Annotated in this window: 56 protein-coding genes (1 of these 56 running past the window's edge); 34 read left to right on the top strand and 22 right to left on the bottom strand. The window is 63.5% G+C overall.

Going from position 1 to position 54311, the window contains the following annotated elements:
• Positions 1–189, top strand: the final stretch of a protein-coding gene (locus BG60_RS25950; RefSeq protein WP_008352632.1) for a winged helix DNA-binding protein. The gene continues 324 nt to the left of window position 1, outside the view; the window shows 189 of its 513 coding nt (coding positions 325–513); its start codon lies off the left edge, out of view; the stop codon is at positions 187–189.
• Here the strand turns inward: BG60_RS25950 and BG60_RS25945 are convergent.
• Positions 186–815 carry a 5-formyltetrahydrofolate cyclo-ligase gene (locus BG60_RS25945; RefSeq protein ID WP_008352633.1) on the bottom strand — a complete coding sequence of 210 codons (630 nt, stop codon included), beginning with the start codon at positions 813–815 and terminating at the stop codon, positions 186–188. The genes BG60_RS25950 and BG60_RS25945 overlap by 4 nt on opposite strands.
• A gap of 19 nt (positions 816–834) precedes the next feature.
• On the opposite strand from BG60_RS25945, the gene BG60_RS25940 reads away from it, so the two are divergent.
• The 4 genes from BG60_RS25940 (at position 835) to BG60_RS25925 (ending at position 5769) form a co-directional block, all read left to right on the top strand.
• Positions 835–2802 (top strand): lytic transglycosylase domain-containing protein, encoded by a 1968-nt coding sequence (locus BG60_RS25940; RefSeq protein WP_034473255.1) that lies wholly within the window; start codon positions 835–837, stop codon positions 2800–2802.
• A gap of 121 nt (positions 2803–2923) precedes the next feature.
• Positions 2924–3880, top strand: coding sequence for a complex I NDUFA9 subunit family protein (locus tag BG60_RS25935; RefSeq protein WP_008352635.1), 957 nt, complete (start codon positions 2924–2926; stop codon positions 3878–3880).
• An 18-nt stretch (positions 3881–3898) separates the two neighbouring features.
• Entirely contained in the window at positions 3899–4537 is a 639-nt protein-coding gene (locus tag BG60_RS25930; protein ID WP_034473254.1) for a glutathione S-transferase family protein, read from the top strand.
• Positions 4534–5769, top strand: coding sequence for a multifunctional CCA addition/repair protein (locus BG60_RS25925; protein WP_034473252.1), 1236 nt, complete (start codon positions 4534–4536; stop codon positions 5767–5769). Before BG60_RS25930 ends, BG60_RS25925 begins: the two co-directional genes overlap by 4 nt.
• Before the next feature lie 734 nt (positions 5770–6503).
• On the opposite strand, the gene BG60_RS25920 is transcribed toward BG60_RS25925, so the two are convergent.
• Positions 6504–6698: a DUF2905 domain-containing protein gene (locus BG60_RS25920; protein ID WP_008352638.1), complete on the bottom strand. Its 195-nt coding sequence runs from the start codon at positions 6696–6698 to the stop codon at positions 6504–6506.
• A 10-nt stretch (positions 6699–6708) separates the two neighbouring features.
• Positions 6709–7914 (bottom strand): class I SAM-dependent methyltransferase, encoded by a 1206-nt coding sequence (locus tag BG60_RS25915; protein ID WP_034473251.1) that lies wholly within the window; start codon positions 7912–7914, stop codon positions 6709–6711.
• Positions 7915–7927: 13 nt separating this feature from the next.
• On the opposite strand from BG60_RS25915, the gene BG60_RS25910 reads away from it, so the two are divergent.
• The 5 genes from BG60_RS25910 (at position 7928) to glmS (ending at position 13525) form a co-directional block, all read left to right on the top strand.
• On the top strand, positions 7928–8770 hold the full coding sequence (locus tag BG60_RS25910) for an SDR family oxidoreductase (RefSeq protein WP_008352640.1): 843 nt from the start codon (positions 7928–7930) through the stop codon (positions 8768–8770).
• A 27-nt stretch (positions 8771–8797) separates the two neighbouring features.
• Complete coding sequence (locus BG60_RS25905; protein ID WP_008352641.1) at positions 8798–9199, top strand: dihydroneopterin aldolase; 402 nt, start codon at positions 8798–8800, stop codon at positions 9197–9199.
• A complete protein-coding gene (ttcA, locus tag BG60_RS25900) occupies positions 9196–10167 on the top strand; it encodes a tRNA 2-thiocytidine(32) synthetase TtcA (protein WP_008352644.1) in 972 nt (323 codons plus the stop codon). The genes BG60_RS25905 and ttcA overlap by 4 nt, the downstream gene beginning before the upstream one ends.
• Before the next feature lie 96 nt (positions 10168–10263).
• Entirely contained in the window at positions 10264–11625 is a 1362-nt protein-coding gene (gene glmU / locus BG60_RS25895) for a bifunctional UDP-N-acetylglucosamine diphosphorylase/glucosamine-1-phosphate N-acetyltransferase GlmU (protein ID WP_008352645.1), read from the top strand.
• 82 nt (positions 11626–11707) lie between these two features.
• Positions 11708–13525 (top strand): glutamine--fructose-6-phosphate transaminase (isomerizing), encoded by a 1818-nt coding sequence (gene glmS / locus BG60_RS25890; RefSeq protein WP_034473249.1) that lies wholly within the window; start codon positions 11708–11710, stop codon positions 13523–13525.
• A 62-nt stretch (positions 13526–13587) separates the two neighbouring features.
• Here glmS and chrA read toward each other — a convergent pair whose 3' ends face one another.
• The gene (gene chrA / locus BG60_RS25885) at positions 13588–14793 is read right to left on the bottom strand and encodes a chromate efflux transporter (RefSeq protein ID WP_008352649.1); all 1206 of its coding nucleotides are present in this window, start codon (positions 14791–14793) and stop codon (positions 13588–13590) included.
• A 280-nt stretch (positions 14794–15073) separates the two neighbouring features.
• On the bottom strand, positions 15074–15775 hold the full coding sequence (locus BG60_RS25880; RefSeq protein WP_008352651.1) for a FadR/GntR family transcriptional regulator: 702 nt from the start codon (positions 15773–15775) through the stop codon (positions 15074–15076).
• 381 nt (positions 15776–16156) lie between these two features.
• Here BG60_RS25880 and garL point away from each other — a divergent pair, with 381 nt between their 5' ends.
• The 4 genes from garL (at position 16157) to gudD (ending at position 20854) form a co-directional block, all read left to right on the top strand.
• Entirely contained in the window at positions 16157–16942 is a 786-nt protein-coding gene (gene garL, locus BG60_RS25875) for a 2-dehydro-3-deoxyglucarate aldolase (protein ID WP_008352653.1), read from the top strand.
• Positions 16876–17886, top strand: a complete 1011-nt coding sequence (locus tag BG60_RS25870; RefSeq protein ID WP_268811673.1) for a 2-hydroxy-3-oxopropionate reductase — start codon at positions 16876–16878, stop codon at positions 17884–17886. The genes garL and BG60_RS25870 overlap by 67 nt, the downstream gene beginning before the upstream one ends.
• A 266-nt stretch (positions 17887–18152) precedes the next feature.
• On the top strand, positions 18153–19487 hold the full coding sequence (locus BG60_RS25865; RefSeq protein ID WP_008352655.1) for an MFS transporter: 1335 nt from the start codon (positions 18153–18155) through the stop codon (positions 19485–19487).
• 35 nt (positions 19488–19522) lie between these two features.
• Positions 19523–20854: a glucarate dehydratase gene (gudD, locus tag BG60_RS25860; protein WP_008352656.1), complete on the top strand. Its 1332-nt coding sequence runs from the start codon at positions 19523–19525 to the stop codon at positions 20852–20854.
• Positions 20855–20861: 7 nt separating this feature from the next.
• Here the strand turns inward: gudD and BG60_RS25855 are convergent, their stop codons facing one another.
• Positions 20862–21677 (bottom strand): DUF72 domain-containing protein, encoded by an 816-nt coding sequence (locus BG60_RS25855; protein ID WP_034473248.1) that lies wholly within the window; start codon positions 21675–21677, stop codon positions 20862–20864.
• 202 nt (positions 21678–21879) lie between these two features.
• A complete protein-coding gene (locus BG60_RS25850; protein ID WP_144403794.1) occupies positions 21880–22182 on the bottom strand; it encodes a hypothetical protein in 303 nt (100 codons plus the stop codon).
• A gap of 408 nt (positions 22183–22590) precedes the next feature.
• On the opposite strand from BG60_RS25850, the gene arsC reads away from it, so the two are divergent.
• The 3 genes from arsC (at position 22591) to BG60_RS25835 (ending at position 24849) form a co-directional block, all read left to right on the top strand.
• Positions 22591–23013 (top strand): arsenate reductase (glutaredoxin), encoded by a 423-nt coding sequence (arsC, locus tag BG60_RS25845; protein ID WP_008352660.1) that lies wholly within the window; start codon positions 22591–22593, stop codon positions 23011–23013.
• Between the two features lie 125 nt (positions 23014–23138).
• Positions 23139–23429 carry a hypothetical protein gene (locus BG60_RS25840; RefSeq protein ID WP_008352663.1) on the top strand — a complete coding sequence of 97 codons (291 nt, stop codon included), beginning with the start codon at positions 23139–23141 and terminating at the stop codon, positions 23427–23429.
• Positions 23430–23676: 247 nt separating this feature from the next.
• Positions 23677–24849 carry a GGDEF domain-containing protein gene (locus tag BG60_RS25835; RefSeq protein WP_034473247.1) on the top strand — a complete coding sequence of 391 codons (1173 nt, stop codon included), beginning with the start codon at positions 23677–23679 and terminating at the stop codon, positions 24847–24849.
• On the opposite strand, the gene BG60_RS25830 is transcribed toward BG60_RS25835, so the two are convergent.
• A complete protein-coding gene (locus tag BG60_RS25830; RefSeq protein WP_051996639.1) occupies positions 24846–25340 on the bottom strand; it encodes an MgtC/SapB family protein in 495 nt (164 codons plus the stop codon). The two genes, BG60_RS25835 and BG60_RS25830, sit on opposite strands and share 4 nt — an antisense overlap.
• Before the next feature lie 129 nt (positions 25341–25469).
• On the opposite strand from BG60_RS25830, the gene BG60_RS25825 reads away from it, so the two are divergent.
• Entirely contained in the window at positions 25470–25859 is a 390-nt protein-coding gene (locus tag BG60_RS25825) for a RidA family protein (RefSeq protein WP_008352667.1), read from the top strand.
• Between the two features lie 6 nt (positions 25860–25865).
• Here BG60_RS25825 and BG60_RS25820 read toward each other — a convergent pair whose 3' ends face one another.
• Entirely contained in the window at positions 25866–26462 is a 597-nt protein-coding gene (locus BG60_RS25820; RefSeq protein WP_008352670.1) for an alpha-ketoglutarate-dependent dioxygenase AlkB family protein, read from the bottom strand.
• A gap of 189 nt (positions 26463–26651) precedes the next feature.
• Between BG60_RS25820 and BG60_RS25815 the strand changes: the two genes are divergently transcribed.
• Positions 26652–27047 (top strand): response regulator, encoded by a 396-nt coding sequence (locus BG60_RS25815; protein WP_008352671.1) that lies wholly within the window; start codon positions 26652–26654, stop codon positions 27045–27047.
• A 6-nt stretch (positions 27048–27053) separates the two neighbouring features.
• Here the strand turns inward: BG60_RS25815 and BG60_RS25810 are convergent, their stop codons facing one another.
• On the bottom strand, positions 27054–27860 hold the full coding sequence (locus BG60_RS25810; protein ID WP_008352672.1) for an endonuclease/exonuclease/phosphatase family protein: 807 nt from the start codon (positions 27858–27860) through the stop codon (positions 27054–27056).
• Between the two features lie 50 nt (positions 27861–27910).
• The gene (locus BG60_RS25805; protein ID WP_008352673.1) at positions 27911–28432 is read right to left on the bottom strand and encodes a hypothetical protein; all 522 of its coding nucleotides are present in this window, start codon (positions 28430–28432) and stop codon (positions 27911–27913) included.
• A 328-nt stretch (positions 28433–28760) separates the two neighbouring features.
• Between BG60_RS25805 and BG60_RS25800 the strand changes: the two genes are divergently transcribed.
• The 6 genes from BG60_RS25800 (at position 28761) to BG60_RS37155 (ending at position 33606) form a co-directional block, all read left to right on the top strand.
• Complete coding sequence (locus BG60_RS25800; RefSeq protein WP_008352674.1) at positions 28761–29738, top strand: AAA family ATPase; 978 nt, start codon at positions 28761–28763, stop codon at positions 29736–29738.
• Positions 29739–29923: 185 nt separating this feature from the next.
• Positions 29924–31024 carry an NAD(P)/FAD-dependent oxidoreductase gene (locus BG60_RS25795; protein ID WP_008352675.1) on the top strand — a complete coding sequence of 367 codons (1101 nt, stop codon included), beginning with the start codon at positions 29924–29926 and terminating at the stop codon, positions 31022–31024.
• Between the two features lie 132 nt (positions 31025–31156).
• Positions 31157–31474 (top strand): high-potential iron-sulfur protein, encoded by a 318-nt coding sequence (locus BG60_RS25790; protein WP_008352676.1) that lies wholly within the window; start codon positions 31157–31159, stop codon positions 31472–31474.
• Positions 31475–31644: 170 nt separating this feature from the next.
• Positions 31645–32934, top strand: a complete 1290-nt coding sequence (locus BG60_RS25785) for an MFS transporter (protein WP_034473246.1) — start codon at positions 31645–31647, stop codon at positions 32932–32934.
• 124 nt (positions 32935–33058) lie between these two features.
• A complete protein-coding gene (locus BG60_RS25780; protein WP_034473245.1) occupies positions 33059–33439 on the top strand; it encodes a hypothetical protein in 381 nt (126 codons plus the stop codon).
• A 23-nt stretch (positions 33440–33462) separates the two neighbouring features.
• A complete protein-coding gene (locus BG60_RS37155; RefSeq protein ID WP_200889185.1) occupies positions 33463–33606 on the top strand; it encodes a type II toxin-antitoxin system YoeB family toxin in 144 nt (47 codons plus the stop codon).
• A 48-nt stretch (positions 33607–33654) separates the two neighbouring features.
• Here BG60_RS37155 and BG60_RS25775 read toward each other — a convergent pair whose 3' ends face one another.
• Positions 33655–33963: a hypothetical protein gene (locus BG60_RS25775; protein ID WP_008352684.1), complete on the bottom strand. Its 309-nt coding sequence runs from the start codon at positions 33961–33963 to the stop codon at positions 33655–33657.
• Between the two features lie 9 nt (positions 33964–33972).
• Positions 33973–34728 (bottom strand): Mut7-C RNAse domain-containing protein, encoded by a 756-nt coding sequence (locus tag BG60_RS25770; protein ID WP_033536938.1) that lies wholly within the window; start codon positions 34726–34728, stop codon positions 33973–33975.
• Between BG60_RS25770 and BG60_RS25765 the strand changes: the two genes are divergently transcribed.
• From BG60_RS25765 to BG60_RS25750, 4 genes are all read left to right on the top strand, one after another.
• Entirely contained in the window at positions 34727–35722 is a 996-nt protein-coding gene (locus tag BG60_RS25765; protein WP_268811672.1) for an NAD(P)-dependent oxidoreductase, read from the top strand. The two genes, BG60_RS25770 and BG60_RS25765, sit on opposite strands and share 2 nt — an antisense overlap.
• Before the next feature lie 67 nt (positions 35723–35789).
• Complete coding sequence (locus tag BG60_RS25760; RefSeq protein ID WP_008352688.1) at positions 35790–36419, top strand: LysE family translocator; 630 nt, start codon at positions 35790–35792, stop codon at positions 36417–36419.
• 153 nt (positions 36420–36572) lie between these two features.
• Positions 36573–37013, top strand: coding sequence for a hypothetical protein (locus tag BG60_RS25755; RefSeq protein WP_034473244.1), 441 nt, complete (start codon positions 36573–36575; stop codon positions 37011–37013).
• 7 nt (positions 37014–37020) lie between these two features.
• Entirely contained in the window at positions 37021–37386 is a 366-nt protein-coding gene (locus tag BG60_RS25750) for a response regulator (RefSeq protein ID WP_034473243.1), read from the top strand.
• Between the two features lie 235 nt (positions 37387–37621).
• On the opposite strand, the gene argC is transcribed toward BG60_RS25750, so the two are convergent.
• From argC to BG60_RS25735, 3 genes are all read right to left on the bottom strand, one after another.
• The gene (gene argC, locus BG60_RS25745) at positions 37622–38575 is read right to left on the bottom strand and encodes an N-acetyl-gamma-glutamyl-phosphate reductase (RefSeq protein WP_008352692.1); all 954 of its coding nucleotides are present in this window, start codon (positions 38573–38575) and stop codon (positions 37622–37624) included.
• A gap of 46 nt (positions 38576–38621) precedes the next feature.
• A complete protein-coding gene (locus BG60_RS25740; RefSeq protein ID WP_008352694.1) occupies positions 38622–39236 on the bottom strand; it encodes a flavodoxin family protein in 615 nt (204 codons plus the stop codon).
• Between the two features lie 126 nt (positions 39237–39362).
• Positions 39363–39953, bottom strand: coding sequence for a YbhB/YbcL family Raf kinase inhibitor-like protein (locus tag BG60_RS25735; protein ID WP_034473241.1), 591 nt, complete (start codon positions 39951–39953; stop codon positions 39363–39365).
• A gap of 292 nt (positions 39954–40245) precedes the next feature.
• Here BG60_RS25735 and BG60_RS25730 point away from each other — a divergent pair, with 292 nt between their 5' ends.
• Positions 40246–40959, top strand: a complete 714-nt coding sequence (locus tag BG60_RS25730; RefSeq protein ID WP_008352699.1) for a response regulator — start codon at positions 40246–40248, stop codon at positions 40957–40959.
• An 82-nt stretch (positions 40960–41041) separates the two neighbouring features.
• On the opposite strand, the gene BG60_RS25725 is transcribed toward BG60_RS25730, so the two are convergent.
• The gene (locus BG60_RS25725) at positions 41042–41728 is read right to left on the bottom strand and encodes an orotate phosphoribosyltransferase (protein ID WP_008352701.1); all 687 of its coding nucleotides are present in this window, start codon (positions 41726–41728) and stop codon (positions 41042–41044) included.
• Positions 41729–42023: 295 nt separating this feature from the next.
• Here BG60_RS25725 and BG60_RS25720 point away from each other — a divergent pair, with 295 nt between their 5' ends.
• Positions 42024–43265 carry an MFS transporter gene (locus BG60_RS25720; protein ID WP_033536942.1) on the top strand — a complete coding sequence of 414 codons (1242 nt, stop codon included), beginning with the start codon at positions 42024–42026 and terminating at the stop codon, positions 43263–43265.
• A 251-nt stretch (positions 43266–43516) separates the two neighbouring features.
• Positions 43517–45790, top strand: a complete 2274-nt coding sequence (locus BG60_RS25715; protein ID WP_034473239.1) for an NADP-dependent malic enzyme — start codon at positions 43517–43519, stop codon at positions 45788–45790.
• A gap of 71 nt (positions 45791–45861) precedes the next feature.
• Here BG60_RS25715 and BG60_RS25710 read toward each other — a convergent pair whose 3' ends face one another.
• Positions 45862–49437, bottom strand: a complete 3576-nt coding sequence (locus tag BG60_RS25710; RefSeq protein WP_034473237.1) for an indolepyruvate ferredoxin oxidoreductase family protein — start codon at positions 49435–49437, stop codon at positions 45862–45864.
• A 345-nt stretch (positions 49438–49782) separates the two neighbouring features.
• Here BG60_RS25710 and BG60_RS25705 point away from each other — a divergent pair, with 345 nt between their 5' ends.
• On the top strand, positions 49783–49992 hold the full coding sequence (locus tag BG60_RS25705) for a hypothetical protein (protein ID WP_008352707.1): 210 nt from the start codon (positions 49783–49785) through the stop codon (positions 49990–49992).
• A 94-nt stretch (positions 49993–50086) separates the two neighbouring features.
• On the opposite strand, the gene hppD is transcribed toward BG60_RS25705, so the two are convergent.
• Positions 50087–51190, bottom strand: a complete 1104-nt coding sequence (hppD, locus tag BG60_RS25700) for a 4-hydroxyphenylpyruvate dioxygenase (RefSeq protein ID WP_008352709.1) — start codon at positions 51188–51190, stop codon at positions 50087–50089.
• 145 nt (positions 51191–51335) lie between these two features.
• Between hppD and BG60_RS25695 the strand changes: the two genes are divergently transcribed.
• On the top strand, positions 51336–51839 hold the full coding sequence (locus tag BG60_RS25695; protein WP_008352710.1) for an Lrp/AsnC family transcriptional regulator: 504 nt from the start codon (positions 51336–51338) through the stop codon (positions 51837–51839).
• Positions 51840–51914: 75 nt separating this feature from the next.
• Here BG60_RS25695 and BG60_RS25690 read toward each other — a convergent pair whose 3' ends face one another.
• The 3 genes from BG60_RS25690 to BG60_RS25680 all read right to left on the bottom strand — a co-directional run bounded on the left by BG60_RS25690 (position 51915) and on the right by BG60_RS25680 (position 54239).
• Positions 51915–52511 carry a GNAT family N-acetyltransferase gene (locus BG60_RS25690; RefSeq protein WP_235366314.1) on the bottom strand — a complete coding sequence of 199 codons (597 nt, stop codon included), beginning with the start codon at positions 52509–52511 and terminating at the stop codon, positions 51915–51917.
• A 288-nt stretch (positions 52512–52799) separates the two neighbouring features.
• Positions 52800–53405 (bottom strand): TetR/AcrR family transcriptional regulator, encoded by a 606-nt coding sequence (locus BG60_RS25685; protein ID WP_008352714.1) that lies wholly within the window; start codon positions 53403–53405, stop codon positions 52800–52802.
• A gap of 33 nt (positions 53406–53438) precedes the next feature.
• Complete coding sequence (locus tag BG60_RS25680; protein WP_034473234.1) at positions 53439–54239, bottom strand: DUF1835 domain-containing protein; 801 nt, start codon at positions 54237–54239, stop codon at positions 53439–53441.
• Positions 54240–54311 lie beyond the last annotated feature (72 nt).

Raw genomic sequence — 54311 nt, 5'->3', positions numbered from 1 at the left:
GTGTTCTTTTCCGCGACGCCGGCGGGCCGCGAGCTGTGCGGCAAGTATCGCGAAGTGCGCGAAGCCTGCCTGATCGAGACGCTGCGCGAAAGCGGCCTCACCAACGAGCAGATCGGCGAGGCCGCGCAACTGATGCGCAACGCCTCCGGCCTTTACGATACGGCCGCGCGCGCGGCGGCCTCGCTCTAATAGACAGCGGATTCGGTGACGATCGCGTCGAGCGGCATGTCGTGCGTCTCGCGCGGCAAGGTCGCGCACAGACCCGATTCGTACGCGACGCCGATCGTCACCGGCCGCGCGCCGTTCGGCCACGCGGCGAGCGTGCGGTCGTAATAGCCGCCGCCGTAGCCCAGCCGATACCGGTCCGCATCGAAACCGACGCACGGAATCAGCAGCAGTTCGGGCACCACGGCTTTCTCTTCAGCGGGCACCGGAATACGGTAGCGGCCTTCTTTCATCGGCGAGTCGGCGCGCCAGGCGTGGAAGACCATCGGCGCGTGCGGTTTCACGACGACCGGCAGCGCGGCGCTGCGCGTGGCGTCGGCGGCGAGCCAGCGCGTGAGCGCGTCGCGCGCGTCGAATTCGCCCGCGACCGGCCAGTAAAACCCGACGCAGCGCGCTTCGTGCCGCGCGAGCACTTCCTGAAGACGGATCGCGAGCGCCTCGTTTCGTGCGTCCTGGCCGGCTTGCTCCTGTTGCGCCTCGCGCTTCGCGAGAAGGGTCGCGCGCAAGGCGCTTTTCGGCTCACGCTTGGGTTCGTCGCAAACGTTGCGTGCTATGCTTTCCTCCGATCTCAGGACCCGGTTCAAGACCATTCGCGCTCCAGAAATAAAGATGTCAAAACGCCTCAACCGAGTATATCTCGCGGTCGGCGCAGCCCTTGCCGCCGCGACGCTCGTCGCCTGCGGCACGGCCTCCGCCGTCCGTCCCGATGCAGATTTCTCCCCCACGTCCGACGACGGCGTCTTCCTGCAGCTGCGCGATGCCGCGCGCGCGAACGATGCGGGCAAGGCCGCGATGCTCGCCGCCCAGATTCCGAATTACCCGGCGCCGAGCTACATCGAATACTTCACGATCAAGCCGCAGCTTTTCGATTCGCAGGGCCACGCGCGCCTCGACGCGCCCGACGCGCCGGTGCTCTCGTTCCTGCAGCGCTACGACGGCCAGGCGATTGCGGACCGCCTGCGCAACGACTATCTCGTCGTGCTCGGCGGCCGTCACGACTGGAAGAACTTCGAGCAGCAGTATTCCCGTTTCGTTCTCAACGACGACACGCAGGTCAAGTGCTATGCGCTCGAAGCGCGTTTGTCGCGCGGCGAGAACGTCGCGGATGCGGCGCGCGCGCTGCTCGTCGAGCCGAAATGGTATGGCGACGGTTGCGTCGATCTGATCGGCGCGCTCGCGGCGTCCGGCCAGTTCACGAGCGACGATGTCTGGCAGCAGATCCGCCTTGCCTACGAGCAGAACTACACGTCGACGGGTTCGAATATCGTCGACGCGCTCGGCCAGGAAAAGCCGAAGGATTCGCTCTTCGACGACGCCGTCAACAAGCCGCCGCTCTATCTCGCGCGCGGCGTGATGCCCAACACGCCGGCGCATCAGCTGACGCTGCTCGCGGTCACGCGCCTCGCCCGCAACGATCCGGCGATGGCCGCCGCCACGTTCAGTTCCGTCGCGCCGAGTCTCACGCCCGCGGAGCGCGCGACCGGCTGGGGCACGATCGGCTATCAGGCGGCGATCAAGCGCATGCCGTCGGCGGCCGACTGGTATCGGCTGTCGGCGAACGCGCAATTGTCCAACCCGGCGTACGAATGGCGCACGCGCAGCGCGCTCCTCATCGGCGACTGGAACATGGTGCGTTGGTCCATCGAACAGATGCCGCCCACACTGCGCGCCCAGCCGTCGTGGGTCTACTGGCATGCGCGCGCCGTGAAGCAGGCCGGCGATACGGCCACGGCGAATCAGGAATTCCAGAGCATCGCCGATCAATACAACTTCTACGGCCAGCTCGCGCTCGAAGAGCTCGGTCAGAAGATCACGGTGCCGCCGCGCACCACGGTGTCCGACGCCGAGATCGAGCAGATGCAATCGGTGCCGGGCTTCGCGCTGTCGCAGCGTTTCTACGCGCTGAACATGCGGCTCGAAGGCAACCGCGAATGGAACTGGCCGCTGCGCACGATGACGGATCGTCAACTGCTCGCCGCCGCGCAGTATGCGAAGCGCATCGAGATGTTCGACCGCACGGTCAACACCGCCGACAAGACGAAAGCCGAGCACGATTTCACGCTGCGCTATCTGTCGCCGTTCCGCGATATCGTCGAGCGCGACGCGAAGGACACCAATCTCGACATCGAATGGGCGTACGGGCTGATCCGTCAGGAATCGCGTTTCATCATCAATGCGCGGTCGGAAGTCGGCGCGGGCGGCCTGATGCAACTGATGCCGGGCACGGCGCAACTCGTCGCGAAGAAGATCGGTCTTGGCACGGTGTCGCGCGCGCAGATGAACGACATCAACACCAATATCCTGCTCGGCACGAATTACCTGTCGATGATCTACAATCAATTCGATAACTCGCCCGTGCTCGCGACCGCTGGCTACAACGCGGGGCCGGGCCGGCCGAAGCAGTGGCGTCAGGACTTGCGCGCACCCGTCGAGGGCGCGGTTTTTGCTGAAACGATCCCTTTCACCGAGACTCGCGATTACGTGAAGAACGTGCTGTCGAACACCGTCTATTACGCGGCGCTGTTCGAAGGCCGTCCGCAGTCGTTGAAGGCGCGTCTGGGCTACATCGCACCCTGACCGTCTGAAACGAAGCTTCACGCCCGCGCGTCGAACGACAGGACGCGCGGGCGTTTTCATTTCTGCGCCGGCGTTCTGAACTGAAGCCGCATTCGTCAGGCCGCGACCCAAGAGGCGAACTATGCGACACCAACATATAGCGTTGATCGGCGGTTCGGGATTCATCGGCAGCCATCTCGTCAATGCGCTCGTCGATCTCGGCAAGAACGTGCGCGTCGCGACGCGACGGCGCTCGAACGCCGCGCATCTCACGCTGTTGCCCGTCGACGTCATCGAGACCGATGTGCACGATCCCGTGCAACTCGCCGCGTTCATCGATCAGAGCGATGCCGTGATCAATCTCGTCGGCATTCTTCAGGGACGGCGCGACGATCCGTACGGGCCGGAGTTCGCGAAAGCGCATGTCGAACTGCCGCGGAAGATCGCCGCCGCGTGCGAGGCGAAGGGCGTGCGGCGTCTGTTGCATATGAGCGCGATCGGCGCCGATCCGGCGGGCCCGAGCATGTATCTGCGTTCGAAGGGCGACGGCGAAAAGATCGTCCGAGAATCCGGACTCGACTGGACGGTCTTTCGCAGTTCCGTCGTGTTCGGTCCGGAGGACAATCTGCTGAATCAGTTTGCGTTTCTGGAACGCATGTTCCCGGTGATTCCGCTCGCTTGTGCCGATGCGCAGTTTCAGCCGGTCTTCGTCGGCGACGTGGCGAAGGCGATGGTCAACGTGCTCGATCTCGACGCCGCCAATGGCCATGTCTACGAGCTCGCCGGGCCGAGCGTCTACACGCTCGCGGAACTGGTGCGTTTCGCGGGCGCGACCATCGGCAAGCATTCGCGCATCATCAAGCTGCCGGAGAGCCTCGGCCGCCTGCAGGCGATGACGATGGAAATGGCGCCCGGCCAGCCCGTCATCTCGCGCGACAATCTCGATTCGATGAAGACGCCGAGCATCGCGAGCGGGCCGCTTGCGCCGGAACTGGGCATCGACGAGCCGGCGAGCATCGAGACCATCGCGCCGCTGTATCTGAGCGGCAACTCGCCGCGCTCGCGCTTCAACGGATATCGCGCAACCGCGCATCGTTAATCTTCTTTTTGTGATCGCATGAAACTCGTTATCGGTGACAAGTTCAATTCTTCCTGGTCGATGCGCCCGTGGGTGCTGCTCAAACATTTCGGCATCCCGTTCGAAGAGACGCTGATCCGCCTCGGCCAGCCCGACACGAAAGCGAAGATTCTCGAAGTGTCGCCGTCCGGCAAGGTGCCGTGCCTCATCACCGATGCGGGCGATTCCGTGTGGGAGTCGCTCGCGATCGTCGAAACGATCGCCGAGGCGCATCCCGAACACGCGATGTGGCCACGCGATGCGGCTCTCCGCGCGCGCGCCCGCAGCATCAGCGCGGAAATGCACGCGGGTTTCGCGGACTTGCGCGAGAACATGCCGATGGAAATCACGACGCGCGCGCCGGGCGCGGGCGCGACGCCGGGCGCGGGCGCGACGCCGGGCGCGCTCGCGAACATCGCGCGCATCGAGGCGATCTGGGCGGAGTGCCTGGCGAAATCGGGCGGGCCGTTTTTGTTCGGCGAGTTCGGTATCGCGGACGCGATGTTCGCCCCGGTCGTCATGCGCTTCAACACCTACGCGCCTGAACTGAGCGCGACGTCGCTCGATTATGCGAAGCGCGTGACGGCGCTGCCCGCGGTCGCGGCGTGGATCGACGGCGCGCGCGAGGAAGCGCGATGAACATCTACGCAGTCGGCGGCGCGATCCGCGACGAATTGCTCGGCGTGCCGGTGGTGGATCGCGATTACGTCGTCGTCGGCGCGACGCCGGAGCAGATGGTGGCGCAGGGTTATCGGCCGGTCGGCAAGGACTTTCCGGTGTTTTTGCATCCGCAGACGCACGAGGAATACGCGCTCGCGCGCACGGAGCGCAAGACGGCGGCGGGTTATCACGGCTTCCAGTTCTACTATTCGCCGGATGTGACGCTCGAGGAAGATCTCGCGCGCCGCGATCTCACGATCAACGCGATGGCGCGCGAAGTCACGCCGGCGGGCGAGCTGACCGGTCCGGTGATCGATCCGTTCGACGGGCAGAGCGATCTGAAGAACAAGTTGTTCAGGCATGTCGGCGTTGCGTTCATCGAGGATCCGGTGCGTATTCTGCGACTCGCGCGTTTTGCGGCGCGTTTCGCGGATTTCGATGTCGCGCCCGAAACCGCCGAGCTGATGAAGCGGATGGTCGCGGCGGGCGAAGTCGATGCGCTCGTCGCCGAGCGTGTGTGGCAGGAAGTGTCGCGCGGGCTGATGGAAAAGAAGCCGTCGCGCATGTTCGACGTGCTGCGCGGATGCGGCGCGCTCGCGCGGATTCTGCCGGAGGTGGATGCGTTGTGGGGCGTGCCGCAGCGCGCGGACTATCACCCGGAAGTGGATACCGGCGTGCACGTGATGATGGTGCTCGACTACGCGGCGTCGCAGGGATTCGCGTTGCCGGTGCGCTTCGCGGCGCTGACGCACGATCTTGGCAAGGCGACGACGCCGGAGCATGTTTTGCCGCGGCATATCGGCCATGAGGGACGCAGCGTCGACCTCTTGCGGCCTTTGTGCGAGCGCTTGCGCGTGCCGAACGAATGCCGCGATCTGGCGATGCTCGTCGCGCGTGAGCACGGGAATATTCATCGCGTGATGGAGATGGGCGCGGCGGCGCTCGTCAGGCTGTTCGAGCGATCGGATGCGATACGCAAGCCTGCGCGGTTTGCTGAAGCGCTACAGGCTTGTGTCGCGGATGCGCGTGGGCGGCTTGGGTTGGAGCAGCAGGCTTATCCGCAGGCTGAGCGTTTGCGGGAGGCGTTGGTTGCGGCTCGTGCGGTCGATGCCGGGGCCGTTGCGCAGGCGTTTGCTTCTAATCCTTCCAAGATCAAGGATGCCGTGCATGATGCGCGGGTCGCGGCGGTGAAAGGCGCTCTGGGGGTTTGACGGCTTCTTGTTTTGCTTTGTTTTGCTTTGTCCTGCGGTTCGTTTGTTTTTTGTTTTCGCCGGATCCCGTGTTCGTGTCGGTCGATTAGCGTTGCCCCTGTGCGGGGCGGCACCTACTTTCTTTGCTGCTGCAAAGAAAGTAGGCAAAGAAAGCAGCTTTTCAGGCCCGCGGTCACACGCAATTTGGGTAGTTCTCTCGTCCTCGATGGCACTCGCCTAAAGAGTGCCCTCATCACAATAACCGGGCTTGGATCGCGCACGGTCCGCCGCCCGAAACCGTTGAGAACGCCGGTTCAGCACGAAAGAGCTTCGGCACAGCGCTACGCGCTGCCGCCGGGTTTGCAAAGGAAGCCATCGGTTTGCGCGCGCAGTGCGATAAAGATGTTAGTAGCGAAGCACGCGCGGACCCGATTGACCGGTCGGCCGCGAAGCGGGCTGGAGCTATTTGGTGCTGAACCGGTTTGTTGTGTGGTGCGATGTGGCAGACCGTGCGCGAGCCAAGCCCAATTGGGCCTATGAGGGCACTCTTTAGGCGGCCCACGAAGGACGAGAGGACTACCCAAATTGCGTGTGACCGCGGGCGTATCAGGAGCTGCTTTCTTTGCTTACTTTCTTTGCAGCAGCAAAGAAAGTGAGTGCCGCCCCGCACAGGGGCAATGCTAATAGACCGACACGAATACGGGATCCGGCGAAAACGAAAGCAAAAGCAAAAGCAAAGCCAGGACCCAAAACCCTCAAAGCGCCCGCGCAATCAACGACAACAAAACCGACAACAGCAGCGTCGACATAAAGGGAAACGAATATTCCCGCCCAAATATCCGCAGCGTGAAATCTCCGGGAAGCCTCCCGATGCCGATCTTCTTGAGCCACGGCAGCGACCCCGAAAGAATCGCGAGCGCGATAAACGTAGTGAGCAGCCAGCGGATCATGATCGCTTACTCATAGCGTATGAGACCGATCGCCGGCCGAAAACGCATCCAGCATTCCGGGAATGCCGCGCGAAAACGCGATCACCTTGAACAACTCGCCCATTTCCGCCTCCGAAAGCAGCTTCTGCACGGCATTCGCAGCAGGCAAAAAGCGCTTCACATCAGCGGGATCGAGATCGCTGAGCACATCGGTGATGCCGGCATTCATCAGAAACCGCGCCTGCGACGTAAATCCGAGCAAATCCGCACCCGCTTCGACGCCTGCTTCCGCGATGCCCGTAAACTCGACATGCGCCGTGATGTCCTGCAATCCCGGATACAGAAACGGATCCGAATGCGCGCGATGCCGGTAGTGACACATCAGCGTGCCCGCCGCGCGCTGCGCGTGATAGAACTCGCGTCGCGGAAAACCATAGTCGATGAAAAATGCCGCACCGCGCACAAGCATCGTGCAGACGGTCTTCGTGAACGCGAGCGCGGCCTCGTGCGTCTCCGTCACATATTCGGCAAAAGGCTCGTCGTTGGCTTCATCGATGGCGGCATCGATCAGTTCGACCTGCGCGTCCGGCGCGATCGGCCGGTCATCGAAGGCAAAGCGGTCGTTCAGCGCCACGACGCCACGCTCGTGCCACGCGCCGAGCTTGCGCACGACCAGACGCACAGGCATCGCGTCGAGCACTTCGTTGCCGATCACGACGCCCTCGAACGCATCGGGCAGCGCGTCGAGCCATTTCACCTTCGCGGCGAGCGCCGGCGCGTCCTTCTCGATGGTCTCGCGCTGACGTTCGCGCAACTCGCCCGAAAGATCGACGATCGTGTAGCTGTCGAAGGCGACATCGAGTTCGGCGAGCGCGTTCACCAAGCCCGCCGCGAGCCTGCCGGTGCCCGCGCCGAATTCCATCAACTGCTTCGTGTCGCTTTGTTGCAACGCCTGCGCGACAGGCCGCGCGAGCGTCGTCGCGAAAAGCGGGGACAGTTCCGGCGCGGTGACGAAATCGCTGCCGTCTTCCGCGCGGCGGCCGAATTTCATTGCTCCGCCGCCGTAATAGCCGAGGCCGGGCGCGTACAGCGCGAGGTCCATATAGCGGTCGAACGGCAACCAGCCGCCCGCCGCGGCAATGCGCCTGCGGATCAGGTCGGTGAGCGCTTCGGACTGCGCGAGCGCGTCGGCGCCCGGAGCAGGTAAACTATCGGATTGTCTGGCATTCGGATTCATCCCAGTATTGTAAATGAGCGCTTCCACGCCGTTTTCTTCCGTCAACACGTCGTCATCCGGTTCCGTTTCGCGTGCGCGCGCCGTGCTCGTGACCGGCGCGGCGAAACGCATCGGGCGCGGCGTCGCGCTCGAATTCGCGCGGCAAGGCTGGGATGTGGTCGTGCATTACGGCCACTCGGCGCATGAAGCGCGCGAAACCGTCGCGGATATCGAGTCGCTCGGGCGCCGCGCGGTTGCACTGAAAGCGGATCTCGCCGTCGAGGCCGAGGTAGAACGGCTCGTGCCGGCGTGCGCCGAAGCGTTCGGCGGTCTGAACTGCGTGGTGAACTGCGCGTCGCGTTTCGACGAAGATACGGCCATCGACTTCGGCTACGCGAAGCTGCTCGAGATGACCGCCGTCAACGTCGCGGCGCCGCTCACGCTCGCGCGCATGCTGCACGAGATCACTCCCGAGTCCGCAACCGTCGATGACGCGCAACGCGGCGTCGTCATCAACGTGCTGGATCAGAAGCTGTACAACATGAACCCGGACTACCTGTCGTACACGCTGACGAAGGCGGCGCTCGAAAACGCCACCATCGCGCTCGCGCAGGCGCTGGGTCCGAAACTGCGCGTCGTCGGCCTCGCGCCCGGTCTGACGCTGATTTCCGCCGGGCAGACGCCCGCGTCGTTCGAGACGGCGCATCGCGTGACGCCGCTCAACCGCGCATCGACGGTCGACGACGTCGCGCAGGCCGCGTGTTATCTCGCGAACGCGCACGGCGTGACCGGCACGACGCTCGTCGTCGACGGCGGCCAGCATCTCGTACCGAGTCCGCGCGACGTCATGTACATGATCGGCGCGCAAAAGTCCTGAAACGCGCCACTGAATATTGGAACCAACATGCTTGCCGCACTTTCGCACCCCCGGCTGACCGATTGCCGGCGGCTTTTTCTGCGTAACTACGAAGTTCGCATCAACATCGGTGTGCATGACTTCGAAAAGCGCGGCGAGCAACGTGTCGTCATCAACGTCGAGCTGTACGTGCCGCTCGCGCTGTCGACGCCCGTCGCCGACAAGCTCGCCGAAGTCGTCGACTACGATTTCATGCGCTCGACCATCGCCGAGCGCGTGAAGCGCGGACACATCCATTTGCAGGAAACGCTGTGCGACGACGTCGCGGCCGCGCTGCTCGCGCATCCGAACGTGCGCGCCGTGGCCGTGTCGACGGAAAAGCCCGACGTCTATCCCGATTGCGACGCGGTCGGCGTCGAAGTCTTCCGCATCAAAGAGGAACGAGCATGAACGCGCGCGACACGATCGAAGCCGCAGCCGAAACCGCAGAAGCGCAAAAGCCGGTGCGCGAGGCGCTGACGAAGCGCCAGCAAAAGGAAGCGTACGAGAACAACAAGCTGTTCAAGCGCATCGCGCGCCAGGTCGGCGAGGCGATCGGCGACTTCAACATGATCGAGGAAGGCGACAAGGTCATGGTGTGCCTGTCCGGCGGCAAGGACAGCTACGCGATGCTCGACATCCTCATGCGCCTGCGCGAGCGCGCGCCGATCAACTTCGAGATCGTCGCCGTCAATCTCGATCAGAAGCAGCCGGGCTTTCCGGAACACGTGCTGCCGGAATATCTGAGCAAGCTCGACATTCCGTTTCATATCGAGAATCAGGACACGTACAGCATCGTCAAGCGGCTCGTGCCGGAAGGCAAGACGACATGTTCGCTCTGCTCGCGACTGCGCCGGGGCATTTTGTATCGAGTCGCGGGCGAGCTCGGCGCGACGAAGATCGCGCTCGGACATCATCGCGACGACATCCTGCAGACGCTGCTGCTCAACATGTTCTACGGCGGCAAGCTGAAGGGCATGCCGCCCAAGCTGCAATCCGATGACGGCAAGAACATCGTCATTCGTCCGCTCGCGTACGTGAAGGAAGTCGATCTCGAAAAATACGCCGAACTGCGCGAATTCCCGATCATTCCGTGCAATCTGTGCGGCAGCCAGCCGAATCTGAAGCGCGCGGAAATGAAGGCGCTGGTCCGAGAATGGGACAAGCGTTTTCCGGGGCGCGTGGAAAACATGTTCAACGCGCTGTCGAACGTGGTGCCGTCGCATCTGATGGACAGCAAACTTTTCCCGTTCGCCGGATTGCGCGCGACGGGCGAGGCCGATCCGCAAGGCGATATCGCGTTCGACGAGGAACCGTGTGCGACCGAACCGTCAGGAACGTCCGGCACGGTTTCAATTGTGCAGTTCGACGACCTGTAACCTTTATCCAATAAGGCGCAGCGTGGGTTTCGCCGCATTGCGCCAAAGAGCCGCGTGATAAATTGGCGGCTCGTCATACCAGCAAGGCTTTCAGCGATGAACATCGTGATTCTGGCTGCCGGCATGGGCAAGCGCATGCGCTCCGCCCTGCCGAAAGTGCTTCATCCATTGGCGGGCAAACCGCTGCTCGCGCACGTCATCGATACGGCGCGCACGCTGTCGCCGACGCGGCTCGTCGTCGTCGTCGGACATGGCGCGGACAAGGTTCGCGAGGCCGTCGGCGCGCCGGACGTCCAGTTCGCTCTGCAGGACAAACAACTCGGCACGGGACACGCCGTGCAGCAGGCGCTGCCGCTGCTCGATCCATCGGTTCCGACGCTCGTGCTGTACGGCGACGTGCCGCTCACGCGTGCGAGCACGCTCGAACGTCTGATCGCCGCCGCGGGCGCGGAGCGCTACGGCGTCCTGACCGTGAACGTGGGCGATCCGACGGGCTACGGGCGCATCGTGCGCGACGCCGCGGGCAAGGTGAAGAAGATCGTCGAGCAAAAGGATGCGAGCGAGGAAGAACGGCGCATCGCGGAAATCAATACGGGCATCGTCATCACGCCGACGCGCACGCTCGAATCGTGGCTCGCGTCGCTGAAGAACAACAACGCGCAGGGCGAGTTCTATCTGACGGACGTCGTCGAGCGCGCGATCGAAGCGGGCGTCGAAGTCGTCACCGCGCAGCCGGACGCCGAATGGGAAACGCTCGGCGTGAACAGCAAGATCCAGCTCGCGGAGCTGGAGCGCATCCATCAGCGCAACGTCGCGAACGCGCTGCTCGATGCGGGCGTGACGCTGATGGACCCGGCGCGCATCGACGTGCGCGGCACGCTCGAATGCGGCGCGGATGTGTCGATCGACGTGAACTGCGTCTTCGAAGGACGCGTGACGCTCGCCGACAACGTGACGATCGGCCCGAACTGCGTGATCCGCGACGCGACCATCGGCGCGGGCACGCGAATCGATGCGTACACGCACATCGAAGGCGGCAAGACGGGCGCGAACGTCGTGCTCGGTCCGTACGCGCGGCTGCGTCCGGGCGCGACGCTCGGCGATGAAGCGCATGTCGGCAACTTCGTCGAAGTGAAGAATGCGGTGTTCGGGCGCGGCTCGAAGGCGAACCATCTCAGCTATATCGGCGATTCGGATGTCGGCGCGCGCGTGAACATCGGCGCGGGCACCATCACCTGTAATTACGACGGCGCGAACAAGCATCGCACGGTGATCGAGGACGACGTGTTCGTCGGCTCGGATACGCAACTGGTCGCGCCGGTGCGCGTGGGCCGCGGCGTGACGATCGCGGCCGGCACGACAGTATGGAAGGACGTTGGCGAAGGCGAGCTGGTGCTCAATGAGAAGTCGCAAGTGAGCAAGACGGGCTACGTGCGCCCGGTCAAGAAGAAGTCGTAAGGCTGTACGTCAGATTCAGCCCAACGCGCGCGGCGCATCGTGCATCGCGCTTTCGAATGCAAGTCTCAGAGGAAGAACGTCCATGTGCGGAATTGTCGGCGCGGTAGCGCAACGTAACATCGTCTCGGTGCTGGTCGAAGGTCTGCGCCGGCTCGAATATCGCGGCTACGACTCGTGCGGCGTGGCCGTTCTGAGCAACGGCGAGCCGCGCCGCGCGCGCAGCGTCGCGCGCGTATCCGATCTCGACGCGCAAGTGCGCGAGACGAACCTCGGCGGCATGACCGGCATCGCGCACACGCGCTGGGCCACGCACGGCGCGCCCGTCACCGACAACGCGCATCCGATCTTCTCGCGCGATACCGTCGCGCTCGTGCACAACGGCATCATCGAGAACTACGAGTCGCTGCGCGAAATGCTGAAGGGCAAGGGCTACGAGTTCGTGTCGCAGACCGACACCGAAGTCATCGCGCATCTGATTCACAGCATGTATCGCGGCGATCTCTTTCAAACCGTGCGCGAGGCCGTGAAGCAACTGCACGGCGCGTATGCGATCGCGGTGATGCACCGGAATCAGCCGCATACGGTCGTCGGCGCACGTCAGGGTTCGCCGCTCGTCGTCGGCGTGGGCGAGGGCGAAAACTTCCTGGCTTCCGATGCGCTCGCGCTCGCCGGCAGCACGGACCGCTTCGCGTTCCTCGAAGAAGGCGATGTTGTCGAGATCGGTCTCGAAGGCGTGAAGATCGTCGATCGCGAAGGTGTACCCGCCGAGCGCGAAGTGCGCGTGGTGACGGCGTACGGCGGCGCGGTCGAGCTCGGGCCGTATCGCCATTTCATGCAAAAGGAAATTTTCGAGCAGCCGCGCGCGATCACCGACACGATTCCGCAAGCCGACGAGTTCAGCCCGAGCCTCTTCGGTGAAGCGGCGCGCGACGCGTTCTCGCAGGTCGACAGCATTCTCATTCTCGCGTGCGGCACGAGCTACTACTCGGGCGTGACGGCGAAATACTGGCTCGAATCGATCGCGAAGATTCCGACGCAGGTCGAGATCGCGAGCGAATATCGTTATCGCGAATCGGTGCCGAATCCAAAGGCGCTGGTCGTCGTGATTTCGCAATCGGGCGAAACCGCCGACACGCTCGCCGCGCTCAAGCACGCGCAGTCGCTCGGCCACAAGCACACGCTCGCCGTGTGCAACGTCGCGACGAGCGCGATGGTGCGCCAGACCGAACTCGCATTCCTGACGCACGCGGGCACCGAAATCGGCGTGGCATCGACGAAGGCTTTCACGACGCAGCTCGTCGGTCTCTTCGTGCTCGCGGTGACGCTCGCGAAGATGCGCGGTCACGTCGACGCGAAGCGCGAAGCGGCGTACTTCACGCAACTGCGCCACTTGCCGGCTGCGCTGAACAGCGTGCTCGCGCTGGAGCCGCAGATCATCGCGTGGTCGGAAGAGTTCGCGCGCAAGGAGAATGCGCTGTTCCTCGGCCGCGGCCTGCATTATCCGATCGCACTCGAAGGCGCGTTGAAGCTCAAGGAAATTTCGTACATCCACGCTGAAGCGTATCCGGCGGGCGAGCTGAAGCACGGGCCGCTCGCGCTCGTCACCGAGGCGATGCCGGTCGTGACCGTCGCGCCGAACGACGCGCTGCTCGAAAAGCTGAAGTCGAACATGCAGGAAGTGCGCGCGCGCGGCGGCGAACTGTACGTGTTCGCGGATGCCGATACGCGCATCGTCAGCGAGGACGGCATCCATGTGATCCGCATGCCGGAGCATTACGGCGCGTTGTCGCCGATCCTGCACGTCGTGCCGCTGCAGTTGCTCGCGTATCACACGGCGTGTGCACGCGGGACGGATGTCGACAAGCCGCGCAATCTGGCTAAGTCGGTGACGGTGGAATAAGGTCGGTTGATCGGCTGAAAAAGAATAAAAAGGTCCGCGCATGTCGCGGACCTTTTTCATTTTCACGCGCCGATCATCCATCCGCCGATCGCGGTCAGCGCCACGACGATCACCGGAGACACGCGCCCCACGACGAGCAAACCGAACGCGGCCAACGCCAGCGCGACATCCGCACGCGAATGCACGGCGCTCGTCCAGACCGGGTCGTACAGCGCCGCGCCGAGAATGCCGACGACCGCCGCGTTCACGCCGCCCATCGCGCGCTGTATCGCGTCCCGCTGACGCAACGTCTCCCAGAACGGCAGTGCGCCGAGCACGAGCAGAAACGCGGGCAGAAACATGGCGACGAGCATCGCGAAACCGCCGATCCATCCGCCGAGCGGCGCGGGCATCACCGCGCCCAGAAACGCGGCGAAGGTAAAGAGCGGCCCCGGTACGGCTTGGGCCGCGCCATATCCGGCGAGAAAAACATCGTTGGGCACCCATCCGTTCGGCACGACGCTCGCCTGAAGCAGCGGCAACACGACGTGCCCGCCGCCGAAAACGAGCGAGCCCGACCGGTAAAACACCGACGCCATCGCGAGCCAGTTCGCGCCGGTCCAACCGGCGACGCCCGGCAGCAAAGCGAGCAGCACGAAAAAAACCGCGAGCAGCATCGCGCCCTGCGTTCTGCCGATGCCATATCGCCGATGCTTCGCCGACGCCAGATGCGTCAGCGTCAACATCCGCCAGCCGATGATTCCGCCGAACGCGATGGCGCCCAATTGCCCGGCGGCCGACGGCACGGTCAGCGCGATCAACGCGGCGGCCACGGCGATGCCGGCCCGCAACCGGTCCGGACACAGCGACGTCTTCATGCCCCACACCGCTTGCGCGACGATGGCGACCGCCGCGAGCTTGAGACCGTGCACGATCCCGGAGTGAATCAGCTGCGCCGAGTGCGCCAGGCCGAGGGCGAAGAGAATCAGCGCAATCGCGGACGGCAACGTGAAGCCGGTCCATGCCGCCAGCGCGCCGATCCATCCTGCGCGCGCGAAGCCGATCGCGATTCCGACCTGGCTGCTCGCCGGCCCCGGAAGGAACTGACATAGCGCGACGAGATCGGTGAAGCTCGTGTCGTCGAGCCATTTCCGGCGTTCGACGAATTCAGCGCGAAAGTAGCCGATGTGCGCGACTGGTCCGCCGAACGATGTCAGGCCGAGTTTGAGAAACGTCGCGAACACTTCGAACGGCGTTCCGCGCGCGGACTTCGGTTCATGCAAAGCCATCGTCCTGTGGACAACCTTGTTGGCACATCGTCGCGTTAACTGTTGGCGCTTTCTGAACAACTCGACGTCCGTCGAAACGACGCGAAAGTTGTCCCGAGTTCAGGCCGAAACCACGCCCGCCATACCGGAGTTGTCGGCGCGGTAAACCTCTGACGTAAAAAGCGCATTGCCAGTTATCCACCGATTTGCGGCGAGCTTGTTAACTACTACCACGTATACATACGAACTCTTTTGTTTACTCAGACAACGTGGCGGCACTGCCCAAAACATCGGCGCTCATTCAGGCGGCAGCGCCATGCGCGTGTCTCAACCGTTCGCGGCTGTTGCTCAGATGCATGCGCATCGCGGCGCGGGCATCGTCCGGATCCTGACGCACGATCGCCTGATAGATCGCCTTGTGCTCGCTCAGCACACAGCGCAGACGTTCGATCTGATCCAGCTCCGCGATTTCGGCCTTGCGCAGCCGCGTGCGCGGACTGACGCCGCGTCCCATCTGACTAAGCACGTCGTGGAAATAGCGATTCCCGCTCGCGCGCGCGATCTGCAAGTGAAACTCGACGTCGTGTTGCAGCACGTCCGTACTTCCGTTCGCGAGTTGCTCCTCGAAGCGCTTGAGCGCGGCGGCGATCTGCTTCAGATGCGCGTCGGTGCGCCTGCCGGCGGCGAGCGCGGCGGCGGCGCCTTCGAGATCGATGCGAAATTCGATGATCGCCATGATGTCCAGCAGGTTCGACAGGTCGGCATCCGCGAGACGCACCGATTCGCGTTCCTCGGGCGAGCGGATGAACGTGCCGACGCCGTGCCGCGTTTCCACGACGTTCGCCGCCTGCAAGCGCGACACAGCCTCGCGCACCACGGACCGGCTCACCGACAGTTGCTTCATCAGCGCGGCTTCGGTCGGGATCTTGTCGCCGGGACGGAGAACGCCGCGTTCGATATCCTCGATCAGGGTTGCGACGACTTTATCGGTGAGACTGGCCATGGTGATTCGCTGCTGATGGATATTGTTCTGGGAAGCGCGGCGTTTACACCCGTTGTCGGACGTCTTGGCTTCGCTTAGGATCGGTCGACGCGCATGGCGCGATAAGCCTCGCGCGTGGGGATGTCCGACGACGCATCTTCCTGCGTGGGGAACGCTTCGTCAATTCGACGCGGCCCGGATGTCCTGCAAATTGATATAAGACATCGTATAAGTAGAATTAGACGATTCTTAGCAGAAATCTCTTAAACTAAAGGAATGCAGGGTTTACGCCGCTGTCGTTTTCCCGCGTTTCCACAGTACCCTGTGTTAAGACGTCCGATAACTACGTGAGTTCGGACTTGCCGCTTTCCAATCAGATCGCCGTCGTCACAGGGAGGCATCATGCCGTCTTCGTCACCATATCAACCGCTGCCCAATACATTCCGAACGTCGCTGCGCGAGCGCAAGCGGCTGATCGGATGCTGGATGTCGCTGGCGAGTCCGATCGTCACCGAACTCGTCGGCGTGGTCGGATTCGACTGGATGCTGCTCGACGCCGAGCACGCGCCGAACGACGCGCTCACGCTCATCCCGCAATTGATGGCGCTGAAAGACAGCCCGAGCGCGCCTGTCGTGCGCCCGCAGGCCAACGATCCCGTCGCGATCAAGAAGCTGCTCGACGGCGGTGTCGTCAATTTCCTGATTCCGTTCGTCGACAGCGCCGCCGATGCCGAGCGCGCCGTCGCCGCGACGCGTTATCCTCCTCAGGGCATCCGCGGCGTGTCGGTCGGGCATCGCGGCAATCGCTACGGCACGGTTCCGAACTACTTCCAGATCGCGAACGACAATATCAGCGTCGCGGTGCAGATCGAGAGCCGCGCGGCGGTCGAAGCGATCGACGAGATCATCGCGGTCGAAGGCGTCGACGCGCTGTTCGTCGGACCGTCGGATCTCGCGGCATCGTACGGTCACATCGGCCAAGCGAACCATCCGGACGTGCAGGCGGTCATCGCACATGTGTTCGAGCGCGCGCACGCGGCCGGCAAGCCGAGCGGCATTCTCGCGCCCGTGCAGGAAGACGCCGAGCGCTATCTGGCAATGGGCAGCACATTCGTCGCCGTGTGCGCGGATCTGGGGATGCTCAGAAACGCGGCGCAGGGCGTGCGCAAACATTTCATCCCGGACTGAGCGTCGCGCTCGACAAACCGGCATCGAAAATCGACATCAAGGAGCGATACATGCAAAAGGCAGGCTTCATCGGACTGGGCATCATGGGCAATCCCATGGCGGCCAATCTTCTCAAGGGCGGCGTCCAGCTCGCGGCATTCACGCGCAGCGGCGTGCCCGCCGATCTGACCGGCGCGGGCGCCACGGCCTGTGATTCGCCCGCGGCCGTCGCGGAGCAGGCCGACGTCATCTTCATCATGGTGCCGGACACGCCGGACGTCGAACGCGTGCTGTTCGGCGAGAACGGCGTCGCGAGCAAGCTGAAGAGCGGTCAGATCGTCGTCGACATGAGCTCGATTTCGCCGATCGCCACGCGCGAATTCGCGGCGAAAGTGCGCGAGAAGGGCGCGGATTATCTCGACGCGCCCGTCTCCGGCGGCGAAGTCGGCGCGAAGGCCGCGTCGCTGACGATCATGGTCGGCGGCGCGCAAGCCACGTTCGACAAGGTCAAGCCGCTTTTCGACCTGATGGGCAAGAACATCTCGCTGATCGGCGAAGTCGGCGCGGGACAGGTCTGCAAGGTCGCGAATCAGGTGATCGTCGCGGCGACCATCGAGGCGGTCGGCGAAGCGCTCTTGCTCGCATCGAAGGCCGGCGTCGATGCCGAAAAGGTTCGCACCGCGCTGATGGGCGGCTTCGCGTCGTCGCGCATTCTCGAAGTGCACGGCGAGCGCATGACGAAGCGCACGTTCAATCCGGGCTTCCGTATCGAGCTGCATCAGAAGGATTTGAATCTGGCGCTCGCGACGGCGCAATCGCTCGGCGTCGCGCTGCCGAACACGTCGACGTGCATGCAGTTGTTCAATGCGTGCGCCGCGCACGGCGGCAAGGCGTGGGATCACTCGGGCATGGTCCGCGCGCTCGAGATCATGGCGAATCACGAGATCGGGCAGGACAAGAAGTAAGCGTCAGCATTTCCCGTCTTCGTTAAACACTGCCGGCCTCGCGCCGGCAGTGTCGTTTTCGCAACCGGCTTTGTGCTTCTGTAGTTGTCGGACGTCCTAGTTTAGAAGGCCAGCGTCCGAACATGCGCTCGGTGTCCATCGGCGTGTAAGCCATATACGACAAGCCTAGAGCCGAGAAAGGGTAAACACGTGATTGGCCCCCGAAAGCATCTCGCCATACAATGTCATCAGACAACGTACCACGAGACGCGATCCGGAGACATCCCTTGAACACGATTCCCGCCACGCCAGCCGCCGATCTGCTCGAATCGGCCAGCGCCAAGGTCAAGCGCCATGTGCTGCCCTTGTTCCTCATCATGTTCATCGCGAACTACATCGATCGCGTGAACGTCGGTTTCGTGAGCTCGCATTTGCAGACCGATCTCGGCATCGGCGCGGCGGCGTACGGTCTCGGCAGCGGTTTGTTTTTCATCGGCTATGCGCTGTTCGAAGTGCCGTCCAACGTGCTGATGCAGAAGTACGGCGCGCGCGCGTGGCTCACGCGCATCATGGGTACGTGGGGCGTCGTCGCGGCGATGATGGCCTTCGTGCAGAACGAAACGTCGTTCTACGTGCTGCGCTTTCTCCTGGGCGTCGCGGAAGCGGGATTCTTTCCGGGCGTCATCTATTACTTCACGCAATGGCTGCCGCAGAAGGAACGCGGCAAGGCGATCGCGATTTTCCTCGGCGGCTCGGCGTTCGCATCGATTCTGTCCGGCCCGATCACGGGCGGTCTGCTGTCGATTCGCGGTCTCGGCCTGCACGGCTGGCAGTGGATGTTTCTGATCGAAGGCGGGTTCTCCGTCATCCTGTGCGGCGTGAGCTGGATGCTGCTGAAATCGCGCATCAGCGATGCTCACTGGCTCTCCGTCGACGAGCAACGCGCGCTGCAAAACGCGATCGCATCCGAACAGGCGGAACGCGAAGCGGCCACCGGCGGCCACATTCCCGCGATCAAGCTGCTGAAAGATCCGCAGATCGTGCTGTTCTGCTTCATGTATTTCGCGATTCAGCTCACGATTTACGCCGCAACCTTCTGGCTGCCGACGATCATCCGCAAGATGGGCGGCCTCACCGATTTCCAGGTCGGCCTCTACAACACGATTCCGTGGATGATCGCGATCGTCGCGATGTACTGCTTCGCGCTGCTCTCCGCGCGCTGGCGCTTCCAGCAGGCGTGGGTCGCCGTGGCGCTCGTGATCGCGGCATGTGGCCTGTTCGCATCGACGACCGGCAACGCGGTGCTGTCGTTCGTCGCCATCTGCTTCTCCGCGATCGGCTTCAAGGCGGCGTCGTCGCTGTTCTGGCCGATTCCGCAAGGCTATCTCGATGCGCGCGTCGCGGCTGGCGTGCTCGCGCTCATCAACTCGGTCGGCAATCTCGGCGGTTTCTTCGCGCCTGCGACCTTCGGCTATCTTCAACAACATACGGGCTCGGTGTCGGGCGGCTTGTACGGCCTCGGCGTCGCATCGCTGATCGCGGCGGTCGCGGTCTTCTTCACGCGCAACCGCCGCTCGGATCGCACGCCGGACGGCCACGTCGCGCATCAAGGCGCGCACTGAAACCCGCTTCAACCTCTCTGGGAAGGATCACGCTCATGTCCACGAACACTCCGAAAGTCACCGAATTGCGCGTCGTGCCGGTCGCGGGCCGCGACAGCATGCTCATGAACCTGTCCGGCGCGCACGGTCCGTTCTTCACGCGCAATCTCGTGATCCTGACGGACAGCGCGGGCAACACGGGCGTCGGCGAAGTGCCGGGCGGCGAGAACATCCGCCAGACGATCGACGATGCGCGCTCGCTCGTCGTCGGACAATCGGTCGGCAATCTGCATGCGGTGCTGAATCAGGTCCGCACGAAGTTCGCCGATCGCGACGCGGGCGGCCGCGGCCTGCAAACCTTCGATCTGCGCACGACGATCCACGCCGTCACCGCGCTCGAAGCCGCGCTGCTCGACCTGCTCGGCAAGCATCTCGGCGTGCCCGTCGCGGCCTTGCTCGGCGAAGGCCAGCAGCGCGATGAAGTGGAAATGCTCGGCTATCTGTTCTACATCGGCGATCGCCACAAGACGGATCTGCCGTATGCGTCCGGCGCGGACGGCAAGGACGATTGGGACCGCGTGCGTACCGAAGTCGCGCTGACGCCTGAGGCGGTCGTGCGTCTGGCCGAAGCGGCACAAGCGCGCTATGGCTTCAACGATTTCAAGCTGAAGGGCGGCGTGCTGGCGGGCGATGCGGAAATCGAAGCCGTCACGGCGCTCGCCGAGCGTTTTCCGGATGCGCGCGTGACGCTCGATCCGAACGGCGCGTGGTCCTTGGCCGAAGCGATCCGCCTGTGCCGCGACAAGCACGACGTGCTCGCCTACGCGGAAGATCCGTGCGGCGCGGAAAACGGCTACTCCGGCCGCGAAGTGATGGCGGAATTCCGCCGCGCGACCGGCCTGCCGACGGCGACGAACATGATCGCGACGGACTGGCGTCAGATGGGTCATGCGATCCAGTTGCAATCGGTCGACATTCCGCTCGCCGATCCGCATTTCTGGACGATGCAAGGCTCGGTGCGCGTCGCGCAGATGTGCAACGACTGGGGCCTGACGTGGGGCTCGCATTCGAATAATCACTTCGACGTGTCGCTCGCGATGTTCACGCACGTCGCCGCTGCCGCGCCGGGCAAGATCACCGCTATCGACACGCACTGGATCTGGCAGGACGGCCAGCGTTTGACGCGCGATCCGCTCCAGATCGTCGGCGGGAAAGTGAAGGTGCCGGAAGCGCCGGGCCTGGGCGTCGAACTGGATATGGACGAAGTCGAGAGGGCGCACGAACTGTACAAGCAGCATGGACTCGGCGCGCGCGACGACGGCGTCGCGATGCAATATCTGATTCCGAACTGGAAGTTCGACAACAAGAAGCCGTGCCTCGTCCGCTAAAGGTTCTTTAGCCTTTCAGACGTTCGATGAGCGCGATCGCCGCCGCGGGATTGCGCTCCTTGAATCCGCTGATGACGTAGAGAAACACATCGCGCGATGCGGCTTTCGGCGCAGCCTTGCCGAAGGTCTGCAAGTCGTCCGGCGAGCCGCCCGACGACCACGTCTTCGCGCGCTCGGCCCAGCGATCGAGCGCCGCTTTCGCATAGCCCTTCGCCTGCTTGTCGGTCGTGCCCATGATGCGCGCATAGACGAACGGCGCGGTGATATCCGCGATTTGCGGATACTTCGAATCCCCCGCGATGACCACCGCGACGCGATGCTTCCGCGCGAGCGCAACGAAGGCCGCATCGCAAAAGCTCTCGTGCCGAACTTCGACCGCGTGACGAATCGCGCGGCCTTCCACTTTCGCGGGCAGCAGTTCGAGAAAGCGTTCGAAGTCCTCCGGATCGAACTTCTTGGTCGGCGCGAATTGCCAGTTGATCGGGCCGAGCTTGTCCTTCAGTTCGAGTACGCCGCTGCCGAAGAATCGCTCGATGGTATCGCCCGCTTCGGCGAGCACCCGGCGATTCGTCGCGTAGCGCGGCGCCTTCAGCGAGAACACGAAGTCGTCGGGCGTTTCGTCGCGCCACTTGATGAACGTCGCGGGCTTTTGCGCGCCGTAGAACGTGCCGTTCACTTCGATGGACGTCAGCGCGCGGCTCGCGTATTCGAGTTCGCGCTTTTGCGGCAGATCGTCCGGATAGAACATGCCGCGCCACGGCTCGAACGTCCATCCGCCGACGCCGACGCGAATGCGCGCGGTCTTGCTTTTCGAGGTGGCCATCGCGCGCTTACTTCCGGCCGGCATCGAGCGAACCGTCCGGCTCGCGCGTCTCGGTCACGACTTGGTTGAAGCCTTCGTCGAAGAGAGGTGCGGGAGATTCGTCGCAGTGCATGCTGGCCATTCCGTGGATAAGGGAAGCGCGTCCGTTCTCACCGAACGGACGCGCCGGGTCATGCACCTATGCTGGCGCAGTCTAAAGAATTCACTGGCCGAAGAAGATATTGCATTGCGGCCCGCGCGTGCAGGGCTTGGAGGCCGGACTGTCCATCGTGCCCATCGTGGTTGCGCCGGCCGCGCCGCGTGTCATCGGCGAGCCGCCGTAGGACGTGTCGGTCGACTGGCCCTGCATGGCGCTTTGCGCGGGCGCGCCGGGATCGGTCCAGGTGTCGGCGGTGGCCTGTCCCGGAACCTGCGCGGTGCGGTAATAGGACTGCTGAGCCGATGCGAGACCGGCAGTGGCGAGTAACGAGGCGGCGAGCGCCGCCATGGCGATACGTGATTTCATGTCGACTCCTTGATCGAAAGGCGCGTTCGCGTGTACGCCGCGCAACGCTGTTCGCTGATTCGAATCGTTGATCCGCACGGAACGTGCCACGAGTGCTGCATGTGCCATGCATGGCGCTGGCGAGCGGATATTGGCGCCGGTTCCCGGCGAGGCTGCCGCGGCGGGTTTCCCGGACTTGTTCGAATGTGATGCAGACGGAGCGCCGGTGCGCTTGCCGGCGAATGGGACCCGCGGGTCCGCAGAAGACGCATGCCGCGCTGCACTCTTCGTTATAGGCCGTCGCTCCGCGATTGAACAGGACAATTGAACGCGCATGGCGCTCGCGGTCGCGTGCGTGACGCGAAGCTGTCGATCGCGCCATCGCCTAGAATGCGATGGCTAATCCACGAACGCAGGGACATCGCCGCCATGACCGTCACCATCTATCACAACCCGAAGTGCGGGACTTCGCGCAACACGCTCGCACTGATCCGCAACGCGGGCATCGAGCCGGCGGTGATCGAGTATCTGACGCATCCTCCGAGCCGCGAGACGCTCGTTGCGCTGATCGCGCGCGCGGGACTGTCGGTGCGCGAAGCGCTGCGCGAGAAGGGCACGCCATACGCCGAACTCGGCCTCGACGATCCGAGCCTCAGCGACGAACAACTCATCGACGCGATGCTCGCGCATCCGATTCTCATCAACCGTCCGTTCGTCGATACGCCGAAGGGCGCGCGGCTGTGCCGGCCATCGGAGCTCGTGCTCGATATCCTGCCCGAAGCGCAGAAGGGGCCGTTCACGAAGGAAGATGGCGAAGTCGTCATCGACGGTTCCGGCAAGCGTGTGCGCTAGGACACCTTCGTTTTCGCTGACCGTTACCTGACGTTACCTTTCTGGCAAACCCGTTGCACCTGTATCCGTCATCGCTTTCTAGACTGCACTGACTCACACGGCACTCGGTGCAAGGAGAAAGCGGCATGAAGAAGAAACTTCTTGGTACGGCGATCGGGCTGGCGGGGCTCGCGGCACTTGCGATATCGGCATCGGCGAACGCGCACGTCGATGTGGCGGTGGGCGTCGGCGTGCCGGTCTACACGCAGCCCGTGTACGCGCAGCCCGCGGTGCCGGTCGGCTATTACGGATATGGATACGGCGATCGCGACGAACGCTGGCGCGAGCGCGAATGGCGTCGTCACGAATGGCGCGAGCGCCGCTGGCATCACGAGATGCGCCGCGAGCAACGCTGGCGCGAGCGTCATGAATGGTAAAAGCGCGCGGGAATCCGCGTTCGAACGCGGCGCGCCGAAAGGCTGCGCCGCGTTTTTACATGCGTCATGCGACGCCATGACGCAGGTCGACCTGTTCAAGGCACGCCGATTCGAGCCGTAAACACGTCGGTGTTGTCGGATACTCGTGCTCTTTCGCCGCGAATCCCTTTTAGCGAATCTTTTCGTCGCACCGCGCGTGCGGCGTCGTTTGCTCAAAGCACGAGCGATAACCCGTCCACTTTCAGCGATGTTCAGTCCCGTCAGCATTCTCGTCGTCACGGCGCTGTCGAGCATCCTCTCGATACTGGTGCTGATTTCGCTGCTCTCGCACGCGATTGCGGGCGTGCCGCGCTGGCTTGGGGCGAACGTCATCGCAATCGTTTCGCTCTTGCTTTTCGCCGTGCAGAACGTGGCGCCGGCGTGGCTCGGCATCGTCGTCGCGAATCAGTTGCTCGCCGCGACGGTCCTGCTCATCTACGAAGGCTGCAACGATTTCTTCGACGTTCGCATGCGTCCCGCGCAGCGCTGGGCCGGCTGGATCATGTGGCTCGGCGTGATGGCGGGCATCGTCTACTTCACGTATGTGACGCCGGATGTGAATGCGCGCGTGGTGATCGTGTCGGCGTTTCATGCCGCGTGCGATTTCGCGATCGCCGGACGCGTGTTGATCGAGCGTCCGAGGGAACGGCCGCGCTATAACTACTTGTTCGTCGCCGGCGCGTCGGCGCTCGGCGCGCTCGGCCATACGGTGCGCGGCGCGATCTACGTCGTGGAGCCGCCCGCGCAGACATCGCTGCTGCAGCCCGGCGTGATGCAGATCACGTTTCTCGCGCTCGGCATTCTCGTGCTGCCGTCGCTGTGTATCGGCCTCGTGATGATGGCGCACGACCGTCTCGCGCAGCGGCTCGAACGGCTTGCGCGCTTCGACGATCTCACCGGCGCGCTTTCGCGCAAGGCATTGCTGGCCGGCGCGGGCGAGCGTCTCGCGCGGGCGCGGCAGGAAGGCGAGCGCGAGTTCGTCGCGGTCATCGACATCGATCACTTCAAGAGCGTGAACGACCGCTACGGTCACGCGGCGGGCGACGAAGTCTTGCGCCATTTCGCGTCGATCGTGCGTGCGCGCATTCGCGAAGACGATGCGTTCGGGCGTATCGGCGGCGAGGAGTTTTGTCTTTTCTGCACGGCGGCGCGCATCGACGATGTCACCGCGCTCGTCGAGCGGCTGCGCAAGACCGTCGAGGCGACGCCGTGCGCCGTGCCCGGCGGCCTGCTGCATTACACCTTCAGCGCGGGCATTGCGATGTGGGACGGGCGCGAGCCGCTCGCATCGCTGATGGCGCGCGCCGACGGCCTGCTCTATGCCGTGAAGGTCGCGGGCCGCAATCGCGTGAAAGCGCCCGCCGCCGACGCGTTCGCCTAAGCCTCTTCGACGTCCGCGTATTTCTGGCGTTCGTCTTCCGGCTTGCTCATCCAGCGACGCAACAGACGCTTCTCGACGACGCGCCCGATCGTGAGCAGCGCGATCATCAGGATCATCGCGATGAACGCGAGGCTCCAGACGCCCAGTCCGCAGACGATGCCCACCGCCGCCGTCACCCAGATCGACGCCGCCGTCGTGAGCCCGCGGACGCGATTCTCGCGCGGATTCTGCAGGATCACGCCCGCGCCGAGAAAGCCGACGCCCGTCACGATGCCCTGCACGGCGCGCGACACGTCGGCGTCGTTGGAGAGCGTCATCGAGAAGCCTTGCGCGCACATCGTCGCGATGCACGCGCCGAGCGACACGAGCCCGAGCGTCTTCATGCCGGTCGGCTTGCCGTGCAGATCGCGATCGATGCCGATGATGCAGCCGATCAGCATCGCGGCCAGCATGCGCAACACGGCGTCGGCGAGAATGGGATAGGGAAGCATCGCGTGTGAAAAGGTAATCGTAAGCCGGGCCATCTTCGCATGCGGCGCCGGCGCGCGCGCAATTTTGGCGCGCTAACGTGCCGGTTCTGCTTTATATCGAACGCAAAACGGGGAGACGAAGTGACTCAGATGCCGAAATTCACGATGGTCGATGCCGCGCCGACGCCCGTCGGCCCTTTCTCGCACGCAGCCGAAGCCGACGGCTGGGTGTTTCTCACCGGTCAGATGCCGACCGATCCGAACGACGACGGCGCGCCGTTGCCCGAAGGCGTCGCCGCGCAGACGCGCCGCGTGATGGACAACCTGATTCTCGTGCTGAACGGCGTCGGGCTGACGCTCGACAATGTGGTCAGCGTGCGTATCTTTCTGACCGAGTTCAAGCGCGACTACGACGCGATGAACGCGGTGTATCGCTCGTACTTTCTGCCGAAGCCGCTGCCGGCGCGAACGTGCATCGGCGTGACGGGGCTTGCGCGCGATGCGCTCGTGGAGATCGATTTCGTCGCGAAACGTCCTTGAGCGCGATTACTTCCGTTTCGACGCATCGACCCAGCGGAAAGTGAGATTGATGCGCTCGCCGCGCGCCCCCGGCTCTTTCGGCACGCGATGCACCCATTCGCGCTGCGTGCGCCCGCGCATCACGAGCAGGCTGCCGTGTGTGAGCGCGAGCGTGTGCGTCGCGTGCGTGCGCGCGTGACGAAACTCGAAGGTGCGCGTCGCGCCGAGACTCACCGATGCGATCACCGGCTCGGGCCCGAGTTCGCGTTCCTTGTCGGCATGCCATCCCATGCTGTCGAGGCCGCTGCGATAGCGGTTGAGCAGCACGCTGTTGAAGCGCGCATCGCAGGCGGCCTCGGCGCGCTCGCGAAGTTGCGCGACGGCGGGCGTCCACGGCTGCGGCACATTGCGGATGCCGGAATAGACATAGACCGCGTCCGGTTCGCCTTGCCACGCGGTCAGGCGCGGCAGCGGCACGCGGCCGCCCGGCGTGGTCATCGTGTCCTGCTGCCAGGCGACTTCCGCGATCAGGGCGCCCATCAGATCGCAAGCCGCGTCGGCGTCGATCCAGTCCGGATGCCACGCGATGTCGGGCTTGGGAATGTCGTCGAAGAGATCGAACATGACTGTGGTGCGAGACGGCGGCGGAAGGAACGTTCACGATAGCAGAGCCGCCGGGCGGCGTGATCGCGGAGTCGTTTTCTTGCCCGCGAACCCGCTGTGCTACATTGCCCCAATCATCTCAATAACGTCGTGCGAGGGTCGGAACATCCGCTTTGGCCTTTTCGCGCGACGACGGCAACGGGGAACTGCATGAACACCACCGCCCAAGCAAGCGGCGGCACGGTGCCGGGCCGCCGCATCCTGCTCGTCGACGACAGCGTCGATGCGGCGCTTGCCATGTCGATGCTGCTCGAAGCGCTCGGCCATGAAGTCCGCACCGAGCATGACGGCCCGCGCGCACTCGCATCGCTCGACGATTTCAAACCGGATGTTGTGGTGCTCGATATCGGGTTGCCGGGCATGAGCGGCTTCGACGTCGCGCGCGAAATGAGAAAGCGCGACGCGACCCGAAGCGCGCTGCTGCTTGCATTGACCGGCTGGGGCAGCGATGCCGATCGTCGCAGCGCGCTCGACGCGGGCTTCGATCATCATCTGACGAAGCCCGTCACCATCGCCGATCTGGAAGCGCTGCTCACGAAGCCCTGAGCGCGCTCACTCCACGCGCAGCCGCGCCATGTACGGAAGGTGATCGGACAGCCACGCGGTGTCCTGCGTCGGCACGAGCCATTCGACCGGCTTCAGGCCGCGCACGAACATCTTGTCGAGCGCGAGCGCCGGTGAGAAAGCCGGAAACGTGCGGCCCGATTCGCCGAGCATCGTCGCGACTTCGCTCATGCCAAGTTCGCCGAAAAGCGGCACGGAGTCGTTGCGCCAGTCGTTGAAATCGCCCGCCAGCATGAGCGGACCTTCCGGCGCTTCCTTCGCGATCCAGTGCGCGATCCAGTTCATCTGACGCAGCCGCGCCTGCCGCGTCAACGCGAGATGCGCGCACAGCAATGTGATGGCCTGACCGGCGAAGGTCGCGCGCGCGACCAGCAAGCCGCGCTTTTCGAAACGATGCGCGGAGATGTCCCAGCGCCCGGAAAGATCGAGCGGATGCGGCGAGAGAATCGCATTGCCATGCCGCCACGACGGCTTGAACACGTTCGGTCCGAGCGCGATCTGCAATTCGAGCGCGGTGGCGATCTCGGTCGCCTGGCAATGCCAGACATCGTCGAGCGGCGCGTCGAACGGCTTGCCGAAGCCGCTTGCGAGCACGGGCTGCGGCATGCGCCGCGCCATCGCTTCCTGAAGAAAATAGACGTCGGCGTTGGTGGTCTGAACCCACCGTTGCATCGCGGTCCACGCGCGCAGGCCGAGGGGCGAGCGGCCCTTGTGCAGATTCCAGCTGACCGCCGTGAAATCCGGCGTGGCCGAATGAGCGGACGGGCCTGGCGGAAGATGTTCTGGGTTTCGCATGCGTTCTTTGTCTCGAGCGGCGGCCTCTTGAGTCTATGTCACCGCGGTTGTCATTGCGCCGCCGCCGGCGACCCCAGGCTCGCGCGTACCCGGTAGGCGAGCGACGGATTGCTGTCGATGAGCTGCCACTGCGCCCATTCGCCTGGCTTGAGCGCCAAGCCCGGATGCGATCCGCTCACCTGACGCGGCACCGGCGGCAGCTTGCAGCCCGAGGGCGATGCGCGCGAGCTGTCGTCCTGCAAGGTTTCCTGCGCGTCGATGGCGAGCGTGATGTCGTCGGCGTTCGCGCGCGTCGGCGAAATGGTGATGGTGCGTTGCAGATCGATGTCGCCGGCAGGCTGATCCGCGCAGCCGACGCGATTCTGCACCTTGTTGTGATGCGTGTCGGTGCGCGCCTGTCCGACGTTCGTCGTGCCGGAAAACGAGTCGATCTGTTGTCCGTCGCGCACGACCTGCAACTCCCAGGTCACCGGTTGCGATGGCGCGGTCTGCGCCTGCGCGTTAAGCGCGGCAAGACCGGCGCCCGTCATGAGCGCGGCATTCAGAAAGACGGTGCGTATCGTTTTATGCATTGAAAGCGACTCCTGCGCGCGGACTGTTCGGATGGCGGCGCGGCTGGCGCGTCGCTGGATCGGCGTTCTCCGGCGAATTCGTTGTGACACGGCGGCGCAGGTACGGTTCAGCCAGACCGCGCAACACATAATTGTGGACGAACGAAACGAATCTCAACCTGGCCTGACGCGAAGCAGATTTCGAACCCGCTCGCCGCGTCGTCCGACGATGATACTCGCACGCTTTGCGCATCGCGATTAGCAGCACACGCGTTCGACTGCTCGCTTGCGTGCGGTTTTGGCGTCGATACACTGGACTCGTCGACCATAAAAATTGACGGGGTGTGACATGACGACGGCCGTGGTCAAACAGGAACTCGCAGTGGCATCGTTCAGCAAGGTCTACAGTCTCGACGATGTGGAGTCCGCGCTCAACGATCTCTCCGAAGGCGCGAACGACGCCTTGCGCGCCACTTACGAAAAAATGCTCAAAGTGGGTAATCTGCGTTTCTGCGTGAAGCCGAACCGCATGCCGTCGGTGGACGATCTCGCCGCCGACCTGCCGAATTTCGAGGAGCCGCTCGCCGATATCCGCAAGCAGATCGCGCTGTGCCTCGAAACCGACGATCGCCTCGAACTCATGCCGATGCTGCTGCTCGGCGAGCCGGGCATCGGCAAGACGCACTTCGCGAAGCAACTCGCGCGGCTGCTCGGCACGTCGAATCACTATGTCGCGATGAGCTCGCTGACGGCGGGCTGGATCCTGTCGGGGGCGTCGTCGCAATGGCGCAATGCGAAGCCCGGCAAGGTGTTCGATGCGCTCGTGAACGGCAGCTACGCGAATCCCGTCATGACCGTCGACGAAATCGACAAGGCCACCGGCGACGCGCAATACGATCCGCTCGGCGCGCTCTATGCGCTGCTGGAGCATGACACGGCGCAGACTTTCGTCGACGAATTCGCCGAAGTGCCGATCAACGCGGGCAACGTCGTGTGGATCGCGACGGCCAACGACGCGCGCGCGATTCCCGAGCCCCTGATGAATCGCATGAACGTCTACGAAATTCCGCCGCCCGATCGCGACGGCGCGCGGCGCATCGCGCAGTCGATTTACGCCGAAATCCGCAATGCTCATTCGTGGGGCGCGCGTTTTCCGGAAACACTCGGCGACGCGCCGCTCGACGCGCTCACGCAGGCGTCGCCGCGCGGCATGCGGCGCGCGATGCTGAACGCGTTCGGCAACGCACGTATCGACGGACGGCATCACGTCGAAGCGCGCGACATTCAGATCGACCGCAACCTGCGCAAAAAAGCGATCGGCTTCTGAAAGCGCGCCGTTCGCGAAATTGCCGAAAAGGCCGCCAAAACCTGTCGTTTTTGACATCTGGCGGCCAGATTCTTGCCTTTTTCTGAATTGCACCGGAAAACGATCTAATCGGCGTGCATTTGTTGTGTAACGCGCAATAGTCCCGAACGTAAAATAGTTGGGACAAATCTGCCGCGGAAGAAGACATGGATCGGATCGAGTGCGTAGTAATCGGGGCGGGCGTCGTCGGACTGGCGATCGCCCGCGCGCTGGCCAAGCGCGGCCGCGAAGTCATCGTGCTGGAGGCGGGCGAGGGCATCGGCATCGGCACGAGCTCGCGCAACAGCGAAGTCGTTCACGCAGGCATCTACTATCCGCGCGGATCGCTGAAGGCCGAACTGTGCGTGCGCGGGCGCGACATGCTCTACGCGTTCTGTCAGGAGCACGGCGTGCCGCACCGGCAATGCGGCAAGCTGCTCGTCGCGACGGCGCGCAATCAGGTGCCGCAACTCGCGGCGCTGGAACAGAAGGGCATCGAGAATCGCGTGAAGGGACTCGTGCGCATCAGCGGCGCGCAGGCGGCCGAGATGGAGCCGCAACTTCAATGCGTCGAGGCGGTGTGGTCGCCGCTGACGGGCATCGTCGACAGTCATCAGTACATGCTCGCGCTGCAGGGCGAGGCGGAGAATCACGGCGCGAATATCGTGTTCCATACGCCGGTCACGTCGGTCGATGCGCGCGAAGGCTGCTTCATCGTCGAGACGGGTGGCGAGTCGCCGGCGCGCTTTCGGGCGTCGTTTCTCATCAACAGTGCGGGCTTGCATGCGAACGAGATCGCGCGGCGCATTCGCGGACTGGACGATCGTCACGTGCCGCCGCTCTACTTCGCGAAGGGCAACTACTTCAGCGTGAGCGGACGCGCGCCGTTCGAGCGGCTCATTTATCCGATGCCGAACGAAGCCGGCCTCGGCGTGCATCTGACGATCGATCTCGGCGGGCAGGCGAAGTTCGGTCCGGACGTCGAATGGGTGCAGGCGCTCAATTACGACGTCGATCCGCGTCGCGCCGATTCCTTCTACGCCGCGATCCGCGCGTATTGGCCGGGTCTGCCCGACGACGCGCTTCAACCCGCGTACGCGGGCATCCGTCCGAAGCTGTCCGGTCCGGGCCAGGCGGCGGCGGATTTCGTGATCCAGGGCAAATCGGCGCACGGCGTGCCGGGACTCGTGAACCTCTTCGGCATCGAATCGCCGGGATTGACGGCATCGCTCGCGATCGCCGAACGCGTCGCCGACATGGCGCGCTGACTGTCATGCGACTTTCCGCCGTGCCTTATCTCTAACATTTGGCGTCGTCGACTCGCTTTCAGGTTGCTATGCTCGGGTATCGCCGTCGCCAAGAACGGCGCTATCCCCCAATACAACATGGAGTGAGTCACCATGAAGACATCACGTCGCACGTTTCTCATTACCAGCGTGGGCGTCGCATCGACGTTCGCGCTCGGCTCGAAAGCGGCCTTCGCCGCCGACGCCCCGAAAGTCGCTGAAAGCGATCCCACCGCGCAGGCACTCGGCTACAAGGAAGACGCGAGCAAGGTCGACAAGGCCAAGTTCGCGAAGTACGCCGCCGGGCAGGACTGCGGCAACTGTCAGTTCTATCAGGGCAAGCCGACGGACGCCTACGCGCCGTGCCCGATGTTCAGCAACAAGCAGGTCGCGGCGAAGGGCTGGTGCAGCGCCTATGTGAAAAAGGCATAAGCGCGGCTCGCTCCCGAGCCGAAGCGCGCCCGGCCGAAAGGCACGGCGCGCTTTTCTTCGTTCGCAATTAGCTTGATCGGGAGAAAAACCGTCTTTACACTCGCCAAGGAAAAAAGAGCCGCGCGTTCGCATCTTTAAAGCGCGGACACCCACTGAACTTGGGGGATCGCATGCCAGGAAGAGCATTGAACGCGCGCGCCGTGATGGCGGCGGTCATCGGCAACGCGCTGGAGTGGTACGACTTCACCGTGTTCGGCTTCATGACGGTCGTCATCGCCCGCTTGTTCTTTCCGAGCAGCAGCGATTATTCGTCGATTCTTCTGACCACCGCGACCTTCGGCGTCGCGTTCGTGATGCGTCCCGTGGGCGGCATCGTTCTCGGCCTGTATGCGGATCGCGCGGGGCGCAAGGCGGCGCTGACGCTCGTCATCGGACTGATGACGCTCGGCATTCTCCTGCTCGCGATAGCGCCGCCGTATTCGGCGATCGGCATCGGCGCGCCGCTCGTCATCGTGTTCGCGCGGCTGCTGCAGGGATTTTCCGCTGGCGGCGAGTTCGGCAGTTCGACCGCGCTGCTGATCGAAGCGGCGCCGTTTTCGAAGCGCGGCTTCTACGGCAGTTTCCAGATGGCGAGCCAGGCGGCGTCGCTCCTGCTCGGCGCGATCGTCGGCTCGGCGATTTCGCGCGGACTGTCGCCCGAAGCGCTCGATTCATGGGGATGGCGCGTGCCGTTCATCTTCGGTCTCGTGATCGGGCCGGTCGGGCTGTACATTCGCCGCAACATGGCCGACACCGAAGCGTTCCTGCACGCGAAGAAAACCGCGCGCCGGGCGACGCTCGGCGAAGTGTTCAGCACGCATGGCCGCGAGGTGCTGTGCGGGCTCGGCTCGGTGATCGCGTTGACGGTGAGCGTGTACGTGCTGATTGCCTATCTGCCGACGTTCGCCGTCAAGCAATTGAAGCTGCCGTTCGGTCAGTCGTTCACGGCGTTGATCGTCGGCAATCTTCTGCTGACGGTGCTGTCGCCGGTCACGGGCGCGTGGTCGGATCGCATCGGGCGCAAAGGGCTGTCGCTGTGGTCGCTCGCGATCACGCTCGTCATCATCTATCCGCTTTTCGCGTGGCTCGCGGCGGAACCGAGCGTGATGCGGCTCGTTGTCGTGCAGGCGCTGCTGTCGATCGCGCTGTCGGGATACTACGGGCCGTTCGGCGCGCTGATCGCGGAGCTGTTTCCGGCGCACGTGCGCTCGACGGGGCTTTCCCTCGCGTACAACATCGCGGTGATGATCTTCGGCGGCTTCGGACAGTTCATCGTGACGTGGCTCATCCGCATGACCGAATCGCAACTCGCACCCACGTTCTATGTGATGGGCGGGCTCGTGCTCTCGCTGATCGCGGTGGCGTGCATCCCGGCGACGCGCCATGCGGATGTCGACGAAGCGCGCGACCTCGCGCGTTAGGCGGAAGCCGACTACACGGCCGGGCGCGCGCAGGCGATTCTTCCTAACCCGTTCGGACAGGTGGCATGGGGCGAACGTTGGCGGTCATAATCTGCCCATCGTCGTGCAAATGCGAGGGCGGAAAATGGTTAGGACCGTTGAATTAATCGAGCGTAAGTATGAAGCGGCGCGGGCAGCGGGGCGGTTGTCGAGCGAATGGGGCGAGATGCCGTTGCTGGATTCGGAGAAGCTCGTCGTGGTTCCGAAGGACAGGCTGGCGCTCTACATTGCGCGGCTTCAAGAGGTCGAAAACGAGCTTTGCCGGCGGACAGTCGACGAGACGTTCGAGTTGATGGAGGCGCAGGGTGTCAGTTTTCTTACGCCGGCAGATCTCGAGGACGAGGAAGCGTCGCAAGGTGGGAAGCCTCTGCGAGCGCGGCGCATACGTAGGACGCGGGCGCCGAAATCGTCGTTTCTCAATATGTTTCGCAACATGTTCGCGAAACGAACGAAGCAGGCCGGATGATGGGGCGCGGCGTGAAGTTCTTGATGCCGAGCTGGTGTGATTATCACCAGTGGCGCAGTTCGGATGCGAAGACCTTCGAGAAGCTGACGAGCCTGATCGATGAGTGCTGCCGCAGCCCGTTCAAGGGAACGGGCAAGCCGGAACCGCTCAGGCACGACAAAGCGTAGTCGCCGCGCATCGTTCGCTGCCGCGGCCACCACGGCGACAACCAGCGCTTACCGCTCCAGCCCCGCCTTCACCAGCAACTCGGCCAGCACTTCCGTCATCCCGCCTTCATGCGCTTCGGCGCGTTCCTTCAACTGCTTGACGAGCTTTTCATCGAGCTTGCACGCGAACGGCACGAGCCCCTTCGCCTGATCCAGCTTGCGCTGTTCGCGCCGATCGACCTTCTGCGCATCCGCTGCGCCCACGCGTGCCCGGCCGCCCTGCTTGAGGTCGTTGGCGAGTTTGAATGCCTTGTTCTGTTCCAGTTCGAATTTGTTCACGCGATGCTCCGATGCGACGATTGATTGCAAGTCCGACATTGTACGGAACTAGCGACCCGCCTCCGCCAGCGCATCGATGCGCGCCCGCATGCGCCGCCAGTGCGAGCCTTCCCAGAACACGCGATGGCACACATCGCAGGTCACGAAGCGCGCATGCCGCTCACGTACGCCCTCGGGCACGCGGCCGTCGATCTCGCCGGGCGCGGCCGGACGCAATGGCGCGTTGCACATCAGGCAGAGACGGAACGCGCGGACGTGCGGCGCGAGATCGAAGCGCTCCGAGACTTCGCGGAACTGGTCGTCGGCTTGCAGGGTCCGCACGTAGCATCCTCGCAAGACGGTGCGGCGCTTGAGCAATTCGCGATCGCGCGTGAGCACGATGCGCGCTTCGTCCTGCGCGAGCTGCTCGATTTCATCGTCGGGGAAGTTGTTGTCGTAGCGCGTGTCGAAGCCCGCCAGTCGCAGCAATTGCGCGAGTCCGCCGAGATGCGCATCGGCGATGAAACGCAGGTCCGCGGCGTCGAGCGGCGGGCGCAGCAGCAGCGCGCCGTTCTCCATTCCGGCGGGCGCGTGACGCGCGGGATAAACCTCGATGAGATCGTCCGGCTCGATCGGGGCGTCGAATCCAACCGCGCGGCCGGCCTTCACGATCAGATCGACTTCGGTATGCGGCACGCCGAGCGCCTCGATCATGTGCTTGGTCGACGAAGACTTCGCGCACGCGCACGCGAACGTGTGCCCGCGCAGGGATCGAGCGAGGAAATCGTTCAGTTCGCGATGGAAGTGAAAGCGCGCCTTGACCATGCAGCAGTATGGCATTGCGCGCTTCTGCGCGCTTTCCGGCGATGTGCTTTACTGGCGCTCGGTCCGCGCGGCATTGCGCGCGCGGCAAGCGGACAAGGCAAAGGAGCACACGAGCATGGATATCGGATTCATCGGATTGGGGGAAATGGGCGGCGCGATGGCGGAGCGCGCGCTCAAGGCGGGGCACAGCGTGCGCGTCTGGAATCGCTCGCGCGACAAAACGCGCGCGCTCGCGGATCAGGGCGCGTCGGTCGTCGATACGCCCGAGCAGGCTTTCGCCGGCGACGCCGCGTTCTCCATGCTCGCCGACGATACCGCGCTGCGCTCCGTGCTCGTCGATGGCGGCCTGCTCAAGCACGCGCCGAAAGGCCTGGTGCACGTCAACATGGCGACGATCTCGGCGGCGCTCGCCACCGAGCTCGCCGAATTGCACGCGCAGCACGGCGTCGCGTATGTCGCCGCGCCGGTGCTCGGCCGGCCGGACGTCGCGGCGGCGGGCAAGCTCAACATTCTCGCGGCGGGCGCGAGCGAAGCGATCGACCGTGTGCAGCCCGTCCTCGATGCGCTCGGCCAAAAAACGTGGCGCGTCGGCAGCGAGCCGCAGCACGCGAACGTGCTCAAGCTCGCCGCGAATTTCATGCTGGCGTCGGCGATCGAGAGCTTCGGCGAGGCGGCGGCGCTCGTGAGCGGCCACGGCATCGAATCGCAGATGCTGCTCGACGTCATCACGAATTCGCTGTTTCCAGGACCGGTCTATCAGGGATACGGGAAGATGATCGCCGAGCGGCGCTACGAGCCCGCGCTCTTCAAGGCGCGTCTCGGACTAAAGGACGTGCGTCTCGCGATCGCCGCGGGCGACGCCGTCAACGTGCCGCTGCCGGTGGCGAGCGTCGTGCGCGACAATCTCGTCGATGCGCTCGCCCACGGCGACGGCGAGAAGGATTTCGCCGTGCTCGGTCAGGTGGCCGCGCGCCGCGCGGGGCGCGAATCGTAAATCGATGTCGTGGCGAAGGCGGTCAAACGGCATAATTCGAATCCCGTTTCTTCCTCGCCACGCCGCAATGAGCCTGCATCTCTGGTGGCTGTTCGTCGCCACCGTCTTCGTCGTATCCGCGATTCCCGGCCCCAACATGCTGCTCGTCATGACGCACGGCGCACGGCATGGTCTCGAGCGCTCGACCGCCACCATGGCCGGCTGTCTGACGGCGCTCGTCATCATGTTGTCGGTGTCGGCGGCGGGGTTGGGCGTGTTTCTCGAAGCGTGGCCGCGCCTCTTCGACACGCTGCGTCTGATCGGCGCCGCGTATCTCGTCTGGCTCGGCGTGAAAAGCTGGCGCGCCAAGGCGGGCGCGATCGACGTGCGCGACGAAACCGGCGGCGCGCATGCTTTCAGACCCTTCACGCTTTTTCGCAACGGCTTTCTCGTCGCGAGCAGCAATCCGAAGGCGATTCTCTTTGCGGCGGCGCTGCTGCCGCAGTTCATCGATGCAAGCCGGCCGGTCTTGCCGCAATTCGCGGTGCTCGTGTCGACATTCGCCGTCATCGAGGTGAGCTGGTACGCCGTGTACGCGGGGCTCGGCGCGCGCATCGGCGACAAACTGAAAAGCGCGAGCGTCGCGCAGGCGTTCAACCGGCTGACGGGCGGCGTGTTCGTCGGCTTCGGCGCGATGATGGCGCTCGTGCGTCACTAACGCGCTTCCAAACGTCTGCAAAAACGGGTGCGTGACTTGCTGCCGTTTTGAGTGCTTCATTCGCTTTCGAACAGACATACGCGAATCGGCAGCGCATAGTCGCGCTCGTCCGGTTCGCGGCGAAACGAAAAGAACAGCTAAAAGGAGGCGCTCATGGATGAGACAGGCCGACGCGCCGTTTTCGCCGCGCTCTTGCCGCTCTGCTTCGGCATGCTTTCGACGACGTGCGCGCGCGCCGACGACACGCCGAATCCGTGCGATGCGCTCAAACGCGTGCTGTCCGCCGCGCCGAATTTCTCGTCGCTTTCCGCTTTCGACGGCCGCGCGATCGCGCTTCCCTACGGCGACGACGCGAAGTGCGCCGCTTCGCAAACCAACTATCGATGCACATGGACGCCGCGCGGCGGATCGAGCGCGGATTCGCTGCAGGGCGTCGCGGCGGACATCGCCTCGTGCGTGCCCGACGCGACGCACGATCAGAATTCGCCCGCGCGCCAGCACTTCTATCTGGGCGCACGCGGTGCGCGCACCGAGATTACGGCGGCGCAGGCCGGGTCGAACAAGCTGACACTCGAAATTTACGGTTCCCGCTGAGGCCATCATGAGCAAGCGCATCCTGATAGCCGACGACGACGACGATGCGCTCGCCGGTCTCGCGAACTTGCTGACCGGCATGGGCCACGAGGTCGCGCTCGCGGCGAACGGCGCGCAGGCTGTGGAAGTCGCCGCGCAGTTCGACCCCGAAGTCGTGATCCTCGATCTCGGCATGCCGCTCGTCGACGGACTTGCGGCGGCGCGCCAGTTGCGCAAGCTGCCGAACGGCCACGCGTTGATGCTCGTCGCGCTCACCGGCTGGGGGCAGCCCCAGCATCGAGAAATGACGCTCGACGCAGGTTTCGACATGCATCTCGTCAAGCCGATTTCCACGGATCAGCTCCAGTTCATCCTTTCGATGATGCAGCCCTGAGTTTCGTCGGCGTGTCGGGCGTCAGCGCGCCGCAACGGCCATGTTGCGATGCACCAATATTCTTGGTATATTTACTCCTGTCTCCTCCATGTCTCCACTGATATGGATTCAGCCCGTCGACCCTGGCGGGCTTTTTTTCGTCGGTACCTTCCGATGCTGCGCCGCACCGACTGATACGAAAAAGGCCGATTCGCCCCGTAGCGAATCGGCCTTTTTTGATTCGGCTGAAGCTCGATCAGCGGGCGAGCCCCGTCTCTTCGTCGGCGCCGATCGCGAGATTCATACACTGGATCGCCGCGCCCGACGCGCCCTTGCCCAGATTGTCGAGGCGCGCCACGGTCACGAAGCGCTCGTCGTTGCCGAATACGAAAATATCGACGCGATTCGTTTCGTTGCACGCCTGAACGTCGAAGAAGCCGGCGTCGAGGTTACTCTCAGCGTCGAACGGCATGACGCGCACGAAGGGCTCGTTGTTGTAATACTCGGCGAGCATGTCGCGCACGTCCTGCGGCTTCGCCGGGCGCGCGAGCTGGTCCGGCGAGAAATACGTCGTCACGGCGAGACCTTTCAGGAACGGTCCGACGATCGGCGTGAAGACCGGCGCGCGTTTCAGACCCGTGCGCACCGACATTTCCGGCAGATGCTTGTGCGTCAGGCCGAGCGCATACGGGCGCGGGCTCATCAGCTTGTCGTCGCCGCCTGCTTCGTACTCCGCGATCATCTTCTTGCCGCCGCCGCTGTAGCCGGTGATCGAATAGGCGTGAGCGTGGAAATCGGCGGGCACGAGGCCGCCCGCGACGAGCGGCTGCACAGACAGCACGAACGCCGACGCGTGGCAACCCGGCACCGCGATGCGCTTCGCCGTGCGCAGGCGCTCACGCTGCGCGCGCGACAACTCCGGCAGACCGTACGCCCAGTCGTCCTGCGTGCGGAACGCCGTGCTGGCGTCGATCATCACGGTGCGCGTGTTGTCCGGCGCGACGAGCGAAACCGACTCGCGCGACGCGACATCCGGCAGGCACAGGAACGTCACGTCCGATGCGTTGATGAGGCGGCGGCGCTCCTCCACGTCCTTGCGCTTCGCATCCTCGATGCGCAACACTTCGATGTCACGGCGCTGCGACAGATATTCGAAAATCTTCAGGCCGGTGGTGCCTTCCTGTCCGTCGACAAATACTTTCGTGGTCATCTCGATCTCGCTGGTTCGTGCGGGCGCTCGCCGCAAAACGGACATTTTAGTGCGAATTCGAGGCGGGTTGATGTCCGTCGTTGTCGACGGCGGCGCGATCGCCGATCCAGCGCGCCGTCACAGCCGCGACGCGCGCGCCGAAAACCTTCGCCGTCTCCAAATCGCCGATCGGCGGCGCTTCCTCCGGCGAGGCATCCGCGGGCGATTGCGTGAGCAGTCCGGTGAATCCGCCGACGAAATTCAGGTCGTTGCGCGTGGCCGCCTTCGTGTTCGACGGCATCATGCCCGTGCCGACCCAGACCATGCCGTGCTGCATGGCGAGCGTTACGAAATACGAGATCGTCAGGAATTTGTCGCCGTTCATGTGCGCCGAATTCGTGAAGCCGGCCGCGATCTTGTCCTTCCATTTCTGCGCGAACCACGGTTTCGAGCTTGCATCGGCGAATTTCTTGAAATCGGCGGACGGCCCGCCCATGTAGGTCGGCGCGCCGAAAACGATGGCGTCGGCGGCGTCGAGTTCGGCCCAGCCAGCGTCGTCGAGCTCGCCGACGGCGATCAGCTTCACGTTCGCGCCGGCGTCCGTTGCGCCGCCGAGCACGGCGTCCGCGACCTTCTTCGTGTGGCCGTAGCCGCTGTGATAAACGATGACGATGTTCGGCATGGTGTCCCCGAGGTCGGTCCGTGCGCGGCGGCACACGCCGAAGGCGCGCCGTGCGGACGGTTCGGGCCAGTCTAGCAAAGACAATTTTTGACCGACCGGCGCGACCGCACGGTTCTCGACGTCCGACTATCGCCCGTATGTGAAGGTGAGTCGCGCGCTGGCGATGGCCATTGTGCGGATTTCGTGTTCGAACATGAGTGCGGGCGTGCCCTGGCGCAAGCGTAGATCGGCGCTGTTGAGCGCGTACACGGTCACGATGTAGCGATGCGGCTTGCCGGGCGGCGGGCAGGGGCCGCCGTAGCCGTCCGTGTCCCAGTCGTTGCGCGATTCGATGGCGCCCAGCTTGCGCAGCGCGCCCGAAGCGCTCGCGTTGTTCGGCAGCCGATCCGTGCCGGCGGGAATGCCGGCGACGGCCCAGTGCCACCATCCGCGCCCCGGCGCGTCGGGGTCGAAGATGGTCACGGCGAAGCTGCGCGCGTTCGAAGGCGCGCCATGCCAGGAAATTTGCGGCGATCGGTTGCCGCCCTTGCACTCGGATTGATCGAAAAGCAGATCGCGCCCGATAGTCTTGCCCGGCGCGAGATCCGTACTGGTCACGGTGAAGACCGGATCGGCCGCAGCGTCGCGCGAAATGGGAAAAACCGCCGCCGCCAAGGCGATGAACAGTACTGATACGACATGGCCACTCGAACTCACGCGTCGGCCGGTGAGGCGCATGGGCTGAACTCCTGTCAGTATCGCCGCGCGTTATAGCAGCGTTTCGCTGGCCGCAACGATGTTTTTTGTCTCAGTGATGCGCTTCGGACCAGCTTGCAGTTTAACATTGCAACAAAGCATTAAAGCTTGGATTCCTTGGGACTTAACCGATGGCGCATTGTGCGCTCGCAGGTTTGGACGTAGTGAAAGCAGCGCCTTGACGGCGACGACTTCCGACTCTATTGAATGTAGAAATGAGTAATTCGATGCAGATTCGCGCGGCAACAAATCGACTGAAATACAGGAGAGTTAAATGAGCCAGCGAATAAAAGTCATTATCGCAGACGACCATCCGGTGATCCTTTTCGGCGCGACGCAGGCGCTCAACAAGTTTCCGGAGGTTGACGTCGTCGGGCAGGCGCGTCAGTCGACCGAACTCATCCAGTTGCTTCAGAAGTCTCCATGCGACGTTCTCGTCACCGATCTCGCCATGCCCGGCGGTTCGTACGGCGACGGCATGCCCTTGCTCGGCTACATCGGACGGCAATTCCCGCGGGTCAAACTCGTCGTGCTGACGATGCTCGAGAATCCGGCGTTGCTCAAACGTTTGCGCGAGGTCGGCGTGATGTCCATCATCAATAAGGCCGACGACATGAATCACATCGGCTGGGCGATCCAGCACGTGATGCGCGGCCAGGAATACCTCGGGCCGTCGGTGAAGGTCGCGCTCGACAGCATGGGCCTCGGCGCGAGCGGGCAGCAGCGCAGCGTCATCCTGTCCAAGCGCGAGCTCGAAGTGGTGCGCCTGTTCGTCTCGGGCATGACGATCACCGAAATTGCGGCTCAATTGCGGCGCAGTATCAAGACGATCAGCACGCAAAAGAATACGGCGATGCGCAAACTCGGCATCGAGCGCGATTCGGAATTGTTTCAGTACGCGCAAAGCAACGGATTAATGAACCTGTCGGCGTATTCCGGCGACGGCTCGCTCGACGATTCCTCGCTTTCCAATCCGAACTCGCTTTAGTTCGTCCGCTTGCAGAATTAAAAAAACCGCTGAGTTTAATCAGCGGTTTTTTGCATTTTCATTGCCTTGCGACTGTCAATATTTATTGCGGAGCCGCAGTTGCACCGCCGTGCGCGGCCGACCATTCCGCCGGCGCATGCAGGAATTTCTCGACTTCATCGAGCGTCTTCGTCTCGAAATAGCCCTGTTCCTTCGCGACGCGCAGCACGTCCCACCATGTGGCGAGCGCGTGCAGATCGACGTCGATGTCCTTCAGCACGGACACGCTTTCCTTGAAGATGTTGTAGTGGAAGAGCACGAAGCAGTGATTCACCGTCGCGCCCGCGGTGCGCAGCGCGTTGATGAAGTTGATCTTGCTGCGGCTGTCGGTGGTCAGGTCCTCGACCAGCAGCACGCGCTGGCCTTCGGTCAGCAAACCTTCGATCTGCGCGTTGCGGCCGAAGCCCTTCGGCTTCTTGCGCACATATTGCATCGGCACCATCAGGCGATCGGCGATCCACGCCGCGAACGGGATGCCAGCGGTCTCGCCGCCGGCGACCGCGTCGATCTGCTCGTAGCCGACGTCGCGCAGAATGGTCGCTTCGGCCATCTCCATCAGGCCGCGGCGCACGCGCGGGTAGGAGATCAGCTTGCGGCAATCGATATACACGGGGCTCGCCCAACCGGACGTGAAGATGTACGGTTTTTCCGCGTTGAAGTGCACCGCCTGCACTTCGAGCAACATCTTGGCGGTGGTGTCGGAGATCGTCTGGCGATCGAAGCCTGTCATGGGCGAATCCTTGGACTTGTGTGGCGCTTGGAAAGCGGGAGGCGGCCGCGCGGGCCCTGGCGCATGGATCAACGCGGAAAGAGCATTCCTTTCGGATGGCTTTTGGCGTTTCCTGCGCGCGTGTCGACGGGACTTGGCGCTTCGGCGCCTTAGTTCGGCGCCTTAAGGCCGTCCCATGCACAGCTAGCCCGCCATTTTACCCGAGGCGGCGAGGCGGGGCGAATTGTTTGCAGGTTGTGAAGCCGCGCCGCTCGCGCGTAAACTCGCGGCGCTGTTGCGCAACTTCACATCGCCGATGACATCCGTTCCCTCTACACAAGATTCCAGCGTCGCGCCCACGCGCCACGCGCTGCAGGCGCTCATCGCGTCCGTTCTCGGCTACGCGATGGACGGCTTCGATCTGCTGATTCTCGGCTTCATGCTGCCCGCGATCGCCGCCGACCTGCATCTCACGCCCGCGCAATCCGGCGCGCTCGTCACGTGGACGCTCGCCGGCGCGGTCGCGGGCGGCATCGTGTTCGGCATGCTGTCCGACTATTTCGGCCGCGTCCGCATGTTGACCTGGACGATTCTCGTGTTCGCCGTCTTCACCGGTTTATGCGCGCTCGCGCAGGGCTATGGCGATCTTCTGATTTACCGCACCATCGCCGGGATCGGGCTGGGCGGGGAATTCGGCATCGGCATGGCGCTCGTCGCCGAGGCGTGGCCCGCGCGTTTGCGGGCGCGCGTGTCGTCGTATGTCGGAATCGGCTGGCAACTGGGCGTGCTCGCCGCCGCGCTCGTCACGCCGTTGCTCCTCCCCCTGATCGGCTGGCGCGGCATGTTCGCGGTGGGGCTGCTGCCGGCGGTGGCGTCGTTTTTCGTGCGGCGGCATGTGGAGGAACCCGCGCTCTTCACCGAACGCCGCGCGGCCGCGAAAGCGAACCGCGCCCGCAAGCTGCCGCTCAAACGTCTCTTCGACGACGCCCGCACCGCGCGCGCGAGCATCGGCGTCATCATTCTGTGCTCGGTGCAGAACTTCGGCTATTACGGGCTGATGATCTGGCTGCCGAGCTATCTGTCGAAGACGTTCGGCTACTCGCTCACGAGATCCGGTCTCTGGACCGCGGCCACCGTGCTCGGCATGGCGCTCGGCATTTGGCTGTTCGGTCTCGCGGCGGATCGCTTCGGGCGCAAGCCCGCGTTTCTCGTCTATCAGATCGGCGCGGTCGCGATGGTCTTCGTCTACTCCAATCTGACGAGCCCGTCCGCGTTGCTGATCGGCGGCGCGGTGATGGGCGTGTTCGTGAACGGCATGCTCGGCGGCTACGGCGCGCTGATCTCCGAAATCTATCCGACCGAAGCGCGCGCGACAGCGCAGAACGTGCTGTTCAACATCGGGCGCGCGGTGGGCGGTCTGGGACCGGTCGCGGTCGGCGCGCTGGCGGCGCGCTATTCGTTCGCGGTCGCGCTCGCGTTCCTCGCGTCGATCTATCTGCTCGATGTCATCGCGACGCTCTTTCTGATCCCCGAAAAGCGCGGCGCCGAGCTCGTCTGAGCGTGCTTCATCGGACGAAATTGCGCTGAAACGTTGCATCGCGTCATTTCAAGTGCGCGGTGTACACTGGACGTCCCAAAAAAACCAAGGCTCCGTCCGCTCGTCACATCCTTCCGAGCGGCACGTTGCGTCTATCCGACGTGCCGAGCCGTGATACTTGGTCCATCGATTCACATTTCCGCATTCATTGCAGCACGGTCGACGGCAGTGTGAACCCTGTTCAAATAATTCCCAAACGTCTCAGGTCAATCATGGACGAACAACTCAAGCAAAGCGCCCTCGCGTATCACCAGAATCCCCGCCCCGGCAAGATTTCGGTTACTCCGACCAAGCCGCTATCCAACCAGCTCGATCTCTCGCTCGCGTATTCGCCGGGCGTCGCGGCCGCTTGCATGGCGATCTACGACGAACCGCTCGACGCGCAGAAGTACACGTCGCGCGCGAATCTCGTCGGCGTCGTGACGAACGGCACGGCCGTGCTGGGACTCGGCAACATCGGCCCGCTCGCGGCCAAGCCGGTAATGGAAGGCAAAGGGTGCCTGTTCAAGAAGTTCGCGGGCATCGACGTGTTCGACATCGAGTTGGCTGAAACCGATCCGGACAAACTCGTCGATGCGATCGCGATGCTCGAACCGACGCTCGGCGGCATCAATCTCGAAGACATCAAGGCGCCGGAATGCTTCTATATCGAGAAGAAGCTGCGCGAGCGCATGAAGATTCCCGTTTTCCATGACGATCAGCACGGCACGGCGATTATCGCTTCGGCGGCGATTCTCAATGGCCTGAAAGTGGTCGGCAAGAAGCTCGAGGAAGTGAAGCTCGTCTGCTCGGGCGCGGGCGCGGCGGCGATCGCGTGTCTGGATCTGCTCGTGCATCTGGGTTTGAAGAAGTCGAACACGCTCGTGATCGATTCGAAGGGCGTGATCTACGAAGGCCGCGGCAATCTGGATGCGTCGAAGGAGCGCTATCAGGCGTCGACCGACGCGCGCACCCTCGCCGATGCGATGCACGGCTGCGACGTGTTCCTCGGCTGTTCGAGCGCGGGGGTGCTGAAGGCCGAGATGGTCCAGACGATGGCCGACAAGCCGCTGATTCTCGCGCTCGCGAATCCCGAGCCGGAAATCCGCCCGGAAGAAGCGAAGCGCGTGCGTCCGGACTGTATCGTCGCGACGGGCCGTTCGGACTATCCGAACCAGGTCAACAACGTGCTGTGCTTTCCGTTTATCTTCCGCGGCGCGCTGGATGTCGGCGCGACGACGATCACCGAAGAGATGAAGCTCGCGTGCGTGCGCGCGATCGCGGAACTCGCCGAAGAGACCGATCAGGGCGATGAAGTCGCGAAGGCATACGAAGGTCATTCGCTGGAATTCGGTCCGGAATATCTGATTCCGAAGCCGTTCGATCCGCGCCTCATCATCAAGATCGCGCCGGCTGTCGCGCAAGCCGCGATGGATTCGGGCGTGGCGACGCGTCCGATCAAGGACATGGACGCGTATCGCGAGACGCTCGGCGCGACGGTGTATCGCACGGGCATGGTGATGCGCCCGGTGTTCGCGGCGGCGAAGGCGGCGCCGGCGCGCATCGCGTTCGCGGAAGGCGAGGACGAGCGCGTGCTGCGCGCCGCGCAGTTCGTGCTGCTGGAGAAGATCGCGAAGCCGATCATCATCGGGCGTCCGGCGGTCGTCGAGATGCGTCTGCAGAAGATGGGCTCGAAGCTGAAGCCAGGCGTCGATTTCGAGATCGTGAATCCGGAAGACGATCCGCGTTATCAGAAGAGCTGGCAGGCGTATCACGAGATCGCCGCGCGTCAGGGCGTGACGCCCGAAAGCGCGAAGGCCGCGCTGCGCAAGTTCAACACGCTGATCGGCGCGATTCTGGTTCATACCGGCGACGCGGACGGGATGATCTGCGGTCTCATCGACACGTATCAGGATCATCTGAAGTTCATCGATCAGGTGCTCGGCAAGGCCGAAGGCGCCAACAACTTCGCGGCGATGAACTTGCTGATGCTGCAAGGGCGCAATCTGTTCATCAGCGACACGTACGTCAATGAGACGCCGACGGCCGAACAACTCGCCGACATGACGATTCTCGCCGCGCGCGAGATCGAGCGTTTCGGCGTGCAGCCGAAGGTCGCGCTGCTGTCGAATTCGAACTTCGGCAGCGTGCCGAGCGCATCGGCGAGCCGGATGGCCGAAGCGCGCAAGCTGATCGCCGAGCGCGCGCCGGATCTCGAAATCGACGGTGAAATGCACGGCGACGCGGCTTTGTCGGAAGCCGTGCGCAAGGCTTCGTTCCCCGGCACGACGCTGCATGGCGAGGCGAATCTGCTCATCATGCCGAACGTCGAGGCGGCGAACATCACGTATAACCTGCTCAAGATGGTGAGCGGCGAAGGCGTGACGGTCGGGCCGTTCTTGTTGGGTGCCGCGAAGCCGGTTCATATCCTCACGCCGGCGGCGACCGTGCGTCGGATCATCAATATGACGGCGGTGGCGAGCGCGAATGCGCGCGTGGCGAAGTAAGGTTTATTTGCTGCGCTGAAAGAAAAACGGCGATCCGGGAACGGATCGCCGTTTTTTTTTGAGCCAGCGCGTCAGGCTACTTGTCGCTTTTCGTCGCCCTGCGGATCGCGCCACCGTCCCAGCAACTTCTCCCACTTCAGCTTCGCGGCCTTCACGTTGTTTTCCTTGATGTGCCCATACCCGCGCATCGAATCCGGCAGATTCGCCAGTTCGATCGCGAGCGGCAGCTTCTCTGCCGTCAATCCGCCGATCAGCTCCTTCACCAGCCCTTCGTATTCGCCGATCAACGCGCGCTCCATCTTCCGCTCCTCCGTGCGTCCGAACGGGTCGAGCGCCGTCCCGCGCAGGAACTTGAAACGAGCGAGAACACGCATCGCGGACATCATCCACGGGCCGTACTGCTTCTTCACCAGATGCCCATGCGAATCCTTCTTCGACAAGGAAGGCGGCGCGAGATGCACCTTGATCTTCCAGTCGCCTTCGAAGCTCCCGCGAATCTTGTCGAGGAAAACCGGATCGGCATACAGGCGCGCGACTTCGTACTCGTCCTTATAAGCCATGAGCTTGTGAAGATTCTTCGCGACAGCTTCCGTCAACGAATAATCACCGGTTCCGAGTTCCGCTTCCTTCGCGCGCACCGACGCGACCAGCCGCCCATACCGCGCCGCATAAGCCGTGTTCTGATACTTCGCGAGATAGTCGAGCCGCTTGTCGATGAGCGTATCGAGCGCCTTCGGCGTATGCAGCGCAATGATCTTGCCCGGCGCGTCTTGCGTGTGCGTCCCGTGAGCGAGCCGCGTAACCGACGAAAGATCGTGCGCCGCGCGTCGTCCCCATTCGAACGCCGCGAGATTCTTCTCGACCTGCACCGCGTTCAATTCGATCGCGCGCACCAGCGATTCATGCCGCAGCGGCACCCAGCCCTTCTGCCACGCAAACCCGAGCACGAACGGATTCGTATAAATCGCGTCGCCCATCAGCGCGACGGCGAAGCGGTTGGCATCGACGAGCGCGACGTGCTCGCCCGCCGCCGCGCGGATATCCGCCTCGGCGCTCGCGCCCGGAAAGCTCCAGTTCGGATTCTTGATGAACTCGGCGGTCGGCGTTTGCGCGCTGTTCACGACGACACGCGTGTGGTCCGGCTGCATCCGCGAGCCGCATTCGTTGCTCGCGGTCACGATCGCGTCGCAGCCGATGACGAGATCCGCCTCGCCCATCGCGATGCGCGTCGCGTGGATATCGGCAGGACGATTCGCGATCTGCACGTGGCTCATCACGGCGCCGCCTTTCTGCGCGAGACCGGTGACGTCGAGCACGGTGACGCCTTTCTGCTCCAGATGCGCCGCCATGCCGAGCAGCGCGCCGATCGTCACGACGCCCGTTCCGCCGACGCCCGTAACCAGCACGCCATACGGCCGCCCGATTTCCGGCAGCTCGGGCGTGGGCACGGCGGGCATCGCATCGCTCGCGACGCTCGTCGCCTTGGGTTTCTTCAACTGCCCGCCTTCCACCGTGACGAAGCTCGGGCAGAAGCCGTTCAGACACGAATAGTCCTTGTTGCACGTCGACTGGTTGATCTGCCGCTTCGTGCCGTACTCGGTTTCGAGCGGTTCCACCGACAGGCAATTCGACTTCACCGAGCAATCGCCGCAACCTTCGCACACGGCCTCGTTGATGACGACGCGCTTCGCCGGATCGGGAAACGCGCCGCGTTTGCGGCGACGCCGTTTCTCGGTGGCGCAGGTCTGGTCGTAGATCAGGATCGACGTGCCCGGAATGTCGCGCAACTGGCGCTGGATATCGTCGAGTTCATCGCGATGATGCACGTCGATGCCCGGCGCGAGTCCGACATTCGCCGTGTACTTCTCCGGCTCATCCGTGACGATGACGATCTTCGCCGCGCCCTCCGCCGCGAGCTGATGCGTGATCTGCGGCACGGTCAGCACGCCGTCGACGGGCTGGCCGCCCGTCATCGCGACGGCATCGTTGTAAAGAATCTTGTAGGTGATGTTCACCTTCGCCGCGATCGCCGCGCGGATCGCGAGCAGGCCCGAATGGAAGTACGTGCCGTCGCCGAGATTCGCGAAGACGTGCTTGTCGTTCGAGAACGGCGCCTGGCCGACCCACGCGACGCCTTCGCCGCCCATCTGGCTGAACGTGCTCGTGTTGCGGTCCATCCAGACCGTCATGTAGTGACAGCCGATTCCGGCCATCGCGCGCGATCCTTCCGGCACGTTCGTCGACGTATTGTGCGGACAGCCCGAGCAGAACCACGGCTTGCGCTCCGCCTCGACGCGCGGCCGCGCGAGCGATTTCTCCTTCGCGTCGATCACGGCGAGGCGCGTCGCGATGCGCGCACGCACGTCGGCGGGGAGATCGAACTTTTCGAGGCGCGTGGCGATCGCCTTCGCGATGATCGCGGGCGACAGCTCGTAGTGCGCGGGCAGAAGCCAGTTGCCCATCGGCACGGACCATTCGCCGCCGGCGCCGTCTTTCTCGTCGAACTTGCCGTAGACGCGCGGACGTTGCGCATCTGGCCAGTTGTACAGCTCTTCCTTGATCGCGTATTCGAGAATCTGGCGCTTTTCTTCGACGACGAGAATCTCTTCCAGCCCGCGCGCGAATTCCTGCGCGCCTTGCGCTTCCAGCGGCCACACGCAGCCGACCTTGTAGAGACGAATGCCGATTTGCGAACACGTCGCGTCATCGAGGCCGAGATCGGTCAGCGCCTGACGCACGTCGAGATACGCCTTGCCGCCGGTCATGATGCCGAAGCGCGCGTGCGGCGAATCGATTTCCACCCGGTCGAGCTTGTTCGCGCGCACATAGGCCAGCGCCGCGTACCACTTGTAGTCGAGCAGACGCGCTTCCTGCACGAGCGGCGGATCGGGCCAGCGGATGTTCAGGCCGCCGTCGGGCATCGCGAAATCGGTGGGCAGCACGATTTGCGTGCGATGCGGATCGATATCGACCGAAGCCGACGACTCGACGACATCTGTCACGCATTTCATCGCGACCCACAGGCCGGAGTAGCGCGACATCGCCCAGCCGTGCAGGCCGAAATCGAGATATTCCTGCACGTTCGACGGAAACAGCACCGGCAGTCCGCACGCCTTGAAAATGTGCTCCGACTGATGCGCGAGCGTCGACGATTTCGCGGCATGGTCGTCGCCGGCGAGCACGAGAACGCCGCCGTGCTTCGCGGAGCCAGCGGAGTTGCCGTGCTTGAAGACATCGCCCGAGCGATCGACGCCCGGACCTTTGCCGTACCACATCGAGAAAACGCCGTCGTATTTGGCGCTCGGGTACAGGTTGACTTGCTGCGAGCCCCACACGGCGGTGGCGGCCAGATCTTCGTTCACGCCCGGCTGAAACACGATCTGATGCCCGGCGAGATGCTTCTTCGCCTTCCAGAGGGACTGATCGAGGCCACCGAGGGGAGAACCGCGATAACCGGAGATGAATCCGGCCGTATTGAGACCAGCGGCTTTGTCGCGCTCTTGCTGGAGCATCGGCAGACGCACCAGCGCCTGGATGCCGCTCATGTAGGCGCGGCCGCGTTCGAGCGTGTATTTGTCGTCGAGCGTGACGGACTTCAGCGCGGCTTCTAGCGAAGCTCTTTGTTCTGCGTCTAGCGGGGCGTTCATTATGTGTCTTCCTCCACCCGAGGTTTGGGATCACCAAAGCATGTTTCGGGCCGTCGCGTCTTATGAACGGTCGGGCCGGGATTCCAGTTTGCCGGTCTAAGGGTTTTCGAGACAGTGGGACAAACCCGTTAAAAATTCCTCGCTTGGTTGCGCTTTGCGTCAATTCCTTGACGATTTGACCGTGATCGGGAAGGTTTTGTTACATCGTGTAAAACCGACCGATCTGCGGAACCCTGCCGCTCAGCTCTGTCTAAAATGGCGCTTCCGGAAATCCCGTGCCATCTTTTTAAGCACGTTTTGGCTTCCGAAAGCGAGTTGTACGCAAGCAGTTAGAAGGAGATAACGATGAAACAACGCCACATCCAGAATTTCTTGATGGTTTCGGCAGCCTTTTTCGCCATTAGCGCGCCCGTTGGCGGCGCACGGGCGAATAATGCCTCGCCGTTCGGGGCGTCGTCGGTTGCACAGGTCGCGCAAGTGCGCGTTCAGTCGGTTCAGGCTGGCGCCCAACAGCGCCGCGAATCCGAAAGCAGCGACGACGAGACGGCGGGCTGACCCGATCGTCGCGGTCCGCGCCGACAAAGCGGGCCGCCGGAATGGAAAAAGGGACATGAAATTCATGTCCCTTTTTTTGTGCCGCTCGTATTTCTTAACTCGCGGTGGTGTCCTTCAGCACGCCACGGCGCATTTGATCCAGTTCGATCGATTCGAACAGCGCCTTGAAGTTGCCTTCGCCGAAGCCCTGATTGCCCTTGCGCTGAATGATCTCGAAGAAGATCGGCCCAATCTGGTTCTCCGTGAAGATCTGCAACAGGATTTCGTCCTTGGTGCCGTCGATCAGAATCTTGCGCTTTTTCAGTTCCGCGACGGATTCGCAATGCCCCGGCACGCGACGATCGACGAGTTCGTAATACGTGTCGATGGTATCGAGCAGCGCGATCTTCGCGCCGCGCAGTCCGTCGACGGTGCCGTAAATGTCGCCCGTGCCGAGCGCGATGTGCTGAATGCCTTCGCCGTGATACGCGTCGAGATATTCCTGAATCTGGCCGGCGTTCTCCGAGCCTTCCTCGTTGATCGGAATGCGGATCTTGCCGCACGGCGAGGTCATCGCTTTCGACTTCACTGCCGTCACCTTGCCTTCGATATCGAAGTAACGCACTTCGCGGAAGTTGAAGAGCCGCTCGTAGAACTCCGCCCATTCGACCATGCGGCCGCGATGCACGTTGTGCGTCAGGTGATCGATATACGTGAGGCCGTGGCCGACCGGATTCTGCTCCGCGCCCGGGATCGGCTCGAAATCGACGTCGTAAATGCTGATATCGCCGATGCTGCCCGGCTGCGCGCCGTTCTTGCCGCGCCAGCGATCCACGAAATAGATCAGCGAATCGCCGATGCCCTTGATCGCCGGGATATTCAGCTCCATCGGACCGGTCTTGTTGTCGAAACCCCAGGCGCCGAGTTCGAGCGCGCGCTGATACGCCTTGGCGGCATCGGCGACGCGGAACGCGATCGCGCAGATCGACGGCCCGTGCAGACGCGCAAAGCGCTGCGCGAAGGAATCCGGCTCCGCGTTCACGATGAAGTTGATTTCCCCTTGCCGATACAGCGTCACATCCTTGTGACGATGCTTCGCGATCGCCGTGAAGCCCATCTGCTCGAACAGTTTCCCGAGCGCGACGGGATCCGGCGCGGTGTATTCGATGAACTCGAAGCCGTCGGTGCCGACGGGATTGTCCCAAGTCGTTGCGGTCATGCATGTCTCCTGATTGGCGTGCGGCGCGTGTGCGCGACGTGAAGACAGTTTAGTCAGATGGCGATGGCAAAAACTTGCGAAACAAATCGCGCATTCATAAGATTGCGCACGATACTGCTAATCGAGTGCATTCCGGAGCTATGAAATGGCCGAACCCGAATTGGACATGATAGACCGCCGCATTCTTGCGATCCTTCAGGAAAATGGCCGGCTGTCGAATCAGGAGATCGCCGAGCGCGTGAATCTGTCGCCGAGTCCGTGCTTGCGGCGCATCCGTCGGCTGGAGGAGATCGGCGTCATTCGCGGGTACGTCGCGTTGCTCGACGCAAAAAAACTCGGGCTCGGCTTGCTTGCCTATATCAACGTGCGTCTGGAAAAGCGCGGCGGCACGCAGGCCGCGGCGGGCACACCGAAGGCGCCGACGCACGGCGATCTCTTTCGCGAAGCCGTGCGTTCATGGCCGGAAGTCGTTGCGTGCGACGCGATGACCGGCGAGATGGATTTTCTGCTGCGCGTGCAAGTGCGCGACATGGATGACTTTTCGCGCTTCGTGCAGGACGAGCTGCTGCATCATCCATCGGTGATCGACGTACGCTCGAGCTTCTCGCTGGAGCGCATCAAGGAGACGACGGTTCTGCCGTTGCGCTGAAATGAAAAAGGGCGGTCGATGCCGCCCTTGCTGGTCCCGCTCGCAGCGCAAACCCCGCGCTGTTCTCGATGATGGTTAAGCTGCGTCCGCCGTCGGAACGAACGCCTGAAAAACCTGCGACGCACGATGCGCCTGGCGCTTGATCGCGTAGTCGAACACGGCCGCTTGTTCCTGGAGCATTTCGGCCATGATGCTGGTCTGATCGGCCGGCGCGAGCGACAGATAGGCGTCCGCTTCGCCGTACGCGTACTCGATCTTCATGCCCGACTTCTTCGCGATGTGCATCATGGTCGAGTTGCGCGACAGGCAGTGCATGTAGAGCACCGACACGTGCGTGTTGCGGCTGCGCATGGCGGCGCGCTCGAAGAGCTTCGAGCCGACGCCGCGGCCGCGGGCGCTTTCGAGCACCGACACGCCGAACTCGGCGGTGCGCTTGTCGCCTTCGGCGGGCAGATAGGCCAGATGGCCGACGCCGATCAATTCCAGCGCGCTGCCGAAGACACCGAACACCTTGTCGTCCGCGAAATTGATGTTGCGCACGTAGTTCTCGATGACGTGGTCCGGCACGATCTGGCCGAACCGCAGAAGACGGTCGTCTTCATCGAGCGCGAGGAAGTGCGTGAGGAGACGCTCGCGATCCGCCGAAGACAACTCGCGGACGAGAACCGGCATACGCGCGTCTTTGAGCGGCTGATCGTGCGCGACGATCTGCTCGGCAGTGCGGTTGATAGTCAGTTCCACGGTCGTTTCTCCTTCGATTCGTCATGCAGCGTGCTGCAAAGCAAAACGAATTCTAGCCGATCTGGGAGAAGCGAGTACGGGAAAACCCTTAAAACCGATTAGGTGTGACGTTCTAAACGTGCGCTGAAATCAATTTAGGTCAATGAAATCAGTCGCTTAACAGGTTGGCGTGAACGCAACGGTTCACCGACCGGTGAGTCTGTTGTGCCGCAGCATTTTCTAACGGTCGACGTTTAACCCATTTTCGATCATGTCGACGACCTGCTCGGCGAATTCGCTGTAGCCGAGCTTTCCGCCCGGCTTGAGCCAGGTGAACGTCCAGTTGATCATGCCGAACACCATCATCGTGAGGGCGGTCTGATTGTCCTTGGTCGCGCGTTTCGGATACGCGCGCGCCAGTTGTCGCGCGAACGCCGCCACGATGTCGCGCTGACGATCGAGGACGATTTCGCGCTGCGCCTCTTCGAGATACTTCACGTCGTTCAGCAGCGCAACGTGCCGGCTGTGCGACGTCTCATATTCGGCGAGGAACGCGCGCACGAGCTCGGCGAACGCCTCGCGCTCGCCCAGTCCGCGCCGCTGGCTCGCGCCTTCGACCTCCGCGATGATCAGCATCAGCCGCTTCGTGTAGCGATCGAGCAGATCGAAGAGGATCGCTTCCTTGCTCTCGTAATAGTGATAGAGGCGGGCTTTCGACGTGCCGCTCGCCGCGGCGAGATCGGCCATTGAGGTACTGGGATAGCTCGTCTGCGCGAATTTCGCGGCGGCGAGTTCGAGGATCTGTTCGCGTTGCGTCTCGTGATCGGGCGCTTTGGTACGGGCCATGTGTTCGAAGAATGCGTTCTTATAAATATGGATTCAGCGGCGCAGTTCGGCCTGACTGATTTCGGACGGCGTGCCGCGGATTTTAAGCCGTCCCGCCATCACGAGTTCGCGGCAACGCCAGAACGCGACGGCATCGGAGAGCAGGAAATCGAAGCGCTGTGCCATCGCCGCGCCGGCGATGCGGGCGGCCGGCTTCCATTCTGGACTGGCGAGATCGAGCAGCGCTTCGTCGACGTCGGTCCACGTTCCCGATACGAGCATGTTGTCGCGCAGCCGGCGCGTTTCCGCGTTGGCGTACTTCGCTTCCTGCCATTCGAGCGCGAGCCGGCTGATGCGCAGCACGGAAATGGGCGCGGCGGTCGGCAGCTTCGCGACCAGTTGCTTCGGCGAGAACATGCCGACGGCCGTCGCGCGGTCTTCGCGGCTGACGCGTTGCGGCTCGCTGTCGTCGGTTCCGATCGACAGATCGTCGTACGTGAGTTTTGCTTCGTTCAGGCGCTGCGGCGCATTGCGCAGATGATAGGCGACGCGTCGCAACGTGAGCTGATCCGCCGCGCTCTGACCGTGCCACACGACGATCTGTCCGTCGCCGCGCGCGAGGCGGGTGAAGAGCGCCTGTTGCTGTTCGAGTTCGTCTTCGAAGTCGATGCCGCTCGTTATGATCTGACGCCAGAACGTGGCGCGCGCGAGCACGGATTCGTCGATGTCCCTAAGCGGACCGACGGCGAGATCGTCGCGCAGCGCAATGACGCGCTCATCGCGTTCCGCGCGCAGCAGGGCTTCGGTGAGCGATTGGGCCGCGCTATCGCCATTCGTGACATGAATCGTGTTCATCGGTGTCGGCTGCCGGAAAGACGAAAGGACCGCTCGGGTGAGCGATCCTAGTTTACGCGAATCGAATGCCGG

The organism is Caballeronia zhejiangensis, assembly GCF_000698575.1.
Taxonomy (GTDB): Bacteria; Pseudomonadota; Gammaproteobacteria; order Burkholderiales; family Burkholderiaceae; genus Caballeronia; species Caballeronia zhejiangensis.
Note: the sequence above shows the minus strand (reverse complement) of the source record. Positions and strands in the feature narration are given on the sequence as shown.

What these genes read in the sequence shown, in the direction of transcription:
- BG60_RS25945 (WP_008352633.1), bottom strand. Translation starts at nt 815, where the DNA reads ATGGTCTTGAACCGGGTCCTGAGATCGGAGGAAAGCATAGCACGCAAC.
- BG60_RS25940 (WP_034473255.1), top strand. Translation starts at nt 835, where the DNA reads ATGTCAAAACGCCTCAACCGAGTATATCTCGCGGTCGGCGCAGCCCTT.
- BG60_RS25935 (WP_008352635.1), top strand. Translation starts at nt 2,924, where the DNA reads ATGCGACACCAACATATAGCGTTGATCGGCGGTTCGGGATTCATCGGC.
- BG60_RS25930 (WP_034473254.1), top strand. Translation starts at nt 3,899, where the DNA reads ATGAAACTCGTTATCGGTGACAAGTTCAATTCTTCCTGGTCGATGCGC.
- BG60_RS25925 (WP_034473252.1), top strand. Translation starts at nt 4,534, where the DNA reads ATGAACATCTACGCAGTCGGCGGCGCGATCCGCGACGAATTGCTCGGC.
- BG60_RS25920 (WP_008352638.1), bottom strand. Translation starts at nt 6,698, where the DNA reads ATGATCCGCTGGCTGCTCACTACGTTTATCGCGCTCGCGATTCTTTCG.
- BG60_RS25915 (WP_034473251.1), bottom strand. Translation starts at nt 7,914, where the DNA reads ATGAATCCGAATGCCAGACAATCCGATAGTTTACCTGCTCCGGGCGCC.
- BG60_RS25910 (WP_008352640.1), top strand. Translation starts at nt 7,928, where the DNA reads ATGAGCGCTTCCACGCCGTTTTCTTCCGTCAACACGTCGTCATCCGGT.
- BG60_RS25905 (WP_008352641.1), top strand. Translation starts at nt 8,798, where the DNA reads ATGCTTGCCGCACTTTCGCACCCCCGGCTGACCGATTGCCGGCGGCTT.
- ttcA (WP_008352644.1), top strand. Translation starts at nt 9,196, where the DNA reads ATGAACGCGCGCGACACGATCGAAGCCGCAGCCGAAACCGCAGAAGCG.
- glmU (WP_008352645.1), top strand. Translation starts at nt 10,264, where the DNA reads ATGAACATCGTGATTCTGGCTGCCGGCATGGGCAAGCGCATGCGCTCC.
- glmS (WP_034473249.1), top strand. Translation starts at nt 11,708, where the DNA reads ATGTGCGGAATTGTCGGCGCGGTAGCGCAACGTAACATCGTCTCGGTG.
- chrA (WP_008352649.1), bottom strand. Translation starts at nt 14,793, where the DNA reads ATGGCTTTGCATGAACCGAAGTCCGCGCGCGGAACGCCGTTCGAAGTG.
- BG60_RS25880 (WP_008352651.1), bottom strand. Translation starts at nt 15,775, where the DNA reads ATGGCCAGTCTCACCGATAAAGTCGTCGCAACCCTGATCGAGGATATC.
- garL (WP_008352653.1), top strand. Translation starts at nt 16,157, where the DNA reads ATGCCGTCTTCGTCACCATATCAACCGCTGCCCAATACATTCCGAACG.
- gudD (WP_008352656.1), top strand. Translation starts at nt 19,523, where the DNA reads ATGTCCACGAACACTCCGAAAGTCACCGAATTGCGCGTCGTGCCGGTC.
- BG60_RS25855 (WP_034473248.1), bottom strand. Translation starts at nt 21,677, where the DNA reads ATGGCCACCTCGAAAAGCAAGACCGCGCGCATTCGCGTCGGCGTCGGC.
- BG60_RS25850 (WP_144403794.1), bottom strand. Translation starts at nt 22,182, where the DNA reads ATGAAATCACGTATCGCCATGGCGGCGCTCGCCGCCTCGTTACTCGCC.
- arsC (WP_008352660.1), top strand. Translation starts at nt 22,591, where the DNA reads ATGACCGTCACCATCTATCACAACCCGAAGTGCGGGACTTCGCGCAAC.
- BG60_RS25840 (WP_008352663.1), top strand. Translation starts at nt 23,139, where the DNA reads ATGAAGAAGAAACTTCTTGGTACGGCGATCGGGCTGGCGGGGCTCGCG.
- BG60_RS25835 (WP_034473247.1), top strand. Translation starts at nt 23,677, where the DNA reads ATGTTCAGTCCCGTCAGCATTCTCGTCGTCACGGCGCTGTCGAGCATC.
- BG60_RS25830 (WP_051996639.1), bottom strand. Translation starts at nt 25,340, where the DNA reads ATGCTTCCCTATCCCATTCTCGCCGACGCCGTGTTGCGCATGCTGGCC.
- BG60_RS25825 (WP_008352667.1), top strand. Translation starts at nt 25,470, where the DNA reads ATGCCGAAATTCACGATGGTCGATGCCGCGCCGACGCCCGTCGGCCCT.
- BG60_RS25820 (WP_008352670.1), bottom strand. Translation starts at nt 26,462, where the DNA reads ATGTTCGATCTCTTCGACGACATTCCCAAGCCCGACATCGCGTGGCAT.
- BG60_RS25815 (WP_008352671.1), top strand. Translation starts at nt 26,652, where the DNA reads ATGAACACCACCGCCCAAGCAAGCGGCGGCACGGTGCCGGGCCGCCGC.
- BG60_RS25810 (WP_008352672.1), bottom strand. Translation starts at nt 27,860, where the DNA reads ATGCGAAACCCAGAACATCTTCCGCCAGGCCCGTCCGCTCATTCGGCC.
- BG60_RS25805 (WP_008352673.1), bottom strand. Translation starts at nt 28,432, where the DNA reads ATGCATAAAACGATACGCACCGTCTTTCTGAATGCCGCGCTCATGACG.
- BG60_RS25800 (WP_008352674.1), top strand. Translation starts at nt 28,761, where the DNA reads ATGACGACGGCCGTGGTCAAACAGGAACTCGCAGTGGCATCGTTCAGC.
- BG60_RS25795 (WP_008352675.1), top strand. Translation starts at nt 29,924, where the DNA reads ATGGATCGGATCGAGTGCGTAGTAATCGGGGCGGGCGTCGTCGGACTG.
- BG60_RS25790 (WP_008352676.1), top strand. Translation starts at nt 31,157, where the DNA reads ATGAAGACATCACGTCGCACGTTTCTCATTACCAGCGTGGGCGTCGCA.
- BG60_RS25785 (WP_034473246.1), top strand. Translation starts at nt 31,645, where the DNA reads ATGCCAGGAAGAGCATTGAACGCGCGCGCCGTGATGGCGGCGGTCATC.
- BG60_RS25780 (WP_034473245.1), top strand. Translation starts at nt 33,059, where the DNA reads ATGGTTAGGACCGTTGAATTAATCGAGCGTAAGTATGAAGCGGCGCGG.
- BG60_RS37155 (WP_200889185.1), top strand. Translation starts at nt 33,463, where the DNA reads ATGCCGAGCTGGTGTGATTATCACCAGTGGCGCAGTTCGGATGCGAAG.
- BG60_RS25775 (WP_008352684.1), bottom strand. Translation starts at nt 33,963, where the DNA reads ATGTCGGACTTGCAATCAATCGTCGCATCGGAGCATCGCGTGAACAAA.
- BG60_RS25765 (WP_268811672.1), top strand. Translation starts at nt 34,727, where the DNA reads ATGCAGCAGTATGGCATTGCGCGCTTCTGCGCGCTTTCCGGCGATGTG.
- BG60_RS25770 (WP_033536938.1), bottom strand. Translation starts at nt 34,728, where the DNA reads ATGGTCAAGGCGCGCTTTCACTTCCATCGCGAACTGAACGATTTCCTC.
- BG60_RS25760 (WP_008352688.1), top strand. Translation starts at nt 35,790, where the DNA reads ATGAGCCTGCATCTCTGGTGGCTGTTCGTCGCCACCGTCTTCGTCGTA.
- BG60_RS25755 (WP_034473244.1), top strand. Translation starts at nt 36,573, where the DNA reads ATGGATGAGACAGGCCGACGCGCCGTTTTCGCCGCGCTCTTGCCGCTC.
- BG60_RS25750 (WP_034473243.1), top strand. Translation starts at nt 37,021, where the DNA reads ATGAGCAAGCGCATCCTGATAGCCGACGACGACGACGATGCGCTCGCC.
- argC (WP_008352692.1), bottom strand. Translation starts at nt 38,575, where the DNA reads ATGACCACGAAAGTATTTGTCGACGGACAGGAAGGCACCACCGGCCTG.
- BG60_RS25740 (WP_008352694.1), bottom strand. Translation starts at nt 39,236, where the DNA reads ATGCCGAACATCGTCATCGTTTATCACAGCGGCTACGGCCACACGAAG.
- BG60_RS25735 (WP_034473241.1), bottom strand. Translation starts at nt 39,953, where the DNA reads ATGCGCCTCACCGGCCGACGCGTGAGTTCGAGTGGCCATGTCGTATCA.
- BG60_RS25730 (WP_008352699.1), top strand. Translation starts at nt 40,246, where the DNA reads ATGAGCCAGCGAATAAAAGTCATTATCGCAGACGACCATCCGGTGATC.
- BG60_RS25725 (WP_008352701.1), bottom strand. Translation starts at nt 41,728, where the DNA reads ATGACAGGCTTCGATCGCCAGACGATCTCCGACACCACCGCCAAGATG.
- BG60_RS25720 (WP_033536942.1), top strand. Translation starts at nt 42,024, where the DNA reads ATGACATCCGTTCCCTCTACACAAGATTCCAGCGTCGCGCCCACGCGC.
- BG60_RS25715 (WP_034473239.1), top strand. Translation starts at nt 43,517, where the DNA reads ATGGACGAACAACTCAAGCAAAGCGCCCTCGCGTATCACCAGAATCCC.
- BG60_RS25710 (WP_034473237.1), bottom strand. Translation starts at nt 49,437, where the DNA reads ATGAACGCCCCGCTAGACGCAGAACAAAGAGCTTCGCTAGAAGCCGCG.
- BG60_RS25705 (WP_008352707.1), top strand. Translation starts at nt 49,783, where the DNA reads ATGAAACAACGCCACATCCAGAATTTCTTGATGGTTTCGGCAGCCTTT.
- hppD (WP_008352709.1), bottom strand. Translation starts at nt 51,190, where the DNA reads ATGACCGCAACGACTTGGGACAATCCCGTCGGCACCGACGGCTTCGAG.
- BG60_RS25695 (WP_008352710.1), top strand. Translation starts at nt 51,336, where the DNA reads ATGGCCGAACCCGAATTGGACATGATAGACCGCCGCATTCTTGCGATC.
- BG60_RS25690 (WP_235366314.1), bottom strand. Translation starts at nt 52,511, where the DNA reads ATGCCGGTTCTCGTCCGCGAGTTGTCTTCGGCGGATCGCGAGCGTCTC.
- BG60_RS25685 (WP_008352714.1), bottom strand. Translation starts at nt 53,405, where the DNA reads ATGGCCCGTACCAAAGCGCCCGATCACGAGACGCAACGCGAACAGATC.
- BG60_RS25680 (WP_034473234.1), bottom strand. Translation starts at nt 54,239, where the DNA reads ATGAACACGATTCATGTCACGAATGGCGATAGCGCGGCCCAATCGCTC.